The 57,671-nt window shown below is 39.1% G+C and carries 37 protein-coding genes and 1 tRNA gene (2 of these 38 running past the window's edge); 12 read left to right on the top strand and 26 right to left on the bottom strand.

Annotated elements, in window-relative coordinates; genetic code table 11:
- The 3 genes from tig to AC6CH7_RS03780 all read right to left on the bottom strand — a co-directional run.
- Nucleotides 1–218: the beginning of a trigger factor gene (tig, locus tag AC6CH7_RS03790; RefSeq protein WP_498261414.1), read on the bottom strand. It extends 1,129 nt beyond the left edge of the window; the window shows 218 of its 1,347 coding nt (coding positions 1–218); its start codon is at nt 216–218; its stop codon lies off the left edge, out of view.
- A gap of 70 nt (nt 219–288) precedes the next feature.
- Nucleotides 289–370 (bottom strand) — tRNA-Leu (locus AC6CH7_RS03785).
- A 501-nt stretch (nt 371–871) separates the two neighbouring features.
- Complete coding sequence (locus AC6CH7_RS03780; protein ID WP_498261413.1) at nt 872–3,010, bottom strand: prolyl oligopeptidase family serine peptidase; 2,139 nt, start codon at nt 3,008–3,010, stop codon at nt 872–874.
- Nucleotides 3,011–3,141: 131 nt separating this feature from the next.
- Here AC6CH7_RS03780 and AC6CH7_RS03775 point away from each other — a divergent pair, with 131 nt between their 5' ends.
- Together AC6CH7_RS03775 and AC6CH7_RS03770 are read left to right on the top strand one after the other, a co-directional pair.
- The gene (locus tag AC6CH7_RS03775) at nt 3,142–5,601 is read left to right on the top strand and encodes a M1 family aminopeptidase (protein ID WP_498261412.1); all 2,460 of its coding nucleotides are present in this window, start codon (nt 3,142–3,144) and stop codon (nt 5,599–5,601) included.
- Between the two features lie 110 nt (nt 5,602–5,711).
- A complete protein-coding gene (locus AC6CH7_RS03770; RefSeq protein WP_498261411.1) occupies nt 5,712–6,173 on the top strand; it encodes an OmpA family protein in 462 nt (153 codons plus the stop codon).
- 41 nt (nt 6,174–6,214) lie between these two features.
- On the opposite strand, the gene AC6CH7_RS03765 is transcribed toward AC6CH7_RS03770, so the two are convergent.
- From AC6CH7_RS03765 to AC6CH7_RS03700, 14 genes are all read right to left on the bottom strand, one after another.
- Complete coding sequence (locus AC6CH7_RS03765) at nt 6,215–7,012, bottom strand: ABC transporter substrate-binding protein (RefSeq protein ID WP_498261410.1); 798 nt, start codon at nt 7,010–7,012, stop codon at nt 6,215–6,217.
- Between the two features lie 68 nt (nt 7,013–7,080).
- Nucleotides 7,081–9,459 carry an ABC transporter permease gene (locus tag AC6CH7_RS03760; protein WP_498261409.1) on the bottom strand — a complete coding sequence of 793 codons (2,379 nt, stop codon included), beginning with the start codon at nt 9,457–9,459 and terminating at the stop codon, nt 7,081–7,083.
- Between the two features lie 17 nt (nt 9,460–9,476).
- Complete coding sequence (locus AC6CH7_RS03755) at nt 9,477–10,166, bottom strand: ABC transporter ATP-binding protein (RefSeq protein ID WP_294876340.1); 690 nt, start codon at nt 10,164–10,166, stop codon at nt 9,477–9,479.
- Between the two features lie 17 nt (nt 10,167–10,183).
- The gene (locus tag AC6CH7_RS03750) at nt 10,184–12,577 is read right to left on the bottom strand and encodes an ABC transporter permease (protein WP_498261408.1); all 2,394 of its coding nucleotides are present in this window, start codon (nt 12,575–12,577) and stop codon (nt 10,184–10,186) included.
- A 20-nt stretch (nt 12,578–12,597) separates the two neighbouring features.
- Nucleotides 12,598–14,970 (bottom strand): ABC transporter permease, encoded by a 2,373-nt coding sequence (locus AC6CH7_RS03745; RefSeq protein WP_498261407.1) that lies wholly within the window; start codon nt 14,968–14,970, stop codon nt 12,598–12,600.
- A gap of 148 nt (nt 14,971–15,118) precedes the next feature.
- Nucleotides 15,119–17,482 carry an ABC transporter permease gene (locus AC6CH7_RS03740; protein ID WP_498261406.1) on the bottom strand — a complete coding sequence of 788 codons (2,364 nt, stop codon included), beginning with the start codon at nt 17,480–17,482 and terminating at the stop codon, nt 15,119–15,121.
- A 25-nt stretch (nt 17,483–17,507) separates the two neighbouring features.
- On the bottom strand, nt 17,508–19,868 hold the full coding sequence (locus AC6CH7_RS03735) for an ABC transporter permease (protein ID WP_498261405.1): 2,361 nt from the start codon (nt 19,866–19,868) through the stop codon (nt 17,508–17,510).
- A gap of 16 nt (nt 19,869–19,884) precedes the next feature.
- Nucleotides 19,885–22,248: an ABC transporter permease gene (locus AC6CH7_RS03730; protein ID WP_498261404.1), complete on the bottom strand. Its 2,364-nt coding sequence runs from the start codon at nt 22,246–22,248 to the stop codon at nt 19,885–19,887.
- Nucleotides 22,249–22,265: 17 nt separating this feature from the next.
- The gene (locus AC6CH7_RS03725) at nt 22,266–24,635 is read right to left on the bottom strand and encodes an ABC transporter permease (protein WP_498261403.1); all 2,370 of its coding nucleotides are present in this window, start codon (nt 24,633–24,635) and stop codon (nt 22,266–22,268) included.
- A gap of 17 nt (nt 24,636–24,652) precedes the next feature.
- Nucleotides 24,653–27,025: an ABC transporter permease gene (locus AC6CH7_RS03720; protein WP_498261402.1), complete on the bottom strand. Its 2,373-nt coding sequence runs from the start codon at nt 27,023–27,025 to the stop codon at nt 24,653–24,655.
- 16 nt (nt 27,026–27,041) lie between these two features.
- A complete protein-coding gene (locus AC6CH7_RS03715; protein WP_498261401.1) occupies nt 27,042–29,420 on the bottom strand; it encodes an ABC transporter permease in 2,379 nt (792 codons plus the stop codon).
- Between the two features lie 5 nt (nt 29,421–29,425).
- Nucleotides 29,426–31,819 carry an ABC transporter permease gene (locus tag AC6CH7_RS03710; RefSeq protein WP_498261400.1) on the bottom strand — a complete coding sequence of 798 codons (2,394 nt, stop codon included), beginning with the start codon at nt 31,817–31,819 and terminating at the stop codon, nt 29,426–29,428.
- 22 nt (nt 31,820–31,841) lie between these two features.
- Nucleotides 31,842–32,540 (bottom strand): ABC transporter ATP-binding protein, encoded by a 699-nt coding sequence (locus tag AC6CH7_RS03705; protein WP_498261399.1) that lies wholly within the window; start codon nt 32,538–32,540, stop codon nt 31,842–31,844.
- A 132-nt stretch (nt 32,541–32,672) separates the two neighbouring features.
- Nucleotides 32,673–33,917, bottom strand: a complete 1,245-nt coding sequence (locus AC6CH7_RS03700) for an efflux RND transporter periplasmic adaptor subunit (protein WP_498261398.1) — start codon at nt 33,915–33,917, stop codon at nt 32,673–32,675.
- Between the two features lie 181 nt (nt 33,918–34,098).
- On the opposite strand from AC6CH7_RS03700, the gene AC6CH7_RS03695 reads away from it, so the two are divergent.
- A complete protein-coding gene (locus tag AC6CH7_RS03695; protein WP_498261397.1) occupies nt 34,099–35,469 on the top strand; it encodes a sigma-54-dependent transcriptional regulator in 1,371 nt (456 codons plus the stop codon).
- The gene (locus AC6CH7_RS03690; RefSeq protein ID WP_498261396.1) at nt 35,469–36,830 is read left to right on the top strand and encodes a sensor histidine kinase; all 1,362 of its coding nucleotides are present in this window, start codon (nt 35,469–35,471) and stop codon (nt 36,828–36,830) included. Before AC6CH7_RS03695 ends, AC6CH7_RS03690 begins: the two co-directional genes overlap by 1 nt.
- Here the strand turns inward: AC6CH7_RS03690 and AC6CH7_RS03685 are convergent, their stop codons facing one another.
- The 8 genes from AC6CH7_RS03685 to AC6CH7_RS03650 all read right to left on the bottom strand — a co-directional run bounded on the left by AC6CH7_RS03685 (nt 36,831) and on the right by AC6CH7_RS03650 (nt 47,241).
- Nucleotides 36,831–38,096 carry a glucose-1-phosphate adenylyltransferase gene (locus AC6CH7_RS03685; RefSeq protein ID WP_498261395.1) on the bottom strand — a complete coding sequence of 422 codons (1,266 nt, stop codon included), beginning with the start codon at nt 38,094–38,096 and terminating at the stop codon, nt 36,831–36,833.
- A 12-nt stretch (nt 38,097–38,108) separates the two neighbouring features.
- The gene (locus tag AC6CH7_RS03680; RefSeq protein ID WP_498261394.1) at nt 38,109–39,515 is read right to left on the bottom strand and encodes a glycogen synthase; all 1,407 of its coding nucleotides are present in this window, start codon (nt 39,513–39,515) and stop codon (nt 38,109–38,111) included.
- A 448-nt stretch (nt 39,516–39,963) separates the two neighbouring features.
- Nucleotides 39,964–41,214, bottom strand: coding sequence for a sulfate adenylyltransferase subunit 1 (locus AC6CH7_RS03675; protein ID WP_498261393.1), 1,251 nt, complete (start codon nt 41,212–41,214; stop codon nt 39,964–39,966).
- Nucleotides 41,214–42,119 carry a sulfate adenylyltransferase subunit CysD gene (gene cysD / locus AC6CH7_RS03670; protein ID WP_048904366.1) on the bottom strand — a complete coding sequence of 302 codons (906 nt, stop codon included), beginning with the start codon at nt 42,117–42,119 and terminating at the stop codon, nt 41,214–41,216. The genes AC6CH7_RS03675 and cysD overlap by 1 nt, the downstream gene beginning before the upstream one ends.
- Nucleotides 42,120–42,133: 14 nt before the next feature.
- Nucleotides 42,134–42,838, bottom strand: coding sequence for a phosphoadenylyl-sulfate reductase (locus tag AC6CH7_RS03665; protein WP_048904365.1), 705 nt, complete (start codon nt 42,836–42,838; stop codon nt 42,134–42,136).
- Nucleotides 42,839–42,840: 2 nt separating this feature from the next.
- A complete protein-coding gene (locus tag AC6CH7_RS03660; RefSeq protein WP_498261392.1) occupies nt 42,841–44,355 on the bottom strand; it encodes a TSUP family transporter in 1,515 nt (504 codons plus the stop codon).
- 5 nt (nt 44,356–44,360) lie between these two features.
- Nucleotides 44,361–45,152, bottom strand: coding sequence for a uroporphyrinogen-III C-methyltransferase (gene cobA / locus AC6CH7_RS03655; RefSeq protein ID WP_498261391.1), 792 nt, complete (start codon nt 45,150–45,152; stop codon nt 44,361–44,363).
- 4 nt (nt 45,153–45,156) lie between these two features.
- On the bottom strand, nt 45,157–47,241 hold the full coding sequence (locus AC6CH7_RS03650) for a ferredoxin-like domain-containing protein (RefSeq protein ID WP_498261390.1): 2,085 nt from the start codon (nt 47,239–47,241) through the stop codon (nt 45,157–45,159).
- A gap of 404 nt (nt 47,242–47,645) precedes the next feature.
- Here AC6CH7_RS03650 and AC6CH7_RS03645 point away from each other — a divergent pair, with 404 nt between their 5' ends.
- A complete protein-coding gene (locus tag AC6CH7_RS03645; protein ID WP_498261389.1) occupies nt 47,646–47,957 on the top strand; it encodes a hypothetical protein in 312 nt (103 codons plus the stop codon).
- Nucleotides 47,958–47,972: 15 nt separating this feature from the next.
- Here the strand turns inward: AC6CH7_RS03645 and AC6CH7_RS03640 are convergent, their stop codons facing one another.
- A complete protein-coding gene (locus AC6CH7_RS03640; protein WP_498261388.1) occupies nt 47,973–49,070 on the bottom strand; it encodes an alkaline phosphatase family protein in 1,098 nt (365 codons plus the stop codon).
- A gap of 360 nt (nt 49,071–49,430) precedes the next feature.
- Between AC6CH7_RS03640 and AC6CH7_RS03635 the strand changes: the two genes are divergently transcribed.
- The 7 genes from AC6CH7_RS03635 to AC6CH7_RS03605 form a co-directional block, all read left to right on the top strand.
- Nucleotides 49,431–50,627 (top strand): metallophosphoesterase, encoded by a 1,197-nt coding sequence (locus AC6CH7_RS03635; RefSeq protein ID WP_498261387.1) that lies wholly within the window; start codon nt 49,431–49,433, stop codon nt 50,625–50,627.
- Nucleotides 50,628–50,676: 49 nt separating this feature from the next.
- Nucleotides 50,677–51,372: a CDP-alcohol phosphatidyltransferase family protein gene (locus AC6CH7_RS03630; RefSeq protein ID WP_498261386.1), complete on the top strand. Its 696-nt coding sequence runs from the start codon at nt 50,677–50,679 to the stop codon at nt 51,370–51,372.
- A complete protein-coding gene (locus AC6CH7_RS03625) occupies nt 51,372–51,782 on the top strand; it encodes a GtrA family protein (RefSeq protein WP_498261385.1) in 411 nt (136 codons plus the stop codon). The genes AC6CH7_RS03630 and AC6CH7_RS03625 overlap by 1 nt, the downstream gene beginning before the upstream one ends.
- A gap of 225 nt (nt 51,783–52,007) precedes the next feature.
- Entirely contained in the window at nt 52,008–52,898 is an 891-nt protein-coding gene (locus tag AC6CH7_RS03620) for an alkaline phosphatase family protein (RefSeq protein ID WP_498261384.1), read from the top strand.
- A gap of 264 nt (nt 52,899–53,162) precedes the next feature.
- On the top strand, nt 53,163–53,744 hold the full coding sequence (locus AC6CH7_RS03615; protein WP_498261383.1) for a helix-turn-helix domain-containing protein: 582 nt from the start codon (nt 53,163–53,165) through the stop codon (nt 53,742–53,744).
- A 253-nt stretch (nt 53,745–53,997) separates the two neighbouring features.
- Complete coding sequence (locus tag AC6CH7_RS03610) at nt 53,998–57,162, top strand: SusC/RagA family TonB-linked outer membrane protein (RefSeq protein WP_498261382.1); 3,165 nt, start codon at nt 53,998–54,000, stop codon at nt 57,160–57,162.
- Nucleotides 57,163–57,173: 11 nt separating this feature from the next.
- Nucleotides 57,174–57,671: the 5' portion of a SusD/RagB family nutrient-binding outer membrane lipoprotein gene (locus tag AC6CH7_RS03605; RefSeq protein ID WP_498261381.1), read on the top strand. 993 nt of this gene lie beyond the right edge of the window; only the first 498 of its 1,491 coding nucleotides appear in the window; the start codon lies at nt 57,174–57,176; its stop codon lies off the right edge, out of view.

The raw sequence follows: 57,671 nt of genomic DNA, 5'->3' as shown, positions 1-57,671 counted from the left end.
TCACTTAACAAATTGTTGATTTCTTCTACAAGAATACTTCTGCCATACATTTTTTTGATGTGAGCAGGAGGAACCATTCCTTTACGGAACCCAGGAAGGTTTGCTTTTTTAGCTTGTTCTTTTATAGTCTTATCAACCTTTTCAGTATAATCTTCAGGTGCAATTTTAATTTTTACAACTGCGTTTAAGTCGTTAATTTTTTCCTGTGTAATGTTCATCTTTCTGAATCAATATTTTTATAACCGTCTTTATATAAAAATTCCCCCGTGTTGCGGGGGAATTTTTGTGTGCGGAAGAAGGGACTCGAACCCCCACGCCGTGAAGCGCCAGATCCTAAGTCTGGTGCGGCTACCAATTACGCCACTTCCGCAGTTAGGATTGTTTTAGGACTGCAAAGATAGAGATAGTTTTCAATTCTCAAAACCCTTTTCAAAATATTTTCAATAAATATTTAATACTCCTCTGCCCTATCCTCATTACTTACTCACCATCAAAATTTCACCCTTCTGATAACCAGCAAAATACATTTAAAACTTTTAACGCATCAATAAATTTCATGCATTAAAAAAAAATGAAATATTTTTTCATTCAACTGTTTTCCGGCAGAGCCATCTCTAATTTTCGATCAAAAAACCACAAGAATACTCGTTGTCCTGAAATCATGCTATACCACATCCCGTCGTCTCGGCGATAGGAAAGATCTCTTGATCACGAAGTAGCTGCGAAGCAAACCGGCATAACAAGAAATCTCTCCTATCCAGATGACGGTGTATAAAAATGAAGTTTATTAAATGCCGTTCACCCAGATATAAGCCGGACATTATCCCTTTGAAATCCCCTTTAACTACGGATCAAAAACCCACGTAATCTATTACCTATACCCCAATCCCATATTGTAGAATAGAAAGGCCCACTTGTCAGCAATCTCTTCAATAGCCTTATCTGTCGGTTTACCGGCACCATGCCCGGCGTTGGTCTGTATACTGATCAGCACCGGTGCATCACCTCCCTGCCGATCCTGCAGTGTTGCCGCAAACTTAAAAGAGTGCGCTGGCACAACCCTGTCGTCATGATCAGCTGTGGTTACCAATGTTGCAGGGTATTTACCTCCTGCTTTTAAAGCATGCACAGGCGAATACTTATGTAAATATTCAAACATCTCTTTTGAATCTTCCGACGTTCCGTAATCATAGCTCCAGCCTGCTCCTGCCGTAAATTTATGGTAGCGCAACATATCCATTACCCCAACAGCCGGAAATGCTACCTTAAACAGCTCTGGTCGCTGCGTCATGGTAGCCCCTACCAGCAATCCGCCATTTGAACCACCCATTATTGCCAGGTAATCTTTAGAAGTATATTTAGTTGAAATCAAATACTCTGCCGCTCCAATAAAGTCGTCAAATACATTTTGCTTTTGCAATTTAGTTCCTGCAAGATGCCATTTTTCACCATACTCGCCACCCCCACGCAGATTTGGGACTGCATACACACCTCCCTGCTCCAATAAAACAACTATAGAAGTACTAAATGCAGGAGTTAAGCTGATATTAAAACCTCCGTAACCATATAAAACAGTAGGGTTTTTGCCATTTAGCACTATTCCTTTTTTATAGGTAATGATCATTGGCACCTTAGTACCGTCTTTTGATGTGTAGAATATCTGCTTAGATTCGTATTTTGATGGATCGAAATCGATTCCCGGCTTTTTATATACTTCCGATTGGCCTGTAGTTACCGAATATCTAAAGATTGTAGTTGGGTAAACATAGGATGTAAAGGTATAAAATAGCTCCAGCTCCTTCTTTTTACTGCCAAAGCCAACAGCCGTACCTATCCCGGGCAACTTAATTTCATGCTCCAGTTTACCGTCCATATCATACTGCAATACCATAGAAACCGCATCCTTAATGTAATTAGCGAATAACTTCCCTCCACCGGTTGATGGGCTTAATACATTCTCTGTTTCTTTAATCAGATCTTTCCAGTTTGCAGGTTTGGGGTCGGCAGCGTCGACAGTAACGATACGCCCATTTGGCGCGTCAAGGTTTGTATATATGTATAGCTTGCTGCCAATATTATCAATAATACTATGGTTTTGTTCCAAATTATCAACCACAGGGATAATGGCAGAATTGGCTGCAGAAAGATCTTTTAGGTACAATTCATTGCCTGATGTAGAATTAGCAGCAGAGATAATCAAATAACGTTCATCTTCTGTTAAGCCTGCGCCAATATACCTGCGTGGGGTTTTTGCACCGCCAAATACCAGTTGATCGTCTTTTTGTGGTGTTCCCAGTTTATGGAAAAACAATTTGTGCTGTTCTGTTAAGCCTGATAGCTGGCTTCCCTTTTTAGGTTTGTCGTAGCTGCTGTAATAGAAGCCTGTATTGCCTTGCCAGGCTATACCAGAGAATTTTACGTCAATCAGTGTATCGCCAATAATTGATTTATCGGCTGAATGCATCACAACAACGCTGGTCCAGTCTGAACCACCCACCGATAGCTGATACGCTACTAAACTACCATCTTTAGAAAAACTGATATCTGCCAATGAGGTGGTTGCATCGTTAGAAAACGTATTTGGATCAAGAAATACTTCAGGCTCGCCGCCTTCCTTTTGGCGATACAATAGGCTTTGATTTTGCAAACCCGTGTTTTTATAGAAATAAGTATAATCGCCTTCTTTAAATGGCTGAGAATACTTTTCATAATTCATTAACTTTGTTAATCGTTCTTTTATGGCTTTTCGGTAAGGAATTTGGGCCAGGTACTTTTGGGTTACTGCATTTTCTGCTTTTACCCATGCTTTTGTATCCTCAGCACGATCATCTTCCAGCCAACGGTACGGATCTTCTACTACAGTTCCAAAATAGGTATCTTTTATGTTTTCTTTCTTTGTTTCCGGGTAAGTTATCGCCATTTTTTGTAATGTATTGGTTTTTTGAGCCTGAGCAAAAATAGGGAACATAATGACAAGTGCGATCAGGCTGTTTTTAAATGTTGTTTTCATAGCCAAAATTGTTTTACCTAAAATTTAATATTGAGATTATGCTCATAAAAATAAACAAAAAAAACGCACACAACACTGTTACTTTTCTTTATTACTACGAATACGTAACTTGGGCGCTTTAATTAGCTTTAATGAAGAACTTATTTTGCAAATCGGCCTGTGTTGGACTGGCATTCATGTTAACTTCCATCGGTGTTTGGGCTCAGGTAGATAAAGACACCCCTTACCATGCATCAGTTACAAAAATAAATGCACTGGTACACACAAAATTAGATGTAAAGTTCGACTACTCAAAACGCCATCTAATTGGTAAAGAATGGGTAACATTAAAGCCTTACGCCTATCCTACGGATTCGCTAACTCTGGATGCACAGGGCATGGATATCAGAACCATTGCTTTGGTAAATGGCAAAAACCTGCAAACATTAAAATACACTTACGATGAGGAGCAGTTAAAAATACAGCTGGGAAAGAAATTCTTACCAGGCGAAGCCTACACCATTTTTATTGACTATACGGCGAAGCCTGATGAATTAAAAGTAAAGGGCAGTGCTGCCATAACCGATGCAAAAGGACTTTATTTTATTAATTCCGACAGCGCAGTTAAAGGGAAGCCGGTACAGATCTGGACACAGGGTGAAACAGAAGCTTCTTCTGCATGGTTTCCAACAATAGACAAACCAAATCAAAAAACTACAGCCGAAATTAACATTACTGCGCCGGCTAAATATGTAACCTTATCAAACGGGAAACTGGTAAGTCAGCTAAAAAATGCCAATGGAACCCGTACAGATACCTGGAAAATGGATCTGCCACATTCTCCTTATCTATTTATGATGGCAGTTGGCGATTTCAAGATCTATCGTGACAAATGGAACAATAAGGAAGTAAACTATTACCTGGAACCTGCTTATGCGCCTTTTGCCAAACAGATTTTCGGGCTTACCCCAGAAATGATTGGCTTCTTCTCTAAAACACTGGGTGTTGATTATCCCTGGAATAAATATAGCCAGATTGTAGTTCGTGATTATGTTAGTGGCGCAATGGAAAATACCACTGCCACCTTACACGGTGCTTATGTACAACGCACACCAAGAGAAATGCTTGATGAAAATTTCGGACAGGCAGAAAGTACGATAGCGCACGAATTGTTCCATCAATGGTTTGGCGATTATGTTACTGCCGAAAGTTGGAGCAACTTAACTGTAAATGAATCGTTTGCCAATTATAGCGAATATCTATGGGCAGAGCATAAGTATGGAAAAGACGCTGCCGACGCACACAATTATGAGGACATGAGCCAGTATTTGGGTTCTAAAAAAGCGTCTTTAAAGAACCTGGTACGTTTTCATTATGCGGATAAAGAAGAGGTCTTTGATGCTGTGTCTTATCAAAAAGGCGGTCGCATTTTAAACATGATGCGCAACTATCTGGGCGATAAGGTTTTCTTTAAAGGCCTAAATATCTATCTAAAACAAAACGCTTTTAAAAATGGCGAAGCTCATCAATTACGCTTGGCCATGGAAGAAGCTAGCGGACAGGACATGAACTGGTTCTTTAACCAGTGGTATTTTAATGCCGGTCACCCGAAAATAAGTATAGACTATGCATGGGATGAAAGTGCGAAAACACAAAAAGTAACACTTAAGCAAACTCAGACGGGAGATCCTTTTACCTTGCCTATGGCCATAGATGTGTATACCGGAGCCAATAAAAAACGCTATCAGGTAACATTTAAAGATGCTGTGCAGACTTTTACATTTGCCAGTGCAACCAAACCAGACCTTGTAAATGTTGATGCCGACAAAGTTTTATTAGCTGAAAAAGATGACCATAAATCCTTAGCTGAGTCTGCATTTCAATATGCGCACGCTCCTTTATTTATGGACAGACTTGAAGCGATAGAAGCTGCGGGAAAAAGCAAGAAAGATACAGAAGGTGCAACGGTGTTACTTTCGGCATTAAACGACAAGTATTACACGTTAAGAATGCAGGCGCTTGATTCCATCGCTGCAGGTGATTCAGAACTTTTTAAAACTGCAATGCCTGCCATTCAAAAACTTGCCACCTCTGATCCCAATACCCTTGTACAAGCACAGGCAATTTCTATTATAGGCGGCAACAAAAATGCTGCTGATTTAGCATTGTTCAAAAAAGGACTTGAAAGTAAATCGTATGCAGTTCAGGGATCATCATTAATGGCCCTTGCTTTGCAACAACCTGAAGAGGCCCTCACTATCGCAAGAACGCTGGAGAAAGACAACAAAGCATCACTTACACAAGCAATTGCATTTGTTTATTCCAAGTTTGGTACTGAGAAAGAATTGCCTTTCATTAACGAAAAATTTACAGCAATGTCTGCTCAGGAACAAATAGAGATGATTCCTGCTTATGTAAACATGTTAGGTAAGGTTAGCGACATTAACGAGCTAAAAAAGGGAGTTGACCTTGTTAAAGCCATTGGATTGAAATACAAAAGCTATGGCTACAATAAATATGTCACTAACTTCCTGCTGCAACTTAAAAAACAAAAACAAGGAGATCAGGCTGCTTCAAGCTACATTGACAGCGCAATTGATGAATTGAAATAGCAAGCAACAACTTGAATTAATACAAATTTTATAGACAAACTACACAAATGACAAAGAAAACCATCTTATTTCTGGCGCTTTTAGTTAGCGTAACACTCTCGTGTAAAACCGTGAAAAAAATTATCCAAGCCCCTCCTGCCCCGGTAGAACAACCAGCCGGTGATACTGAGCTTGACAACATTAAAAAAGACCTTCCTGAAAGTCAGGTAGAGCGTACAAACGCCGGAATTAAATTCACATTTAGTTCAGAAATATTATTTCCTACCAACTCTTCTTACTTAAATGAAGGTTCAAAAAAGAGTATTGCCGATGTTGCAGAAGTTTTAAAACAAAAGGATGCCAACCGTCAAATTCTTATTGAAGGACATTCGGATAAAACGGGAACCGCAAAATACAATCAATGGTTATCAGAAAAGCGTGCCGTATCTGTAAAAACTTACCTCGTTAGTTTAGGTATTAACGGAGATAGAATTCAAACTTCAGGATTAGGTGATACACAACCTATTGCAGATAACAAAACTAAAGAAGGACGTTTAAAAAATAGAAGAGTTGAGGTTACCTTGTTGAAGTAACAACAACTGTTAAAGATAAATAATTCAACCCAGCCGGCCGGTTAATAAAGTTCCTTTTGAAGCTGAAACAGATATTGAACTGCTTTAACCAGTCGGCTACCATACCAGGAGAACATTTCTCCATCAACCAGCATTACTTTAGCATCGGGTATTACGGCCCTTATTTCTTCAAGATGCGATTCCTTGAAAGGATAAGGTTCTGAGGATAAAAATATCAGATCGGGTTTTAATTTAGCCAATTCATTTAGCTCAATTTCAGGATACCGCTTCTCTTTAATAACATTGCTAAGGCCATTTAATGCCAGTATATGATCTATAAAGGTATCTCGGCCAGCCAACATATATGGTTTTTTCCAGATCAGATAGGCAACTTTTTTATTGATTCCGTTTTGTAGGGCTAGAGTTTGAAGGTCGTTAAAGCCTGCGCTGATCAGGTGATTTAAATAAGATGCTTCCGGCTGCCTGTCTACCAGTTCACCTATTTGGGCAATGGTTTTCTTTGCATCTTCCAACGTATAAATATCGCTCATCCATACCGGATAATCCTCCATCAGTTCTTCGATCTGCGACTGCTCATTCTCTTCTTTATTACCGATTATGAGGTCGGGTTTTAAATCCCTTATCAGCTGGATATTTAGTTTCTTAGTCCCTCCTATTTTGGTACGCTCTGCAAACTTTTCAATGGGATGAATGCAAAATTTAGTAAGCCCGATGATTTCCTGATCAAGCCCAAGCTCGAACAAAAGCTCTGTTTGAGAAGGCACTAAAGAAATGATCCGCCTTGGTGGATAATTGATTAAAATTTCTCTGTTCAGCTGATCTGTAAAACTGCGTTGCATGATACAAAGATAGTTGCATTATGCGTAATTTAATGCAATCGTCGAGGACGAGGCAGCGACAAAATGACTTATTCGTATTTCAATGCGTCCACGGGATTTGACTTTGCAGCACGGTACGCCTGCCAACTCACAGTAAACAACGCAATCAAAATGCTCGATACTCCGGTAAGAATGAATGCCACCGGGCCAATTGAAATGTGGTAATCAAACTGCATCAGCCAATTATCCATAATCAGATACCCTATTGGCATGGCTAGTACCATCGCAATCATAACTGTTTTAACAAAGCTTACTGACAACAGGGTAATGATACCAGTAATGGTTGCACCCAGTACTTTACGTATACCGATCTCTTTTGTCCGTTGCTCGGCACTAAAGGCCGACAATCCAAATAAGCCAAGACAGGAAACGAATATGGAAAGGCCGGCAAAGAGGTTCGATATCATGGACAGCATCTGTTCATGCTCAAATTTCTCGGCCACCAGGCTATCAACAAATTTGATCTCTACAGGGAAATCAGGATTCAGTTCTTTTGTGATTTTGGTGATCTGATCAATATTTTCCCGGATGTTCCGCGTGGTGTTTAATCGCATTGTGATTACATCGCTGTTTTCAGCATTGAATACGATGGCCATTGGGTGCAGAGTTCTTGTAGGTTCGTCCCACAGTACATCGGCAAATACGCCCACCACGGGTCTTTGTTTCCCATTAAAAAGGACTTGCTGACCAAGGGGTTCTTTAAACCCCATTTGTTTTACAGCGGTTTCACTGAGCATTAGTGCCGACGAGTCTGAGGCAAGGCCTTTACTAAAATCGCGTCCGGCAATTAATCTGATATTATTGGTTCTCAGGAAATCATAAGTGGTCTGGATAAGATCAAATGAAATCTTTTTGTCTCCTTCTCTCATACCCTGCCACTCAAGTCCGCTGGTATTTGAATTCTGAAAAGCAATACTTCCTGATGACTGGGTTATGGCAGTTACTGCGCCAGAGTTGAGCAATCTGTCTTTGAACAGGTCAAATTTGGGATATAGGTTGCCCTCATGAGGCATTTCGATCAGTGCATTAGTATCATATCCAAGGGGTCTGTTCTTTAAATATTGCAATTGCTGATAAAGAATAAGCGTTGCCACAATCAGAACAATTGCAAAGCCGAACTGGATGATAACGAGTGCCTGCCTAAAGCTAAGGCTAAAAGTGCTTTTAAATACTATGGTTTTCTTTAAAGCCTGAACCGGGTTAAATGAAGAAAGGAAAAACGCAGGATAACTACCGGCGATCAGGCCGGTAAACAGGATCAGACCGACTACAGCAAGCCAGTTTAGCGGACTGCTATAATTGATCTGTAATTTGGTGTTCAACAAGCCATTGAACGCTGGCAGAAGTAGTTCAACCAAAACTATTGCAAGTACCACACTAACTATGGTTAGGATAAATGATTCGAGCAGGAACTGCATTATTAATGATGTGCGACTGGCCCCTATTGTTTTCCTGACACCTACTTCTTTAGCCCGTTTTTGAGATCTGGCGGTAGACAAGTTCATAAAATTGATACAGGCTATAGCAAGGATACCCAAGGCAAGTATAATGAAGATGCGTACTTGTTCGATCTGACCACCATCGGCTATACCATTAGTAAAATGGCCATATAAATGGTATTTTTCAAGGGGATATACAAAGGGGGCTGCTTCAAGCGCCTTTGTTCCGGTATTTCTGGCAATGGTGTTTTTTATCTTTTGATTGAATGCATTGGGATCGGTCCCATTCTTTAGTGTAAGCAGTGTAAAGTAGGAATAATTGCCCCAATTAGATTCGGCTGGCCATCCATTCAGGTTCTCGTAAAGTTTCCAGGGTGTCAGACATTCGAATCCATAAGTAAAGTTTGGCGGAAGATCCCTGATCACCGCAATGACCTTCAGGTTGGCCTGGTTTTCAAATCGCACAGTCTTATTGAGTACATCCACAGTGCCAAATAACCGTTTTGCAATGGTTTCTGTGAGTACAATCGAATTTGGATCGTCAAAGGCTTTGTCGGGATTGCCACTCAGGTAGTCAAACTTAAAAATTCGTAGCAGATCAGGATCCGCATAGCGGCCTTCTATCTTAAAAGAATTCTGCCCATTGGCCACCAGTCGCCTGCCGGCCCATAACACCCTGCTGATGTGTTCAATCTCTGGACTTTCTTCTTTTAGCACTAACGGAAGCACATTGGAAACCTGCGGTGTGGTTCCGGTAATGCTCTTATCGGTACCGTAAAAATTAACCATCAGATGATAAGTGTTTTCACTATTCCCAAATTGCTTATCATAACTCCACTGGTATTGTACGTAAAGCAATAACAATAGGCTAGCTGTAAGACCAATGGCAAGCCCACTGATATTGATCAGCGAAGCGGTCTTGTGCTTTAGTAAATTCCGAAAAGCAATTTTAAGATTGAGTTTGAACATCGCTAATCAGTTATTCTTTAAACAGTTTGTTGAACCACAACATCTTCCTTAATAACCCCATCCAACAAATGCAGAATGCGGCTACCATATGCAGCATTAACTTCAGAATGGGTAACCTGAACAATGGTAATTCCCTCCTCTTCATTTAGCTTTTTAAAGAGATCCATAATCTGTAAAGCTTGTGCAGATTGCAGGTTCCCGGTAGGCTCATCAGCTAAAATAATAGACGGCTGCGCTACCAAAGCACGTGCAATGCCCACCAATTGCTGCTGACCTCCTGATAACTGATTAGGGAAAAGATCACTTTTGGCCACCATATTAAATCTATCCAGAATATCAGCTACGCGGCTTTTACGCTCAGAGCCAGGTACTTTTTTATACAATAGTGGCGCCTCTATATTTTCGGCTACCGTCATTTCATCAATAAGGTGATAAGCCTGAAACACAAAACCAATATGGTTACGGTATAGCTCTATGCGCTTACGCTCGTTTAGTGAAACTACATCTTCGCCCATAAATTCATACTGTCCGTAGGTAGGTTCTTCGAGCATTCCCAATATATTAAGCAACGTCGATTTCCCGGCACCGGATGGCCCCATTATGGAAACAAATTCACCCTGTTTTATACTTGTGGTTACGTGACGAAGGATGTAGCTTTTTACGCCTTTGTTAGCGTAATATTTCTCTATATTTTTTAATTCTATCATGAGATTATGTTTTAATTCTATTCGTATTTTAAGGCATCAATTGGGTTGGTACTGGCGGCTTTGTAGGACCTGAGACTTACAGTGATCAGGGTAATAACAATAGAAAGCAGCATGGCGATCATAAAGGGCCAGATACTGAGTGGTGCTCTGTACTCAAAACCCTGAAGCCACTTGGAAACAAATATATAAGAAACCGGCCAGGCGATGAGGTTGGCGATCAGCACCATCCAGAGGAATGAGCTGTTCAGCATCCTGATGAGTTCTGCTGTGGATGCTCCAAGTACTTTTCGGATGGCTATTTCTTTGGTCCGCTGTGTGGCGATGAAGGAGATCAATCCAAACAGTCCTATGAAGGAGATGAAGATGACCACGCCTGCAAATACTTTAAAAAGTACGCTCATAACCCGCTCCGTCTCATAGAATGAGCTGATCTGATCGTCCATAAAACTGGAGCTGTACACATAATCAGGAAATGTCCCGTTCCATTCACCTTCAATGGCTTTCATGGCCTGAAGAAGCTGGCCCGGTTCCATTTTCACAGCCATAAGGTTGTAGGCATTTTTGTAGGAGAACAATGCTGTGGGCTCTATTTTATCATGCAGGGAAAAATTATTAAAGTCTTTAACGACACCAACAACCGGCATCTTACGGCCTTGAGTTTCTATAAATTTTCCAAGGATTTCATTGGGGTTGCTAATGTTGAGCTTTTTTAGCAAGGTTTCATTGACGACGGTTTCTTTAAGGGTATCTGTTTTGGACAGGGTTCTCCCTGCGATCAGTTTCAATGAAAAGGTGTTGATGTAGTCACGGTCCGTCGATTTCACGCTCAGCTGGAAGTTTTCGTCCTTGGCACTGTTGTATTTAAAGCTGGAGCTGTTGTTGTTACTGGATGAAGGGGCTGCATTGCTAAAACTGACTGCTTTCACACCATTGACATGAAGTATTTTCTCCTTTAAGGTATTGAATTTTAGTTGGCTCAGACTGTCGGACGGTACATTGACCAGGGCAATGGCGCTGGTGTCAAACCCTAAAGATTTGGCCCTCATGTAGCTCATTTGATTGATCACTACCAGGGTGCCTACGATCAGCACAGATGTGATGGCAAACTGGATAACCACAAGCGCCCTTCTGAGTCCGAGTGCTCCTGCGTTTGCGGCACTGATCTTATTTTTTATCGCAAGCGCAGGGCTGAAACCTGATACGATCATTGCGGGATAAAAGCCAGCCAGGAAACTCACCACCAAAACCAACAGGGCCATGAAGATGAATATCACGGGATGCCCAAACAGGCTAAAAGAAATATCCCCACTGAACAGGTTTCTCATTCCCGGAAGGGCTAACTCTGTAAGCACACTCGCAATCAGCAGTGCAATGATGGTGATCAGCGCGGTTTCGCTTAAAAACTGCCATACCAATTGTTTGCGCCTGCTTCCCATTACCTTGCGGATACCAACTTCCTTAGATCTGCTCACGGCTTGGGCAGTGGCCAGGTTAATAAAATTGATACAGGCAGTAAGCAATAAAAATGAACCAATAACGATCAACCCGATGATCTGACCCTCCGGCATGACTTTATTGTTAAAGTTGCTGTATTTTTCGTTGTAATGGATATCACTTAAGGGCTGAAAATAGTGGTGTTCCTTGCCTACGCTTCCTTTTTCATAGTATTTATCGATAAGTTTCAATATAGGAGCTTTAAGCGCTGATGCATCAGCACCTTTTTTTAACAGTACATAGCATTCGGAACTCGAGGTTACAGATTGCCAGCTATTCAGGCTTTCGTCTTTGTAGGTCAGGTAAGAAAGGACTACATTGAAAGGGAAACTGCTGTTATCCGGAAAATCTTCAAAAACGCCGGTGACTTTGAGGTCTAACCTGTTTGCAAATTTGAGGTGCTTGCCGACGGCATCCTGCCATCTTCCAAAATATTTATCTGCCGTTTTTTTTGACAGGGTAACGGTGTTAGGGACTGACAGAGCCTTGCGGGGTTCACCTTCAAGCCACTTGATCTTAATGATATCGAAGAACTGGGGTTCAATATAATAAACGCTTGATGCTTCTTTGACTTCAGGTCTTGTGGTGGTGGCCGCGACCTTGATGATACCTCCTGATTGCTGAACCGCAGCAACCTGCTCTACCTGAGGAAAGTCATTACGCACTGCCGCTGCGAGTGGTCGCGGCACTCCTTTGGTATAAAATTCATTTTCACCCGGATATGTCCAGGAGGATACGATCCGGTAGATCCTTTCTTCATTTTCGTACCCCTTGTCAAAGCTCAACTGGTATCTTAAAAAGATAAAAATAAGCAGGCACGCGGCCAGTCCGATGGATAACCCTGCGATATTTATGAAGGTGTATCCTTTATATTTCCAAAGGTTTCTTAAGGCGATTTTTAAGTTCAGTTTAAACATCTCAATTCTTATTAATCTGGTTATTCGTATTTAAGCGCATTAATTGGATTTGATTTAGCTGTTCGGTAAGCCTTATAGCTTACAGTAAGCAAGGATATTGTGATTGTACCAAGGGCAGCCAGCGCAATTATCCACCATGAAATTGTAGTATGGAACTCGAAATTATCCAACCATTTAGTCATCGCATAGTATGCAATAGGCGCCGCTAACACAGTTGCGATAAGAATCATTTTCACAAACGATAGTGATAAAAGCTGCATTAAGCTTGCTACCGAAGCACCCAGAACTTTTCTTATTCCAAACTCTTTGGTACGCTGCTCGGCACTGTAAGATAATAAACCGAACAAGCCTAAACAAGATATAAAAATAGCTAAACCTCCAAACAGATTAGATAACAAACCCAAGGTTTTCTCCTTACTTAGCTTTTCGGCATATATAGAATTCATAAACTTAATTTCTACAGGATAAGCCGGGTTTATTTCTTTAGTGATGCTTGTAATCGTTTCTATGTTTTGTTGCAGATTATTACCCTCATTTAGGCGCATTGTAATTGCTCCTGTGCCACCTTTGTTAAAATAAACGATCATAGGATTATTTGATTGATATGGGGAGTCCCATACATAATCATCAAAAACGCCAATGATGGTGCTGTTGCTATCAAACATTTTAACAATTTCGCCAACCGGCTTTTTTAATCCCATTACTTTAACGGCAGAGGCACTGACAAGAACTGCAGAAGAATCAGAAGCATATTTCTTATTAAAATCGCGGCCACTGATCAGTTTAATTCCATTGGTACTGATATAATCGTAAGTAGTTCCAACTCTGTTAAACAACACTTTATTTTCAGGATTTGGCATCCCCCGCCATTCTATACCGGTAAAATTAGACCCATGATGTGATAAGTTAACAGATGACTGATACATGTTTGTAACGGCCCCAGATTTTAACAATCTTGTTTTAAGCAACTCAAATTTCTCTTTCAGCTGCCCATCCTGCGGCATTTCAACCAGTGCATTTACATCAAATCCTACTGGCTTATTTTTTATAAACTGAATCTGCTTATAAATAACCAGCGTAGAAATGATCAATATGATTGTAAAACAAAACTGCCCAATTACCAATACCTTTCTTAAACTAAAAGAAAAGAAGCCCTTACCTTCTACATTTCTTTTGAGTGATTGGGTAGGGTTAAATGAAGATAAATAAAACGCGGGGTAACTGCCCGCGATTAGCCCGGTAAGCAATATAACAGATAAAAGTCCTAACCAGATATAAGAGCTAAAATAAGGGATGCTCATTTTAATATTCAGCAGGTTATTGAATATTGGCATAAGCGCTTCTATTAATGCAATGGCAATGATTACACCAATTAATGTAAGCACCATTGATTCGGCCAGGAATTGAATAATTAAGGATCTCCTGTTTGCCCCTATCGTTTTCTTTATACCAACTTCTTTTGCTCTTTTTTCCGACTTTGCTGTTGCCATATTCATGAAGTTGATACAGGCAATTAAGAGTATACCTATAGCCAAAGCTGTAAAAAGCCAGATCTGTTCAATGTCCCCACCTATACTTTTACCTTCTTCAAATTTTCCATAGAGGTGCATTTTACTTAATGGGAAAAGAAAATTAGGCTGAGAAACCTCTTTGTTGTTTCTTTTAATGACCTCATAAATTTTCTTATTAACCAGATCAAGATTTGCATCTGGCCTCAGGGTAACCAATGTGACGAAGCTGAAATTACTCCAGTTTAAATCTCTGGCGCCCTCATCTACTATTTCATACAGGGACCAGGGCATTAAATAATCGAATCTATTTGAGCTGTTTTCCGGAAGATCTTTTATAACAGCTGTAACAGTCAAGTTCTCTTTCTCCTGATACTTAACAGTTTTGTTTAATACGTCAGTTGATCCAAATAAAGTTTTAGCAGTACTTTCGGTAAGTATTACTGACCTGGGATCTTTTAGAGCTGTTTTAGGATCGCCATGAATGAACTTATAATCGTACATTTTTAAAATGTCCGGTTCAGCAAATTTGGACTTCCTTTTAAATCCGTTAATTCCATTTGCAATTAAACCGGTATTACCATAGTCCATCCTGCTTATGTATTTCACTTCAGGAATTTCCCTTTTAATTAGTGGGGCAAAAGCTGTTGTTGACCCATTAAAGGTTACGAAGACCTTCTCTTTGTCGTCAAGAACGTTAGTCATCACTACATGTACATTTTTCGAATCTTTTGACTGTTTATCAAAGTTCAGTTCATACATTACATATAGCAACAGCATTAAACATGCTGCAAGGCCAATGGCTAAGCCAACAACATTTATTATGGAAGAAACCTTGTTCTTCCAGATGCTTCGCAGTATGATTTTAAAATTCAGTTTGAACATTTTGCCATGATTTCTTTTCAGGTTGCTAATCGTATGCCAAATTAAAAACAACCACACACAAACCTCATAATCAGGTATTTAATATCTAAAAATAAGCATTACATGTTCATTATCGAACAGACCCCGTACAATAATGAACAATATTCAATTATTCATATTTCAAGGCATCGACAGGATTAGATTTGGCCACTTTAACAGATTGTATGCTCACGGTTAAAATGGCAATCAGAAATGATAGTCCAACGGCAATAGCAAATGGCAATACAGATATCGCTACTCTAAAACTATAAGCAGACAACCAGTGGTTGATAATGATATAGGCAAGCGGAAAAGCTATGAGGTTTGCTGTAACGACCAGCTTGATAAAATCTTTATTTAATAGCGTAAGAATATTTGCTGTACTTGCACCTAAAACTTTACGAATACTGATTTCTTTTTTACGCTGTTCTGCCATAAACAAGGCAAGGCCCAATAAACCCAGGCAGGAAATAAATACCGCAAAGCCACCAAACCAGTTAGACAGCGTTCCTAATAGTTTCTCGTTTTGAAGTTTTAATTCGAAATCATCATTAACAAATCTGTGGTCTACCGGAAAATCAGGATTAAATTTCTTAATGATATCATCTATTGTATTAACTGACGAACTCAGGTTCTGATCAGGATTTAGCCTTGCTATGATGTAATTATAATTGCTTGTTGGGTTATACATCACCAGGGGGTTAACTTTCTGATAGGGAGATTCCATTACAAAATCTTTCATTACTCCAACAATTGTTACCGGAGTATCATCCCATTTTATTATTGCTCCAACCGGTTGTTTTAAACCCATTATTTTTACTGCCGTTTCATTAACCAGAACATTTACAGTATCTACAAACCGAGATGAAAATTCTCTGCCGGCAATAATTTTGGCACCAGTTGTTTCAGTAAAATCATAACCCGTCCCTCTGTAATTAAATAAGATCAGGTCTTTAGGATTTTTGCCTGGCCAACTAAAATCAAAGGTGGCATCGCCAAACTGATTTAAGCTATGACTAAAATAGGTAACCGAGGTAACAGCACCTGATTTTAAAAGTTGATCCTTTACAAGATCCAACTTCACTTTTCCTTTTAAATTGCCCTGAACCGGTATTTCTATAAGGCCATTTCTATTGTAACCTATTGGCTTGTTCTTAATGAAATTTAACTGCTGATAGATTACACCAGTACAAACAATTAAGCATGCGGCAAATACAAACTGAAACACAACAAGCACCCTTCTTACGGAAAGTGATGAGCCGCCAACTGCAGTAAAACCCTTTAATACTTTTACAGGTTCAAATGAAGAAAGATAGAAGGCCGGGTAACTTCCGGCAATAAAACCAGTAATAATGGTTAAACCTATCAGCGTACTCCAGAACTTCCAGTCTTGATAATTAATAACCAGTTGAATATTGAGAAGGTTATTAAAATACGGCAAGCTTATCTCTATCAAAGTAAAAGCAACCAGCATCCCTATAAGGGAAAGCACCATGGATTCCAGAAGGAACTGCCCAATAAGTGATTTTCTTGAAGATCCAATAGCTTTACGTACGCCAACTTCTCTTGATCTTTTCTCAGACCTTGCGGTAGAAAGATTCATAAAATTAACACAGGCTATCAGAAGAATGCAAAAAGCCAGAACAATAAAGATTCTGATCTGATCTATTTTACCACCGGTTGATTTTCCGTTTTCAAATTTATCGTACAAATGCCATTTAGATAACGGATGTACCAATCCCTCATTTTCGGAATTTTCCCAGTTCCTTTTGTAAATACCTTTTATCTGATCGCTAACATTATCAAGATATTTATTGTCCTTCAATTGCATTAAGGTTAGAAAGGAATTGCTTCCCCAGGTGGCGTTTTTCACCCAGGCATTCAATTTTTCATTCAATGACCAAGGCATCAGATAATCAAACTGAATTGTGGAATTTTTCGGAACATCTTCAATTACAGCCTCAACCTTTAATGGTTCGCTATTTTGGAATTTTACGATCTTATTAACTGGATCTTCATCACCAAATAAGTTTCTAGCCATTGTTTGGGTCAGTATAACTGAATTTGTTTCTTGCAACACCTTCAAAGGATTGCCCTTGATAAACTTATAATCCAATATTTTAAGAAATGAAGGGTCTGCATAAACAGCCGACTTTTTGAAGTTTTTTTGTTTATAGCTGATTAATTCATTAGCAGGATATGAAGAACGCGATGCATAAGCTACCCCTTGAATTTTCTCTCTGATTTCTGCAGCCATTGGTCCTGGTGTATAACCATAAGTAACGATATCGGTACTGCTTACCGAATTAAGATATACTAAGTATGTTTTCTCATAGTTCTTAAACTGCTTGTCGTAACTCCATTCATAGGCCACATACAGCAACAGCACCATACAGCTTGCTAATCCAATTGCTAACCCGCCCACATTAATTAATGTATACCCCTTGTTTTTCCAAAGGCTACGTAGTGCTATTTTTAAGTTTAACCGAAACATAAGCTTAACATTTAAAAGTTATCTGTTATTCGTATTTCAAAGCATCAATAGGATTTGCTTTTGCCACTTTTACCGATTGTACACTTACAGTGAGGATAGCTATAATAAGTGATAGCGCCGCTGCTATTGCAAAAGGCAGAGCTGAAATACTAACTCGAAATTCATAAGCGGATAGCCATTTGTTAACGATGATATAAGAAAGTGGAAAAGCAATAAGATTAGCAATACTTACCAGTTTAACAAAGTCTTTATTTAGCAATGTTAAAATATTTGCAGTACTAGCACCTAAAACTTTACGAATACTGATTTCTTTTTTACGTTGTTCAGCAATGAATAACGCTAAACCTAATAAGCCCAGACAAGAAATAAATATTGCAAAACCGCCAAACCAATTAGAAAGGGCGCCAAGGAGTTTTTCATTTTGAAACTTATATTCATAAGTATCTGCTACAAACCTCCTATCTATAGGGAAATCAGGATTTAAAGCTTTAACAATTTCATCAATCTTATCAACGGAGGTACTTAAATTTTGGGCAGGATTTAACCTGATGATAACGTTACTAAACTCTTCAGCTCTGTTATAAATAATCATCGGCTTCGATGTTTGATAAGGCGATTCAGTCACTACATTTTTCATTACACCTATAATCGTAACTTTGGATCCATTAAAATCGATCTTTGTACCAATAGATTGTTTTAATCCCATTACTTTTATTGCTGCCTCATTAACGAATACATTAAGTGAATCGGCTTTTCTTAAGAATTCCCTCCCACTAATCATCTGCGCCCCGAGTGTCTTAGTAAAATCATAGCCAGCGCTACGGTAATTAAACAGCACCTTATCATTTACATTTTTACCAGGCCATTCAACACTAAACGTATTATTTCCCTCATCACCTAATGGGGTGCTGAAATAAGTTACACTTGTAGCCGCCCCTGATTTTACAAGCTGATCTTTAAGAACATCCAGTTTCTCACTGTTAACGAAATTGCCCTGTGCTGGCATTTCTATTAACCCACCATTATCATAACCAATTGACTTGTTCTTAATATAGTTTAACTGCTGGTAAATAACTGCAGTGCAGATAATTAAACAGGTTGCAAAGCTGAACTGAAAAACAACTAATATTTTACGAATAGAAAGTGAAGAGTTGCCAACATTGCTGACCCCTTTTAATACTTTAACCGGCTCAAAAGAGGACAAATAAAAGGCTGGGTAACTTCCAGCAATAAAACCTGTTGCTAAAGTTAAACTGAGTAAAGCCACCCAAAACTTCCAGTCGTGATAATTTATAGCCAAACTCATATTTAACAATCCGTTAAAGTAAGGCAAACTGACCTCTATTAAAATAAAGGCGATAACCATACCCATTATTGCAAGCAACATTGATTCTGTCATGAACTGGCCAATGAGCGATTTTCGGGAGGAACCTATCGCTTTGCGTACACCAACTTCTTTCCCCCTTTTCTCCGATCTGGCAGTAGAAAGGTTCATGAAATTTACACAAGCGATTAAAAGAATACAGAAAGCAAGGATAAAAAAGATTTTGATTTGGTCTATTTTGCCTCCTATTGACTTCCCATTCTCAAATTCACCATATAAATGCCATTTTGATAAAGGATGAAGCAGAGCTTCACCATTGGCGTCTTTTGAATTCCTGGAATAAATCCCCTTCATAAGCCCATTCGCTTTTTCGAAAAAACTGTTGTCTTGTAATTGCACGAGTGTTAAACAGAAATTGCCGCCCCAACCTGCATCTTTTACCCATGGGTTTTGATTGGCATATAGTGCCCATGGCATTAAAAAATCGAATCTGATACTATTGTTTGCTGGGATATCCTCAATAACGGCTTCTACTTTTAGTATGTCTTTGTTGTTAAATTTTACCGTTTTATTCACTGGGTCTTCATCGCCAAACAGATTTTTCGCCATGGTTTCTGTAAGGATCACTGAATTAACCTCTCTTAGCACCTTATCAGGATTCCCCTTTATAAATTTATAATCCAATATTTTGAGAAAAGAAGGCTCAGTATAAACTGCACTTTTTTTGAACCTCTTTTCTCCGTTACTAATTAACTGATCATTAGGATATGTAGAATGCGAGGCATACGCTACGCCAGGTATTTTTTCTTTAATTTCATTGGCCATAAGACCTGGCGTCCATGCCCAGCTAAATACCTGCGTATTGGCTTTGGAATTATTATATACCACATAGGTTTTATCATAGTTCTTAAACTGCTTATCGTAGCTCCACTCGTAAGCAACATACATCAGCAATACCATACAGCTTGCTAAACCAATAGCCAGGCCACCTACATTAATCAATGTATAAGCCTTGTTTTTCCAAAGGTTTCTTAATGCGATTTTGAGATTGAGTTTAAACATTTTGGTTAAGTTTAGGTTATTCGTATTTCAAGGCATCAATTGGGTTTGCTTTTGCCACCTTTACTGACTGCACACTCACAGTGAGAATCGCTATAATAAGTGATAGAATTGCTGCTATTACAAATGGAACAACAGAAATAGACACTTTAAATTCATACCCAGACAACCACTTATTGATTATGATATAAGCCAGTGGAAATGCAATTACATTGGCAATAGCTACCAACTTTACAAAATCCTTATTAAGGAGTGTTAGTATATTAAAATTGCTGGCACCTAAAACTTTACGGATGCTAATTTCTTTTTTACGCTGTTCAGCCATATAAAGTGCCAATCCTAATAAGCCAAGACAAGAAATAAACACTGCAAAACCTCCAAACCAGTTTGATAAGGTACCCAGCAATTTTTCATTGGCAAACTTACCTTCAAAAGAATCATCTACAAATGTTCTGTCTACCGGATATTCGGGATTAAGTTTCTTTACGAGATTATCTATAGTAGCTACCGACGCACTAACATTTTGGTTAGGATTTAAACGCGCAACAATAAATCTGGCTTGATTTTCATTCTTAGCAATCAGAACCGGTTTAGCCTTTTGGTATGGAGATTCCATTACATAATCCTTAAGCACTCCAATAATAGTTGCATCAGTACCGCCCCATTTTATCTTGCTGCCAACAGGCTTGGCCATTCCCATAATCTTTACAAGGGTCTCATTAACCAAAACATTCAGGGAATCAGCAAACTGAGGGCTAAAATCTCGCCCATCAACCAGTTCCATAGCAGTTGTTTTAACCAGATCATAGCTTGTAAACCTAAAATTTATCAGGATCTTATCATTTAAATTTTTGCCTGGCCAACTTACGTCATACCCATTGTTACCACCACCGGTTAATCTTTGCGAAAAATCAGTTACTGATGTTACAGCGCCGGATTTCAATAATTGGTCTTTAAGTATTTCTCTTTTAGCCGGAGTTTTCAAATTCCCTTGTATAGGAATTTCTATCAGGTTATTTTTATTGTATCCAATTGGCTTATTTTTAATGTAATTCAATTGCTGATAGATAACGATAGTGCAAACAATTAAACAGGCTGCAAATACAAACTGAAAAACCACCAGTCCTTTGCGGACAGACAGTGAAGAACTTCCTGATAAAGTAAATCCCTTAAGTACTTTAATTGGGGCAAAAGACGAGAGGTAAAATGCGGGGTAACTGCCCGACAACAAACCTGTTAAAACTGTTAAACTGAATAGCGTACCCCAGAATTGCCAATTGCTATAATCAATTGACAATTGAATTCCTATTATGCTGTTAAAATAAGGCAAACTAATCTCTATCAATACAAAGGCAATAAGCATGCTCATTAAGGCCATAAGCATTGATTCCATCATAAACTGCCCTACCAGGGCCTTCCTGCTCGAACCTATAGCTTTACGTACCCCGACCTCTTTGGCTCTTTTCTCAGAACGGGCCGTAGATAGGTTCATGAAGTTTACACAGGCAATAAGGAGGATACAAAAGGCAAGTAAAAAGAAGATTTTCAATTGGTCAATTTTGCCTCCAACAGGCAAACCATTTTCAAATTTGCTATACAAATGCCACTTAGATAATGGGTATAAAAAAAGCTCACCATTGCTGGTTTTATCGTGAGATTTGATCATCCGATGAAACTGTTTATTGGCATTTTCGAAGAAAGAGTTGTCTTTAAACTGAACAAATGTTAAGCAGAAATTACTACCCCAGGATGCGCCTTTTGTCCATTGATTTAGTTTCTCATACAATACCCATGGCATCAGGAATTCATATTGAATACTGCTATTTTTTGGCACATCAGCAATAACTCCCTCTACTTTTAACTCTTCGCTATTGTCAAGCTTCAATGTCTTATTCAAAGGATCTTCATCTCCAAAAAGATTTTTCGCGAGTGTTTCTGTAAGCACTATGGAATTGGGGTTTTTCAAAAATGCTGTAGGGTTTCCTTTGAGCACCTTCAGATCGAATATCTTAGTGAAGTCTGCATCTACAAAGACACTTCCTTTTTTAAAGCTGTTTTGTTTATAAGTGATTAACCTGTCAGTTGGATAATCTAACCTTGCTATTCTCTCTATTCCTGGAACAGTTTGTTTTGCCTCATCAGCTAGAACTCCAGGAGTAGCCGGAAAGCTAAAAGTTTCTGTAGGTGTTTTCTGATTGTTATAAACAATATAGGTTTTATCGAAGTCTGTGAATTGCTTATCATAACCCCATTCATAGGCAACATAAAGTAGCAGAATCATGCAACTGGCCAGTCCTATACCTAAGCCACCAATATTTATAAGCGTAAAGCCCTTGTTTTTCCAAAGGTTTCGTAATGCAATTTTTAAATTCAGTTTAAACATTTTAGATTAGGTTTAGGTTACTCGTATTTTAATGCATCGATAGGATTGGCTTTGGCTACTTTTACCGATTGCACACTAACAGTAAGAATGGCTATAATTACTGATAATCCGAATGCTATTGCAAAGGGCAAAATTGAAATTTCGATCCTGAACTCATAAGCGGAAAGCCACTTCTTGATAATAATATAGGCCAAAGGAAAAGCAATCAGATTGGCTATGGCTACCAGCTTGATGAAATCCTTGTTTAATAAAGTGAGGATATTGTAGGTACTTGCTCCCAGTACTTTTCTAATGCTCACCTCTTTTTTCCTTTGCTCTGCCATATACAGGGCTAGCCCCAACAAGCCCAGGCAGGAAATAAATACTGCAAAGCCTCCAAACCAGTTGGACAAGGTACCCAGCAATTTTTCATTCTGAAACTTGGTTTCAAAAGCATCGTCCACAAAAGTTCTTTCTACAGGGTAATCGGGATTGAGTTCTTTTACAATCTCATCAATTTTAGCCATCGAAGAACTAATATTTTGCGCAGGATTTAATCTTACCAAAATCACACTTACCTCATCTAACTTATCTGAAAAAAAGAGCATTGGTGCCACCTCACTATAAGCAGACTCTACTACAAAATCTTTCATTACACCTATAATAGTAACCCGTGTATCACCCCATTCTAGGACTGTTCCCAGAGGATTTTTAAGTCCCATTGCCTTTACAGCCGCCTGGTTGACAATCACATTACTTGAATCTGTATATTGAGGAGAAAACTCGCGGCCAGCCACCATTTCCGTTCCTATAGTTCTCACAAAATCATAACCTGTACCCCGAGTATTAAACAGAAGGCCATCATTTGGATTTTTACCTGGCCAATCTATTCCAGTGGTATTATTTCCTCCGCTACTGATGTCAAGACTAAAATTGGTCACATTTGTTACCGCTCCTGAGTTAAGTAACTGTTCTTTCAGCAGGGTAATTTTTTTAAGATCCTTTAAATTCCCATGAGCAGTGAGCTGTACGAGGTTACCTTTATTATATCCTATGGGTTTGCTTTTAATAAAATTCAGTTGCTGATAAATAACAGAGGTGCATACAATGAGGCATGCAGCAAATACAAACTGAAAAACTACCAATATTTTACGCACAGGGAGCGACGAACCCCCGCTTTTGAGACTAAATCCCTTCAATACCTTTACAGGTTCAAATGAAGAGAGATAAAAAGCTGGATAACTGCCTGCCACTAAGCCGGTAAATAGAGTCAACACCAAAAGCGTCGTCCAAAACTTCCAGTTTTGATATTCAATAGCCAGGTTGATACCCAATAGGGCATTAAAATAAGGCAAACTAACCTCCATAAGGATGAAGGCGATAATCATCCCTATCAAGGAAAGCAATACTGACTCCAAAATAAATTGTCCGACTAATGATTTCCTCGATGATCCGATCGCTTTGCGCACTCCTACTTCTCTGGCTCTTTTTTCTGATCGAGCCGTAGAAAGATTCATAAAGTTAATGCAGGCGATCAAAAGGATGCAACCAGCTAATAACGCATAGATTTTTATTTGATCAATACGCCCACCGACAGATTTTCCATTTTCAAAATTATCATATAAATGCCATTTAGAGACAGGATGGAGAAAAATTTCTGATCCTGAATCTGTATTATTACGCTTTACAATGTCTTTTGTCTGGCTATTTGCCTGTCCAAAATATTTATTGTCCTTTAGCTGGACTATATTTAAACAAAAAGAATTACCCCAGCCAGAATTTTTAACCCATGGATTCGTTTTTTCGTAAAGGCTCCAAGACATCAGGCAATCGAACTGGATGCTACTGTTTTTAGGCACATCCTCTATTACACCTTCTACCCTCAGAGGTTCTTTATTATCCAGTTTCAGTTCTTTGTTTATTGGGTCTTCATCTCCAAAAAGTGTTTTGGCTAATGACTCTGTCAATACCACAGCATTAATATTTCGTAATGCAGTATTCGGATCTCCTTTTAAAAACTTGTAATCGAGTATTTTCAGAAATGAAGGATCTGCGTGTACCACTTGCTTTTTATAACCATTCCTTTTATAGGTAATCAGCTTATTGTACGGATACGTTGAATGCGATGCATATTTCACTCCAGGTATTTTCTCTCTAACCTCGGCAGCCATTACTCCAGGGGTCCAGGCATTGGTATATATCCGATCAGAGACATAATCATTCTTATAAATTATATACGTCTTTTCATAATCGGTAAACTGTTTATCATACCCCCATTCGTAAGCTACATATAGCAGCAGGATCATACAGCTTGTCAGGCCAATGGCTAGTCCACCTACATTAATGAATGTAAAACCCCTGTTTTTCCAAAGATTCCTTAATGCAATTTTTAAATTCAGTTTAAACATTTTAGCGCAGGTTTAGGTTATTCGTATTTTAATGCATCAACAGGATTAGCTTTTGCAGCTTTATAAGCCTGAAAACTTACGGTTAAAAAGGCGATTACACTTGTACCAAATATTGCGGCCACTATAATCCACCAGGAAATTGCGGTGCGGAATTCAAAATGCCCCAGCCATTTATTCATTAGATAATAAGCGGCCGGTACACCAATTATAATTGCGACCAAAATCATTTTCATAAATGATACAGAAAGCAGCTGCATGATACTGGCTACCGATGCACCCAGAACTTTACGTACACCAAATTCTTTAGTACGTTGCTCTGCACTATATGCTGCCAGACCAAATAACCCTAAGCAGGATATAAATATAGCCAGCCCGCCAAATAGGTTTGATAAAATACCAAGAACTCTCTCCCCCTGTAGCTTTTTGGCATACAGATCATTAACAAACTTCAAATCAACCGGGTAAGCAGGATTTATTTGTTTGGTTACCTGGTTTATGAGTTCGACATTTCTGGTTAAACTATTGTCTGGGTTAAGACGCATGGTAATCTGACCACCCCATCCTCTATTAAAAGCGACTACCATTGGTCGGTCAGTATAATATGGAGAGCCCCAAATGAAATCATTAAAAACTCCTACCACAGTGAAATCATTTCCATGGTATTTTACAGGTGTACCAATTGGGTTTTTAAGTCCCATCAATTTCACGGCGGTACTGCTCAACATGAGTGCTGCAGTATCTGAAGCAAACGACTTAGAGAAATCACGTCCCGATATCATTTGTATTCCATTTGTTTTGGTAAAGTCGTAGGTAGTGGCAATCTGATTAAAAATTACATCTTTATCTGCCTTGCTCATTCCAGGCCATTCGAAATTCCAAAAACTAGAGCCACTATTCGATAAACTTAAGGACGATTGGTATAAAGCGGTAACCGCACCGGATTTTAATAGCTCTGTCTTAAAAAGATCAAACTTCTTTCCCAGTTCGCCATCCTGAGGCATCTCAACCAAAAGATTTAGGTCATAACCTACCGGTTTGTCTTTAATAAACTGAACCTGCTTATAAATAACCAGGGTAGCAATAATGAGGATAATTGCAAAACTAAACTGACCAATAACCAGTACCTGTCTTAAACTAACAGGAATAGCTTTTGTTCTTGCAATTTTTCTTTTTAGGGTTTGTATAGGATTAAAGGAAGAAAGATATAAAGCAGGGTAACTTCCAGACAGTAATCCTGTTAACAGGATTATAGTTGTAATACCAACCCAATAACCGGTACTATAATAATCGATACTAAGTTTTATATTAAGCAGGTTATTAAATGTTGGGAGTAAGATTTCGACCAATACAATGGCCAGCAAGACGCTTATAACCGTTAATAAAATGGATTCTGTGAGGAATTGAGAAATTAAGGAAGCCCTACTTGCTCCTATTGTTTTTTTAATGCCAACCTCTTTTGCCCTTCTTTCGGATTTGGCCGTTGCCATATTCATAAAGTTAATACAGGCAATAAACAGGATGCCTAGTGCTAGGGCAACAAATAAGTAAATACGTTCAATATCACCACCCACACTTTTCCCATTCAAAAATTTCCCAAACAAATGTCTATCTGATAGCTTAAATATAAAAGCCTCATCTGTTGCATCTTCATTGTTTCTTTTTATGATTCCTTTCAGCTTAGCATTTATCGAAGAAATGTTTGCTTTTTCATTTACACGAACTACGGTTTGCCAGTTGTAATTTCCCCACTGAGGCCGTTTTACCCAATCTAAAAGTGTTTCAAATAAAGACCATGGCATCAGAAAATCAAATGTATTTGAGTAATTGGCAGGCAAGTCTTTAATAATACCTGTAACCTTTAAATCTATCTCGTTGTTATAACGAACTGATTTGTTAAGCGCATCACCATCTTTAAACAGCAACTTTGCCATCCGTTCAGTTAAAACCACAGACTTAGCTGTGTTTAAAGCGGTGGAAGGATTGCCTGCAATAAATTCATAGTTAAAGATTTTCAGATTATCGGGATCAGCATATTTAGCCTCTTTTTTAAAGCTATTTTCTTCATTGGCTATTAATTGTTGTCCGGCATTACAGATGCGACTTACAGCGTCAACATCCGGAATTTCAAGTTTTATAGCCGGTCCAATTGCATTGCTTGTGGCGTCCCCAGTTTCCTGAATGTTACCTTTTGCATCTACAAAATTGGTCATCACCTGATAAACATTTTCCGAGCCCTTAAATTGCTTATCAAAACTCCATTCATAGGATACATATAGCAGCAGTAAAAGGCATGATGCAAGTCCTATTGCTAAACCAATAACATTAATTATTGATGAAGTTTTGTGCTTCCACAGGTTTCTTAAAGCTATTTTTAAATTGAGTTTGAACATTTTGTATTATTTAAGGTTATTCATATTTTAATGCATCAGCAGGATTCGTTTTCACCGCCTTTCGGGCCTGAATACTCACCGTAAGTACAGTAAGAACCGTAGATAATAATGCTGCAATAAAGAAAGGAAAAAGAGGAATGTCTATTCTATAAGCAAAGGTTTCTAACCATTTCTTTGCCAATACATAAGCCAGGGGCCAGGCAATAAGATTAGCAATCAATACTATTCCAATGAAAAAGGTATTTAGCATTTTAAACATCTGAAAATCTGTAGCACCAAGTATTTTCCTGATAGATATTTCCTTAATTCTATTGTTGGTTGTAAATGCAGAAAATGCAAAGAGTCCCAATACTGCAATAAATATGGTTAGCATTGCTGCAAAGAAAAATACCGACTGAAGTTGCTCCTGCTTTTTGAATAGCTTACCATACAACTCATCCAAAAATTCATACCTGAAATCTTCGCCATCAAGCGTATTAATTTCAGACCATTGCGACTTAAGTGCTGCAAGCGCAGAAGTCATACTACTTTGGTTGATATTTACCATTATCTTTATTTTCTTGTCATTGCATGGATTCTTTATCGCGTATATTGTTGGCGCTACAGCTGCTTCAAACCCCTGAGCTTTAAAGTCCTTTACAACACCAACTATTTTATAATCCATATTGCAACCTCTAATTACCTTACCTACTGGATTAGTTACTCCGTAACGTGCCGCTGCAGTTTCATTCAGAACTGCCGAACCGGCTGTATCAGCGATAAAATCTCGGGAAAAAAAGCGCCCGCTTTTTAACTTAATATCCAGCGTTTCAAAGTAATCAAAGTTCACATCCAGAAAGTCCATTGATAATTCCTTACCTTCCAATTTGTAATTATTTGTGCCGGGCTTAGATCCATCCGGTATGTCTGAAGCTACAGTTACGTTGTTCACTCCAGGTATTTTCATTATTTTGTTTCTTGCACTTTCAAAATCTTTAGGCTTATTGTAGAACTGGATATTTTTAACAAAAACCACCTGTGATGGTTTAAACCCTTTATCCTCTGCCTGCATATATTTTAGCTGATTGTTTACAATCAGCAAACCTGCGATAAAGATGATGGCAATTACAAACTGACCTGCCAGAAGAGAATTCCGCAACCAAAGCGTTTTGTAACTGGTTTGCATATTGCCCTTTAAAACTGATGCTGGTTTATAACCGGAAAGTACCAGAGCAGGGTAAATACCGGAGATAACTGTAACCCCTAATAAGATCAATATAAGTTGGCCAAAAAGAGACGTATTTCCATGCCATATAGACAATGGAATACCAAATAAATTATTAAACAAAGGGAGCAGCATTTCGGCTATAATAAGCCCTAATATTAAAGCTAGCAAACATTGCATAAATATCTCTGTAAGGAACTGAAACGTAAGATTAAAGCGATAAGCCCCCAGCACCTTTTTTACCCCAACTTCCTTTGCCCGTTTGGTAGTCTGGGCAATGGTAAGGTTTGTAAAGTTGATACAAGCTATAATGATAATCAGGATACCTAAGCCAAAAAGCGCGACTACAATCTTATAATTAGTATCATTGCCCGCCATTGGCTTTAAATGCAGGTTCTTTAAAGGATCCAGAAAGATAACAGAACGCCCTGCAATTCTATGGTCGTTTGCAGACATACCTCCTTTAATAAGCTCTGCCTTAAAAAGACGATCTATTTTTTGCTGGAGTGCTTCGATATTTGCTCCCTCCTTAACCTGTATAAAAGTTCTAAAATTATTTGTGCCGTAATCCTTATTATCTAAACCAATATCCTTTGAGAGCGATACAATATCAAACTTTATATTAGAATGCTCATCTGTCCTTTCAATTGTGCCAAATAATTTAACTGGCTGTGCATCTTTTTTTGGTCCGAGACCAACCATTATGGGAAATACTACTTTCTGATTTGGGAATAGCTCTTTAATAAATAATTTAGGAACATACAACTGGAATCCTGGGTCATTTTCATCAACTGACTTTGCATCCGGCCAAATGTTAAGCATTCTAGCAACTCTAAACTCCATCAACAAAGCTTTGGTTGAATAAACCCTGCCCTTTTCTGTATTGATTGGAAATTCAAACCAAGTAGGGCTCATTTTTCCAGCTACTTCTACTTCCGGAAAATTATCCTTAATTAATTTGGCAAGGGGTGCTGGTGTGTATTCGGTTTTAAAGTCCGGCAAGCTTCTGCCTACCTGATAAATTCTGTCATAATTCGGCACATCTTTATCATAGTTGGTTTCATAAGTAACATACAGGATTACTAATATAAAAGCCGCCAAAGCAATGGCAAGTCCACCAATATTAATCGCTGTATAGGCTTTGTTTTTCCAAAGGTTGCGTAGGGCTATTTTCAGGTTGAGTTTAAACATGCTGATTATTCGTATTTAAGTGCATCAATAGTGTTTGCCACTGCGGCCTTATATGATCTTAAACTCACAGTAATTAGAGTAATCAGCATGGAAATACTCATGGCCAGCACAAAAGGCCATATCGTTAAGTCCATACGGTAGGCAAAACCAGACAGCCATTTATTGACAAATAAATAAGCCAGTGGCCAGGCAATTAAATTGGCAATGAAAACCATTATCAAAAAAGAGCCGTTCAACATTTTCACTAATTCTACGGTCGAAGCACCTAGAACTTTTCTGATTGCTACTTCACGAGTCCTTTGGGTAGCTACAAAAGAAATTAAGCCGAACAAACCGATAAATGAGATGAAAATAATTACGCCGGCAAAAACTTTAAACAATGCACCGGTTATTTGTTCGCTCTCATAATAACCGTTTATTCTGTCGTTAACAAAATTTGCCTGATAAATACCGTTTGGAAAAGTGCTGTTCCAAATTCGTTCAACCTGTTTCATTGCAGGCATAATTTGTTTAGCATCTATTTTAATAGCGACATTCCAATATTCTCGTTTCCCAGGAAAAATTGCAATTCCTGAAATACTCTCTTTTAATGATTTATCATTAAAATCTTTAATTACGCCGGTAATTGGTAGGATGTTGCCGCTTGCATCTATCACTTTACCTATCACGTCCTGAGGATTTGTGACATTAATTTTTTTCAGAAACGTTTCATTCACCACACATCCATTAGCCGTATCGCTTTTTAGAAAAATCTTACCTGCAATTAATTTAAGGTCAAAAAGCTTGAAATAATTTTCATCTGCTCTTACAGTTCTTAATTCAAAATCTTTATTTTTTATTCCGTTATAGGTGAAATCAGTCGAATTTACATCGTTTGATAATGGTGCTGATTGGCAAAAACTAAGAGATTCAATCCCAGGAATCTGCAATATCTGTTCTTTAAACGTATTATACTTAGTCTTGCTTGTGCTATCGGTCAAAATGCCAACCATTGCAACTGCATTCGGGTCAAAGCCTAACGATTTCTGTTGCACATATTCCATTTGCCTGATGATTACCAATGTTCCGATAATCAAAACCACAGTTATTGAAAATTGAACGACAACCAAAATTTTACGAAGGCTTAAACTGCCCCCATTTAAAGAAATTTTATTTTTTATAGCCAAAACTGGGTTTAATCTGGAGATAATAAGTGCAGGATAAAAGCCAGCAAGAAAACCCACAAAAACAACCAGAAGCGCCATGAATACTAAAATGCTGATGTGACTGAAAAGACTAAATTCAATTTGGCCTTTAAAGAGATTTTGCATCGGCGGTATTGCCAGTTCGGTAATAACACAGGCGATTAACAGTGCGATTAAGCTTTGAGCAAAAGTTTCGGTTAAAAACTGTGCGATAAGTTGTTTCCGCTTACTACCCATAACCTTGCGAACACCAATTTCTTTTGAGCGATTTACCGATTGAGCAGTGCTTAAATTTATAAAATTGATGCATGCTGTTAGAATAAGGAACAGGCCAATTATTGCTAAACCATAAATTTCACTTTTACCAATTGTCGATTCAAGGAAATTATCGTATTGTGTACTAAAATGAATATCTCTTAATGCCTGAAGTTGATTGTTTTGATTACCAGCAATTTTTTGAATCGGATAGTACTTTTTATTAAACTTATCCAAAGATACCTGCATATCTGCAAGGCTTACTCCATCCTTTAAAAGAACATAACTTGATGAACTCGAATTAACAGAATCCCAGTTCGTGATATTCCGGCCATAATATGTTTGATAGCTAATAACGATCCCAAGCGGAAAACTGCTGTTTTGAGGCATGTCCTGTATTACCCCTGTTACCTCAAGGTTTGTTTTGGGACCTATGGTGATGGTTTTGCCAATAGCATGTTCTACTGTCCCGAAAAACTTATTTGCAAATGCTTCGGATAAAACAACGGTATTAGGCTTAGATAGTGCTTGTTGAGGATTGCCATAATGCCATCTGATATCATTAAAAACTTCAAAAAAATCAGGGTCCGCATAATATACCGCTTCCTGTGTTTTAATGACCTCTTTTCCTGTCTGGTCTTTCACATGCAGAATACCACCACGCTTTACGATCGAACCAACTTTTTCAAACCCTGCAATTTCATTTCTTGCAGCTTCAGCAAAAGGAACAGGAACTCCCGCAGAATAATCATCAAAGGCATTATACTTCCAGTTGGTTACTACTCTAAAAATCCTTTCTTCATTTTTATACCCCTCATCAAAACTCAGCTGGAAACGGATAAACATAAAAATAAGGATACAGCTGGCCATCCCAATTGAAAGACCAAGCACGTTTATAAAAGTATATCCCTTGTTTTTCCAGAGGTTCCGCAGTGCTATTTTAAGATTCAGTTTAAACATAGTAGCCTAGTTGTTAAGGTAATTAGATCAATTCCTCTGTACGCCCTTTATTTATTTTTTCAGAAATAACATGTCCATCCTTTAAGTTGATAATTCTGTTAGAGAAACTGGCATCGTGTGAAGAGTGCGTTACCATTACAATGGTCGTTCCTGTTTCGTTCAGCTCACACAATAACTCCATTACTTCATTACCATGGGAGCTATCCAAATTACCAGTAGGCTCATCGGCAAGTACCAATTTAGGTTTGGTTACCAAAGCTCTGGCAACAGCAACACGCTGTTGCTGTCCTCCAGAGAGTTGTTGTGGGAAGTGTCCGCTTCGGTTTACGATGTTCATCCTTTCTATGATCTCATTTACAAGGCGCTTGCGTTCGCCTGCAGCAACTTTATTATAGATCAGCGGCAGTTCAATGTTTTCAAAAACTGTCAGTTCATCAATCAGGTTAAAGTTCTGGAATACGAATCCCATATTACGTTTTCTGAAGTTAGAACGTTCTCTTTCGTTCAGTTTCAAAAGCTCAGTATCGATAAATTTATAACTACCACTTTCGGGTTTATCCAGCAAGCCCATTACATTTAATAAGGTAGACTTGCCGCAACCGGAAGGCCCCATTATAGAAACAAACTCTCCTTCTTTTACATGAAGATTAATACCATTTAAGGCAGTTGTTTCTATTTCTTCAGTTTTGTAAACTTTTTCCAGATTCTCAATTTTTATCATGGTTATATTTTTATGGTGTTAATCTATTTTATCTATGCTATTTTTTCATTTTAGTAACAGGAAAGCTTCTCTGCTCCTCGCACAGATCAGAGAAAGCCTTTCCTATCTAACTAACTAAAACTAAACTAATTTCTATTTACTAACTTCAATTATATCATACTGATTGAACTGATCATAAGATGAAGTAATTACTTCCTCATTCTTTTGCAAACCTTCCAGTACTTCATAATACAGATGATTTTTACGTCCAATCTTTATATTTCTTTTTGTTGCTTTCCCGTCTTTAATTACAAATGCCCATGAGCCGCCAGTGCTTTGAAAAAACTGTCCCTGTGCAAGAAGTAAGGATTTGCTATTGTCAGACAAGGTTAGTTTTACCTGCAACGACAAACCTCTTCTTAAGCCATCCGGCGATGCACCATCAAATGTTAATTCTATCTGGAACTGACCGGCAGTTACCTCAGGGATTACCTTTTTAACCGTTAAGCGATACGTTTTACCGTTAAATTCGCAGTTTGCAGATTGCCCTTCTTTTACCCTGTTGATGTAATATTCATCAACACCGGCCTGTAATTTATAACCCTGTAACACATCAATTTTACCAAGCATTTCATTAGCATTATAGGATTTACCTGTTACCGGATCATATGATGATAAGCGACCTGCAACGGGAGCTTTAATGGTCATATTCTCAATGTTCTGCCTAATGGTTTCTAAACTTTCGTTCATTCTGCTTATGGAGAAATCTATTTGTTGCAATTGCATCGTACGACTCTGGTTCTCTTGTTTTACAGCCTCTTTCAGGATTTTTTTACGACCTTGATAATACTCGTAATCCTGGCTTGATATATTAAACTCCTGCAAGGTGATTACCTTTTTTGAAAACAATACGCTGTCTATTTTATACTTACGTGTTGCCGTTCTTAAACTATTCTCAATGTCCATCATATCCTGGCTCATCACCCTTTGGTTTTGTTCAAGATCTAACCTAAGCTTGCGGAGCTGATTGATTTGTTCAATTATGCTGGTTTCACTGGAAGTGTAATTAGATAAAGCATTAGGATTTGTTATTCTTAAAAGAGGCGTTCCTTTTACTACACTGGCTCCATTTTCAGTAAAGATCTCTGCAACGGTACCACCTTCAGGAGAACTAACAATTACTGAAGTTAAGGGAACAACACTGGTATTTAATAAAACTACATCTTCGAAATCTCCATAGAGTACTTTATTGATGGTGATTTTATCGGGATCGGCATTGTAAACTTTGTTTAAAGACAAACTGTAACCATATGCAACAAGACCCACAAAGATCACTCCTCCTACCAGCATAAGGATTGTTTTCTTGTTGAATCTTTTTTTCTCTATTTTCTTATCCATTTTATTTTCTACGCTTAACACTTACCGCTAAGCCAAGTATATGCCAACTGCTCAAATAACTTTTACATTACTGTAAATCAATCAATTAAATATAACACAAAACAAAACATGTTCAAAATCGGACACTCGATGTACATCATCGAACACTTTTACTATTTTTGGTTAACAAACTTTTATTACAATGATAGATGCAACCGTTTTAGTCATTGATGATGATGATGATATCCTTTTAAGTGCAAGATTATTTTTAAAGCAGCATTTTAGTCAGGTAATCACCTGTAAATCACCAAAAGAAATTAATGTATTACTAAGCCGTAATGAGGTAGATATCATTCTGCTAGATATGAACTATCAAAAGGGAGCAAGTGATGGACGAGAAGGGATTTACTGGCTGGAGCATATTCTTTCCATAGATAAAGACTATGTCGTAATATTAATGACAGCCTATGGCAATGTTGAACTTGCTGTACAAGCCATTAAAAAAGGTGCCACAGACTTCATATTAAAGCCATGGGAAAATGAAAAATTGTTTGCCACACTGTCTGCCGCTTCAAGATTAAGGCAGTCTAACAAAAAAGTTAAGAAACTGGAGCGGATTCATTCTTCTTTGCAAAAAGACATCAACAGGCAGTTTGAAAATATTGTAGGAAACTCAGAACCTATAAAGCATTTACAAAACACGCTTGTAAAAGTAGCACCGACAGATGCCAATGTATTGATACTGGGCGAGAATGGTACAGGCAAGCAAGTGTTTGCTTATGAATTACATAAACTCTCGCACAGAAAGAACCAGATATTTATGCATGTAGATCTTGGTTCTTTAAATGAAAACCTGTTCGAAAGTGAATTATTTGGCTATGCCAAAGGCGCCTTTACTGATGCAAAAGATGACAAGCCAGGAAGATTTGAAATGGCTGAGGGTGGAACAATATTTCTGGATGAGATCGGTAACCTATCCCTGCCATTACAGGCAAAACTGCTAAGTGTAATTCAGAACCGTACGGTTAACCGTTTGGGAGAAAGTAAGGAGCGTAAAATCAATGTGCGCCTGATCACGGCAACCAATATGCCACTTAATGAAATGGTCTCGAAAGGTACATTCCGTCAGGATTTACTTTTCAGGATAAATACAGTTGAACTGCTTTTACCAGGATTAGCACAACGCGGAGATGATATTCTGCTGCTAGCAGGCCATTTTCTAAATACTTTTAGTACCAAATACCATAAAAGCATTCTGGATTTTGAGGCCAAGGCTGAGGCCATGTTGCTAAATTACCACTGGCCGGGTAATGTCCGTGAGTTACAGCACGTAGTGGAGCGAGCTGTAATCATGTCGGACAGTCTTAAAATCGGGGTAAACGACCTGCAGCTTAGTCCACAGAAATTTGGCAGCAATACGCCCATCCAATCGGACATGGGATTGGAAGAAATGGAAAAACTAATGGTGCAAAAAGCAATAGATAAACACAAAGGAAACATATCAAGAGCCGCAGCAGATCTTGGGTTAACACGTGCAGCACTTTACAGACGTATAGAAAAATTCGATTTATAATGTTTTACAAGCGTTTTACCTTCCGTTTAATAAGTCGCCTGCTGGTCATCAATGCACTGGCCGTTCTGTTATTTTTTCTCATCAAAAAAACGGAGCTATGGTTTACCATAATAGGTTTAAGCATTATTCTGATTGGCACAATGCTAAGCCTGTACTATTACATTAACCAGATCAGGGACGACATCAACAGGTTTATTCTGGCAGTAAAAACGCGCGACAATACCTTAAACTTCAAAAACAAAGCAACCAGAGGTAGTTTCCCCGAATTATATGAATCATTTAACGATATCATACAGGTTCAAAAGGATATACAGCTAGAAAAAGATTCCATGTTTCAGCTCATAAAAACTATCCTGGAACAGGTTCCCGTAGGTGTGATTGTGATAAAAGATGAAAGAGAGGACACCAAACATGAGGAAATTGTATTCTTTAATCAGGCTGCTGCCCAATTGTTAAATGTACCTGCATATAAATACTGGCATAGGCTAAGACAACATATCCCTCAATTTGCTACCGAGATAGAATCTATTGGCAAAGGAGGTAAACGGTTTATGGAACTTAAAATACAGGAAAAACTAATCCAGCTATCTACAGAAGTAATTCCATTAAACCTTTATAATACAGACTATACCATCATATCCTTCCAAAACATTAAGGACGAAATTGAGCAAAAAGAATCAGAAGCGTGGAACAGGCTCATTGGGGTTATCTCACATGAAATACTGAATTCCATAACCCCTATCAGCTCGCTTTCTAATACGGTAGACGGTATGATTGCCGACAAGCAGAGCTTAAATTTCGAACAACTGGAAGATTTAAAACCTGCAATAAAAACCATAAGGAGAAGATCGGAAGGCTTGCTAGACTTTGTAAAAGATTACCGTTTAATAGCCGAGCTACCAACGCCAGACTTACATTACCATACCATTGGTGAGATTTTGCAGCACATTAAGGTGTTAATGCAGCCCTTTGCCAGCGGCAGAAACATCATACTAAAAGTAGAGCAAACCTCCTCAAAAATCAGTATCAACATAGACTTAAAACTGGTAGAGCAAGCATTGATCAACCTGGTTACCAATAGCATTTATGCACTTGAGGGCACAACAGAACACCCTGTTATTGAAATTAGCTACAGGCTGGATCAGAACAAATTATATTTTGAGGTAAGTGATAATGGTAAAGGCATCGAACCAGAGCTATTAGAAAAGATCTTTGTGCCATTCTTTACCACCAGAAAAAATGGTTCGGGTATTGGCTTAACCATTACCCGAAACATTATGAAAATGCACCATGGAAGTTTGGAAGTAGCATCAGTTCCTTTCGAAAAAACTACTTTTTCTCTGGTGTTTAAATATCAATAATTAAATTATGGTTCCATCCGGTATAATAGCGCCTTTTTTCACTACTATAATACCATCCTTAACGGTATAAAGTTCATGATCGCCATCAGGTAAATGTGCCCCCCCAATAATCGTCACATTGTCGCCTATCCTGCTGTTTTTGTCAATTATCGCGTTTACAATTTTACAGTTATCGCCAATACCTATCAGTGGCTTAGTCCCTTTTTCCTTCTCTATTTCTATCAGGGTCTGGTATTTATCGCTACCCATTATGTAACAGCTTTCTATATGAGTACCCACCCCAATTCTTGCGCGGATACCAATAACAGCATGTTTTATGCATTTAGCCTGTAAAATACAGCCTTCAGCAATAATGGTTTTATCTAAAGTTGTACCTAAAATCTTTGATGGCGGCAACATGCGGGCACGTGTAAAAATACTATGACTGCTATCAAACAAATTGAATTTAGGAATATCATCAGTTAAGCCAAGATTAGCTTCAAAAAACGAAGATATATTACCTATATCAGTCCAGTAGCCATCATATTGATAACTTAACACATCATATTCAGTAAGCATTCTTGGAATAATCTCTTTTCCGAAATCTTTCTCATCTTCATTTTCTGCAAAAATCTTGATTAAAAGATCCTTATTAAAAATATAAATACCCATAGAAGCCAGATAATCTCGGCCCTCGGCATGCATCTCCGGACCAGTATCTGAAACCCAGTCTCCGAGATTAGTTTTAGGTTTTTCAATAAATGAAGTGATGATATTCTGTTCATTTGCCTTAAGAATCCCGAAATCAGGGGCGTCTTTAGCATTTACAGGTATGGTTGCGAGCGTAACCTGTACCCCACTATCGATGTGTGCCTGTACCATCTCTTTAAAGTCCATCTGATACAACTGATCTCCTGATAAGATAAGCACATATTCAAAGTCGTGGTTCAATAAGTGATGCATGGTTTGTCTTACCGCATCAGCAGTTCCCTGAAACCATGTCGGATTCTCGGGCGTTTGCTCAGCTGCCAGAATATCAACAAAGGCCAGACTAAAGTGGCTAAAGTGGTAAGTATTTTTAATGTGCTTATTTAAAGATGCAGAATTAAACTGCGTTAAAACAAACATGCGGTGTATACCGGAATTTAAGCAATTGGAGATTGGGATATCAACCAATCTGTATTTCCCTGCAATAGGCACAGCAGGTTTAGAGCGAGTTTGTGTAAGAGGGGCTAACCTAGAGCCCTGGCCGCCGCCAAGAATTACACCCAATACTTTGTCAGTCATGTTCATTCATATTTAAATTTGGTAAAGATCAATATACTGTTGTGCCGCATTATCCCAGGAATGATCGAGCTGCATCATAAACTTACGAATTTCTTTCACTTTTTTGTTATCCAAGTATAATTCATAGGCACGCCCCATTGCATGGTTCACGTCCCATACACTGGTTTGGTCGTGGCATATCCCAAAACCGGCATCACCAATATCAATTACCGTATCTTTAAGCCCTCCAATGCGCCTTACAATAGGTATTGTACCATATCTTAAAGCATACATCTGATTTAAACCACAAGGCTCTACCCTACTTGGCATAAGCAAAAAGTCTGCTCCCGCATATATTTGATGAGAAAGTTGTTCATTATACCCTATATAAGCATTGTAATTTCCCGGAAAAACATCTTTTAAATGGTTTAGTCTTCCTTCAACCTGCGGATCACCGGAGCCTAGCACCAATACATTTATATCGCCATTTGCCTGATGCAAAGCATTGTAAAATATATCTGGTAACAGATCTGCTCCTTTTTCTCCAACCAATCTGCCAATAAAGGTGTACAAAGGTTTTTCCGGATCCAGGTTAAAAACACTGCAAAGCGCCGCTTTGTTTGCCTTTTTACCAGCTTCAACTGTTTTAACGGAAAATTGCTTTTCGAGCATGGCATCTGCCGAAGGATTCCAAACATCATTGTCAATCCCATTTAAGATCCCTACAGATTTCCCACGCTCCTGTGCCAGCAAATCTTCCAGTCCGTTTGCCCTAAAGCTTATTTCATCAAGGTAACTTGGAGATACGGTAGTTACCCTCCACGAACATTTAATTGCTGATGCCAGCGGGTTAATAGAGCCTCTCCAATCAAGCTGGCCTGATTTCCATAAGTCGAAAGGTGGAATGTAATGAAGTTTATCCCAGCCAAACTGCCCCTGGTATTGGGCATTATGAATGGTTAATATAGTAGGTACGTTACTAATATTTCTAAACTGGTGGCAGTATGACATCATAAAAGGAACCAGTCCCGTATGGTGATCGTGGCAATGAATAACATCGGGGCGGTGCTCCCATTGTGAGATCCAATCTAAAACGGATATCTGGTAAGCTAAAAAGCGTTCTGTATCATCGTCATAACCGTACACCTTTTCCCGGTCCATAAGACCGGAAATGTGTACCAGGTAAAGATCAAAACCAAGCTTATTGGTCTTCTCTCTGAAGATTCTTACAGGAAAGTTATGGAAGCCCAATTTACTCCAGCCATCATACACCACCTCAAACTCATTCTCTTGCATAAATTTGGTCTGATAGGCAGGCATAACAACCTTAGCTACATGTCCAAGTTTATTTTGATACTTAGGCAAAGCACCAACAACATCCCCCAAACCACCTACTTTCGCAATAGGATAGCATTCGGCACTAAGGTGTATAATTTCCATAATCTGAGGTTTTAAAAATCACTCTCAAATTAGCGATTACAATAGGGAAAGCAAATAATTAAAGGAAAAAAATTTAATAAAAATGACGTTAGTTAGTTTTTAAAAAAACGGCCTACTATTCAGCGTCTGGAACCTGCTACGCTGAAGAAGCGTAAATAATTCCCAGGTCTGTTCATCGCATATCCATTTTTTTCTAAGCGCAAAAGCTAAGCAACTTTATTTTTATTGAACTAATAGAGGGGTGAGGTAAAGGGATGGAGGAGAGAAGGGGAAGGGTAAGGGGGCTGGTAAAGGAATGAGAAAAAGCGAGAAAACATTTGTTAGGTTGAGCGTCTAGTAAAAAATCAATTGTACCGCGAACAGACCTGGAACCTTTTGCCCTGAAAAAGGGCAAAAGATTCCAGACGCTGAGTAATGTATTGATTTTTTTCAAAAGCAATTGAGAAAACTAATCTGCAATTGCTCTGAACATCAAAGCAGCAACAGTTAAATTAGTTCTGCTGTCAATTAAAATGGCAGCGCCATTAGCTTTATTATCCGTGTAAAAGTCAAACGCAAGGACATCAGCAGTTTTGATTACAATACGGCCGATATCGTTTAATTTAAAGTCGTAAGCTTCCTGTTTTTCAAGAGTATTGATATCAACTTTGTGTATGATCTCGCGAACTTTACACTTGGTAACTTTACTATTGTGCTGCAATAAATAAGTAATGCTCTCGTCAAGAGGACGTTTATCCATCCAGCATACATCAGCTTCGATCAGCTGAGCGTTTTGAGGTAAGTGATCAGAGTTTACCAATACATCACCACGACTAATATCTATATTATCCTTTAGATGAAGTGTTACCGACTGACCCGCATGTACCTCAGAAGGAGTTTGATCAAATATCTCTATACGTTCAATAACTGAACTGGTACCAGAAGGCAATACTGTTACTTTATCATTTACATTAAATGAACCACTAAGCACACGACCAGCATAACCCCTGTAATCATGAAGCTCATCAGTCTGAGGCCTAACCACCCATTGCACAGGCATACGGGCAAGGTTATAATCAGGTCCTGTCTCTACATCAACATTCTCCAGGAAATGAAGCAGACTTTGGCCTTTATACCAAGGCATGTGTTCCGATTCATTAACTACATTATCACCTTTTAAAGCGCTAATAGGAATAAAAGTAACATCCTTTAGGCTTAAATCAGCAGCAAGTGTTTTGTACCTGCCCGTAATCGTGTTAAATACGTCCTCACTAAAATCAACCATATCCATTTTGTTTAAGCATACCACAACATGCTCAATACCCAATAAAGAAACCAGGTAAGAATGTCTGATGGTTTGCTCGATCACACCATTACGTGCATCGATCAAAATGATGGCAAGTTTGGCGGTAGATGCACCGGTAATCATGTTACGGGTATACTGAATATGACCCGGGGTATCAGCTATGATAAACTTACGTTTCTCAGTCTGAAAATATTTATAAGCCACATCAATGGTAATTCCCTGCTCTCTTTCAGCCCTTAGGCCGTCGGTTAAAATAGCAAGGTCAATTGATCCATCATCGTTTTTACGGTTAGACTGCTGTAGCGCCTCTAACTGATCAGCCAAAATGGAATCTGTATCATATAACAGCCTTCCAATAAGTGTGCTTTTACCATCATCAACACTACCGGCTGTAAAAAATTTAAGTAAATTCATTAAAAGTATCCTCCTTTTTTGCGGTCTTCCATTGCAGCTTCCGATACCTTATCGTCCATGCGGGCTCCGCGTTCACTAATCTTTGATGCGCTGATTTCAGCAATGATATCTTCCAGTTGATCTGCGTCAGATTCAACCGCAGCAGTACAGCTCATATCACCGACCGTACGGAAACGTACTTTCTTGTGCTCAACGATGTCCTCTTCATCCATATTTAGGAACGGAGAAGCAGCCATTAGCTGACCATTACGGGTAATTACATCCCTTTCATGAGCAAAATAAATAGAAGGCAGTTCAATGTTCTCACGACGAATGTAATTCCAAACATCAAGCTCAGTCCAGTTGCTGATAGGAAAAACACGAACGTTCTCCCCTTTGTGGATCTTTCCATTATAGATGTTCCACAGCTCCGGACGCTGACGTTTCGGATCCCATTGCCCAAACTCATCCCTTACCGAGAAGATCCGTTCTTTAGCGCGGGCTTTTTCCTCATCTCTTCGGGCCCCACCAATACAAGCATCAAAACCGTGTGCAGCAATAGTATCCAAAAGTGTAACCGTTTGCAGAGAATTCCTGCTTGCATTTTTACCTTTTTGCTCTACCACTTTACCCTGATCTATAGAATCCTGCACCGAACCAACAATCAGCTTTTCGCCAATGCGTTCAATCATTTTATCCCTGTAGGTAATGGTTTCCTCAAAGTTGTGTCCGGTGTCAATATGCACCAAAGGGAAAGGAAATTTACCTGGTCTGAAAGCCTTTTCAGCTAAACGTACCAACGTAATTGAATCCTTACCTCCCGAAAACAACAAGGCAGGTTTTTCAAATTGCCCTGCAACTTCACGTAAAATGTGAATTGCCTCGGCCTCTAATTCGTCTAAATAATCTAAATTATACTTACTCATTTTCTTTGTTGCAATTACGAAGTGGCATGTAAACCACACTCTTTTTTTGATTGATCTTCCCACCACCAGCGGCCGGCTCTAAAATCCTCGCCTTCTCTTACTGCTCTTGTACAAGGAGCACATCCTATACTAGGGAAACCCTTATCGTGTAACGTGTTGTAAACAATATTATTCTTTTTGATGTATTCCTTCACCTCATCAAGCGACCAGAAAAAGATCGGGTGAAACTTGATCAACTGATTTTGCTCGTCCCACTCCAGGTTGGTCATATCGTGCCTGTTTACAGATTGCTCAGATCTGATACCGGTTACCCATAACTGATTACCGTTTAAAGCACGCCTTAAAGGCTCCAGTTTACGAATTCCGCAGCATTCTTTTCTATTCTCTACTGATTCATAAAAACTGCTCGGACCTTTTTTATTCACCATTTCCTGTACAGCTTCTGCCTGGGGGAAATAAGCCAATATTGGCTTCTTATAAATTTCTAAAGTACGATTCCACACATAATAGGTTTCAGGAAACAACCTTCCGGTTTCCAATGTAAAAACCTCAATAGGAATATCATTTGCAAAGATCATGTGCGTAATTACCTGATCTTCCCAGCCAAAGCTGGTAGAAAAAACAATCTTACCGGGATACTCACTTGCAAAGAATTTAAGTGCATCAACCGGATCAAGTCCTTTTATTTTTTCTGCTATTTCTTCTAATTTTTCCTTCATGACTAAACTAATTTGAGGATAAAGTTGATGATGCTTCTTAAACTTACCAGAATGACAAGAATACCTACCGAAACCATAATGGTTTTAGCAGAAATCTTGTTAGATACCCTTGCCGCAATTGGCGATGCAAGTGCACTACCGATAACCAAACCTCCTACCGCTTCCCAATGTGCCCCATTTAACATGGTTATAAAGGTTAGCGAGCTCATCAACGCAATAAAAAAGCGCGTTATCTTTACTGTTCCTAATGAAAACCGGGCATTTCTTCCGCCGGCTATTAAGCTCGACAAAACAATAGAACCCCAGCCTCCGCCACCAACAGCATCAATAAAACCACCAAACAAACCCAGCAAAGAAACCTTCTTTATCTTTTTCTTTGGGCCTGTTGTTTTGGCATTTGCTTTATACGCTTTAGAAAGGATTACAAACCCCAGTATTAAAGTATATAAAGAAACAACCGGCTTGGTATAATTGCTATAATGCTCCAATGATGATAATAAGTATGCTCCCGTTACCGCACCCACAATTCCGGGGATAAGCAATAACCTGAACAGTTTCCAATTTACATTACCAAAGCGATAGTGCATCCAGCCAGCTATACCGTTACTCAAAATCTCAGAAAGATGGACACCCATACTGGCCGAAGCCGGCGGAACACCCATTGCCAAAGAGAATGAGGTGGTAGTAACACCGTACGACATTCCAATCGCACCATCAATCATCGCAAAAACAAAACCTCCCAGCAAGAACCAGTAGAACATCGGGTTCAGATTTTCAATATAAGCCTGAAATTCCGGTTCTTTATGCCAAAATGCAGTAACAACAATTACAAAAGAAAATACGATTGCCAGCCATATCAGCCACTTCATCTTACCTCTTTTGCTTTTCTCTTCCTTATCTTTAACTAAAGAAGATTCTTCATCTTTAGTTAAAGACGATTTTTCAGTAACCAATAATGATGTTACTTCATTCAATTTTTTAACCTTCGAAGCAAAATCACCATTAAGTGTATTTCTAAGTGCCTCCATTTGCTGCAAAGTATCATTCAACTCGTCAGGCAAACTATCATTTAACACTTCTTTCAACCGTTTTGCAATGGTTGGCGATTTACCGTTGGTTGATATTGCTATTTTAAGGTCGCCCTTTTTAACAATAGAACCCAGGTAAAAGTTACACAGGTCAGGTTTATCAGCAAAGTTAACCAGCAAATTGCGCTGGTCGGCCTGTATCCTGATCTCCTGATTCAGCAATTCATTATTTGTAGCTGCCACAACCAGATCTGCACCATCTAGATCGGCGGCAACAAACTCTTTTTGAAGTACTGTTACATCCTCATGTTTATCAGCAAGCTCCTGCAGTTCAGGTAAAATCTCCAGCCCTATAACGGTAATCCTGGCATCAGGACTATTGCCCAATATGGCTGTTAACTTTTCCAAACCAACCGGGCCAGCGCCGACAAGTACGGTATGTATGGTATTCAATTTTATGAAGACAGGAAATAACTGATTGCCTTCCATAAAAACTACAATTCTTCTTTTAAAGCTTGGTAAAAATTCCTGATTGGCTGAAAAGAAGGATGTAAGGAAACCACCTGACCAAAGATCAATAATGCCGGTGCTTCAATACCTTTTTCGTCTACCAGTTCCACAATCGTATCTACTGTACCCACTGCTAGTTTCTCATTCTCTGTTGATCCGCTTTGAATTGCAGCAACAGGCAATAAATTCTTACCCTCGTTCTGAAACAGCTTCACAATCTCTTTAAGCTTACCCAATCCCATCAATACCACTACGGTAGCTTTTGACCGGGCAGCCTCATAAAGATCATTAGATATTTTTCCGGAAGCGGTAGTACCAGTTACCACCCAGAAGCTCTCGCTAAGTCCGCGATGGGTAACCGGGATTTGCTGCAAACCAGGTACAGATATAGCGCTGGACAAACCAGGTACAACCGTTACCGGCACACTGTAACCCACAGCAAAGTCCAATTCCTCGTATCCCCTGCCAAACACAAACGGATCGCCACCCTTTAAACGAACCACATGGCCGTAATTCAGGGCATAATCGATCATCAGCTTATTTATTGCATCCTGACCATACGAATGTTCACCAGATCTTTTACCAACATACACCTTAATGGCATCAGGGTTGGCATAATCTAAAACTCCTTCATTAACCAAGGCATCATACAAAACCACATCAGCAGTTTTAAGTGCATTAGCACCTTTCAGTGTGATCAGTTCCGGATCACCAGGACCAGCGCCCACAAGCGTGATCCTTGGCTCTCTGTTATATATATTTTTGTGAGTGATCATTAGGTTACTCCCCTCTTGTTCCTTTAATTGAGTTATAAAAACGCTCAACATCAGCTAAGTAAGCTGTTGCAAACGCTTCTGTAGGCTCGTTTTTGTTAATTTGAAGTACCAGGTCATTAAATGAACCCTCAAGTACAACTTCTCCGGTTTCAACGTAGTTCTTATCGAACTCTCTGATCACACCAATCTGAGTGCTGCTGTTCACACCTTTATCAAGCAATAAAGCTTTGGCCGAACCGACAAATACTGCATAAGTATGATAAATGGCATCAGACCATGCCCCAGCTTCATACGAAGCCTTCGCCCAACCTAATTTCTCTTCAGATTCCAGCAACAAAGTAGCCACAAGATCTATTACCACACCTGCACATTCACCCACACCAATCGCAGTTTCAAAAGTTTCTTCATGACCCCAATCTACATACTCTTCGTCTTTAAGATTGGTAAGATCAGCAAGCGGTTTCAACAATTGATAAAAATAGTCCTTCCCATTTCTGTCATAATACTTGTTAAAGCCTTCTTCTTTTTCAGCTTTAGCACCAAAGTCGTTTAACAAGGTTCTTAAAACATCGGTAGCACGTTTAGACGGCGCTTTAATTACACGTTCAGCTACCCGGCCTTCGCCGTTACCAACTGTACCGCCGCCAAGCATCACCTGTACTGCAGGTACAACTTTACCATTAGCCTTTACCGAACTGCCGTGAAAACCAATGTGAGCCAAACCATGCTGTCCGCAAGAGTTCATACATCCGCTGATCTTTATTTTAAGGTCCTTGTCGTAAATCAATTCCGGATATTCCTCATAAATCACGTCTTCCAAAGCAACCGAAAGCGACATACTGTTTGATATACCAAGATTACAAGTATCGGTACCAGGGCAGGTAGTTACGTCGCCAACACTATCAAACCCAGGTTTCGCAAAACCTAAAGCTTTAAGTTCAACATATAATGAAGGCAAAGCACCTTCTCTAACATATTTCAATAATAACCCCTGATTCTGGGTAACACGAATCTCGTCTGCAGCAAAAGGACTAATTGCATCAACCAACTTGCGGGCAAGATCAGTTGGGATATCGCCTTTAGTTACTTTGAGGTACACACCATAAAAACCCTCTTGTTTTTGAGCAAAAGCATTAGTAGCGCGCCAGTGTTTATAATCCAATGAATTCACCACATCGTCCAAAGCAGGATAATCCAATAATTCAGGTACCTGAGGATTAGGTACAGCATCACGGTCTATTTTAAAAGATTTTGATTTATTGGCAACACGCTCTTGTTCAATAAGCCTTACAACTTCTTCTAAGCCAAGTTTCTGAACCAGGTATTTTAAACGCGCTTTATTTCTGTTGGTTCTTTCCCCGTAACGATCAAACACCCTTAGCATTGCTTCAGCATAAGGAATGATCTGGTCTTCGTGCAGAAAATCGTGAACAGGTTCAGCTAAAAATGGCTGAGCCCCTAAACCACCACCTAAAACAACTTTAAAACCACGCTCGCCTTGTTCATTAATTTTTGGAATAAAACCAAGGTCGTGGATGTAACTAAATGCCGTATCTGTTTCATCAGAAGAGAAAGAGAATTTAATCTTTCTGCCCATCTCCTGGCAAATAGGGTTACGCAAAAAATATTTAAAGAATGCATGCGCATAAGGCGATACATCAAATGGTTCGTTTGGATTTATACCTGAATCCGGAGAAGAGGTTACATTACGAACAGTGTTTCCACAGGCTTCGCGAATGGTAACATCATCACGTTGAAGTTCTTCCCAAAGCTGAGGAGTCCTGTCTAAACTTACATAGTGAATTTGAATATCCTGGCGGGTCGTCAGGTGTAAGTTCCCGCTTGCATATTCATCAGATACATCTGCAATACGTAAAAGCTGATTGAAAGTTACTTTACCAAATGGCAGTTTAATACGTACCATCTGAACGCCGGGCTGTCTTTGGCCATAAACACCACGCGCCAGACGCAGGCTTCTAAATTTCTCATCATGAATTTTACCCTCACGGAATTCCCTGATCTTCTTCTCAAGATCGATTATATCTTTTTCGACAATAGGATTTTCTAACTCTGTTCTAAAGCTCTGCATCTTTTGTTAGGTCTAATTTAAAAAAAGCTTCTTTGTCGGGGAGACTGAAGAAGCTTTTAAAAGTTTTGTTCCAAACAGTCCGTAGTACTACCCTTTCATGCATTGCATGATCCTGTAATTAAAGCTACAATTCACTGTTTTCATAAAGCAAATATATAAAGTATATAGGTTTGGTAGTACATAGAATTGTAAAAAAAGAATTAATACACTAATTATCAATCAGTTATTTTGCAATTTAAAACCATTCAATATTAGCTAAGTGAATGCTTTATAAAAGGTTACGACGTTATAAATGAATATATCCAGCTTTACTTCGTGTTAAGCCACGAAGAAATGTTAACATAATGATAATATGAAATTTACACTATCTTTATGTTGTTTTGTAATTCTTAAAAAAATATGTCATGAAAGATAAAAAAAAGGGATCTGCTATTAAATCTGCTATCAAGGAACTTCGTAAATCATTAAACACTCAAATAGCCACAGGAATTGAAGCAGTAGTTACAGGATTGGACTACAACCCTAAAGATGCCAAAAAAGAAATCAATAAAGCAGCAGCTAAATTAGCAAAAAAACTATCTAAAAAGCTTAAAGTAAGCAGCTCTGATTTAATTGAGGCAAGCACTGTAACTAAAAAAGCAGAGGCTCCAGTTAAAGAAACCGCCGCCACTGCTAAAGTTAAAAAAGTAGTTACCAAAGAGCCCGCTAAAAAATAAGGCTGTATTTAAGCGTTATTTAAGTAAGGAAACAGACTCAACTCGCTCTGCTACCGGGTGATTGGCAGTAAACTTAAAGCCCAGAAAATGAGCTAATGTTTGCGCAAACTGTTCCTGATAAATCTGCGCTTCAGTAGTCATTTCTCCCCTAGCCGGAGTATCCGGACCAATAACAGCTAACCAGGTTTCGTTTGAGTGCGCTGTTTCTGATCCATGACTAACCCAGCCTTTATCTATGCCGCGACCATGATCCGGGCAAATCATAATGGTGGTGTTATCCTTATAGAAAGGATCAGCCTGAAGACTTGCCCAAAGACTAGCAATCATTTTGTCCAGGTAATGACCGGCATCAAGAAAAGAATCATATTGCCCGGAGTGTCCAAACTCATCAGTATCAATAAAATCTATATAAACCAGTCGAGGATGATTCGCTGCTATATAGGTTTTAGCCAGGGCATAGGTCGTTAAATCGAAGCGTTCTGAGGCACCAAACGTATTGGGTAAAAGGTACTGCAATTCATTGGCCAGCTTTTGAGCCTCCGTTAAGTTTGCGCCTTTTACATCCTCATAAGGGTTATACAAAGGCATTTTATTCCTATTACGGTTTACTATGTTTCCTACTGCAGCCCAACCAGCAAAAGTTACCACCTTATTTTGATAACCTTTTTGCTTGTTTACAAACTCAAGCACATTTTCATTAGGGTTATCCGGATAGCTGTTCGAATTAATTGCCGGATCATAGTACCCACAAAGTGTTTCGCTCCTGCCGGGATAAGAGAACCAATATTTGTTTTTAACATTCACGTAATTCTTTAGGTCGCGGTTGCCGTATAGTTGTCCTTGTTTAGCAATGGTATTCCAAAAAAAAGGCATCAGCTTTTGTCTGCGCTCATTTGCAGTAGCTGCCCAATACTTTTTAACCAGTTCTGCTGAATCCTGCTTACGGTATTTTTTCGGGAACAACAATGAAGAGTCTGCCCCCTTGAAAATTTCCTGCCAGCGATACCCATCAATAGAAATAAGGATCAGGTTTTTTGTCTTACCTTTTTGAGCAAAGGAAGAGACAGTTGCAGTCATAAAAATCAACACAAATACAAGTAATTTTGCTTTCATAATTTTTAGTATATATAAACTTTAAGATTTAATAACAATAATTTAACAATGAGGTGTTTTTGAGTTAAATCCACATAATAGACACTAAATTAACCAAATAACTACAAGATCACAAACATATTTTTTTTAAAAATGTTTACAAATATTAAAAACTAAGCCAATCTATTGCAAATTTTATTTTACAATTATATTCTAGAAAAAACTGCCCCCGGACTTCAACCTGCAAACATGAAAAGATGCTACGGTTTTGTGCACGATCCCAGAATGGGCGTCATCGACGATACACAGTAATGTCATATTGAGTAACATACCAAACACTTTGCCATCCAAGCTGTAATTTTAATTCGTTTATAAAATTACATGAAGAGAAGAATCAGTGTTTTGCCACTAGCTGTAATAGCAATACTACTTTTTGTTTTGAACTGGTACGTGCTTTCGGGCATCAGAACAATAAGCTCAAACTCGTTTACCACCCCACTGTTTTGGGGTTTTATCGCGCTCACCACGGCCGCCCTTATTTACTCCATTATAAGAATGCGCGACAATGGCATGGATCTGCTTTTTAAAATAACCACCCATGTTTTCCTGATCCTGTTTGTCACGGAGGTGATATTTTCGGCATTCCTGCTGCTGGGCGACATATACAGATTGATCACGCAAGGACCCAGAAATATATACTGGGTCGAATTTGCCCTGCTGGTCGTTCTGTTTGTAATCTTGATATTTATTTACGGCATGATTAAAGGAAAATATGCCTACAGGGTAATTAAACACACCTTATTTTTTGATGATCTGCCTTCAAATTTTGATGGCTTTACCATCACACAAATCTCTGATGTACATGCCGGAAGCTTTAAAAATCCGACAGCAGTACAAAAAGGCATCGACCTGGTCAAAGCACAAAATTCTGACCTGTTTGTATTTACCGGTGACCTGGTAAACAATAAAGCCGAAGAAATTAAACCCTGGATTGACCATTTTAAACAAGTAAAGGCACCATACGGACAGTTTTCTGTTTTAGGAAATCATGATTACGGCGACTATGTACCATGGAAAAACGATGCAGAAAAGAATGCAAACCTGCAACGACTAAAAGAATACCATGAAGAGTTGGGCTACAAATTGCTACTCGACGAAGAGGTAACCTTACACAAAGACGGACAAAAAATTGTACTGGCCGGAGTAGAAAACTGGGGAATCGGCTTTGGCGAAAGAGGAGACTTAAACAAAGCTTTAGCAGGCACAGCGCTCAATGACTTTAAAATATTACTTTCACATGATCCCTCACACTGGGAAGCAGAAGTAGTAAAACACCCCTCAAAAGTACACCTTACCCTAAGCGGGCATACACATGGCATGCAATTTGGTATAGAAGCATTAGGCATCAAATGGAGCCCTGTAAAGTATCGCTACGCACATTGGGCTGGCATAACAAGCAGAAATGGCCGGTTTTTAAACATCAACAGGGGCTTTGGTTTCCTGGGATTTTCGGGCAGGATTGGCATATGGCCAGAGATAACTGTAATAGAATTGAAAAAATCGCCTGAAATAAGTTAAAATACCTACTTTTGTACCTCGTTATAAAAAGCATATTTGCAACCCCTGAATGGAAGAAACACAAGATCTGAAAAGGATATTTCAAGACAGAAAAAGAACTAACATCTTAAGAAATGCCGAGCAAAACACCATTTCTTACCTCGTAAAACGGGTTCCTTCATCCATCAGCTCAGACATGCTAACCTTTGCAGGCACTTTTGGTTCGGTCCTGGTTCTGGCAGGTTTTATTTTAGCTACATACGACAACCGCAGTTTTCTATTGCTTGGCATTTTAGGTTTAGCTATCAACTGGTTCGGCGACTCGCTTGACGGAAGAATCGCTTATTACAGAAACATTCCAAGAAAATGGTATGGCTTTTCTTTAGACATTATAATGGATTGGGTAAGCACAGTACTTATTGGACTGGGTTATATGGTATACGCCAGAAACGAATACGAACTTATCGCATTCGTTTTTGTGGTTTTATATGGTTGGGCAATGATCATTTCGCAGTTACGCTATAAAATAACGGACATCTACAGCATTGACTCGGGCATTGTAGGTCCTACCGAAATCAGAATCATACTGGCCCTAATACTTATTGCTGAGGTTCTTTTTGGACACTTAATAGAATATTTTGCTGCAGCAATCTGTATCACGCTGTTTATCATCAACTTTTTAGATACCAGAAAACTGCTAAAACTTGGCGATATTCGTGACAATGCAGAGCGAGAAGCTCGTTTAGCCAAAAAAGATAGTGTTTAATGAGTAAAAAGAATGCCGTATTTGTTTTTGCCAAAGCCCAGCTTTCTGCCTTTACCGGTGGAGTAGTTGACTATCTGGTAATGATATTATGCACAGAACTACTAGGCATTCATTACACCATTTCTATTGCTATCGGCGGAATAGTTGGTGCAGTGGTTAACTTCTCTGTAAACCGCTACTGGACTTTTACCACGGCAAATGCGAACAAAGCCCCGGTTGGACAACAACTGGCCAAATTTATATTTGTTGTTTGCGGCAGTATTTTATTAAAATCATCAGGCACCTATCTATTTACAACCTGGCTAAAGATAGACTACAAAATAACCCGGATTATGGTTGACATCCTTGTATCTCTGGGCTTCAACTACGTTTTACAGAAATACTGGGTATTCAGAAGAAAATCTCTTTAAGCTCTCAAAACCGACCTGATCTCTTCATTAAGAATTTGTAATATTTCAAATGTTTAGTTTAACTAAACATATATTTATATATATTTAACTTTTGAAAGAAAAAACAGTCTTACTGTACAAACCCGTGATCCTGATGCCTAAGCATAAACACGTCATCTTGATCAAGAGAACGACGGCAGCTTTAAGACGACAGATTGTTTTAGTAAAATTTTAAACCACAAACAAATGAAAAGATTAATTATTGCCTTCGGCTTATTCTGTTTTACGATGCAGCTCAATGCGCAGGTAAAAAAAGTAAAACATGTTGTTTTAATTGGATGCGACGGATTTGGCGCCTATGCAGTACCTGATGCTAAAATGCCAAACCTAAGAAAGTTGATGGAAACAGGATCATGGTCGCTAAAAGCCAGATCTGTACTGCCTTCTTCAAGTGCTGTTAACTGGGCATCGATGCTTATGGGCGCCGGACCAACTGAACACGGCTTCACAGAATGGGGCAGCAAAACGCCGGAAATTCCTTCCGCCACTACCACAAAATACGGTCTGTTCCCATCTATTTTTAGTGTAATCAGAGATCAGAAGCCCAACGCTAAAACTGCAGTAATTTATAGCTGGCCGGGCATCGGACCACTAGTAGAGAAAGATGCGATCAGCATTGTGGTACCAGGAAATGATAATGATGATTTTTGCGCAGATACAGCCGCCACTATTATCAAAAGAGACAAACCTTATTTCACTTTTGTACACCTTGATGAGCCAGACGGCACAGGCCATGGTATTGGACACAGAACCCCAGCATATTACGAGCAACTTCAAAAAGTTGACATCAGAATAGGCAAGATTGTACAGGCGGTAAAAGATGCAGGCATAGAGAACGAAACCATCATTATATTATCTGCTGATCATGGCGGAACAGGTAAAGGACATGGCGGAAAATCTCTAGACGAGGTCCAAATTCCATGGGTAATAAATGGCGCAGGAGTTAAAAAGAACCACGAGATTAAAGATGTAATAATTACTTATGATACCGGCGCAACCATTGCCTGGATACTTGGCTTAGAAGCACCTCAAAGCTGGAGAGGAAAAACTGTGGCAGATAGCTTTTCAGGAATATAACATATTCCCACCCCAGCCAATACAACAAGAATACACATACAGTATAAGTGCAGGGCTAGAATACCCTTTTGCATTACCCTTGGGATACCGTTTTGGTATTCCAAGGGTAATGCAAATGGCATCTTAATAGTAACTTCCTTATGTTCTTATAGCCTATGCATATAATTACTACCATATATTTATTAGTAACCAGACATAATTGATGGTAAGTTACCCCCAATTGAATTCCAAATTTTACTTACTTTTGGATAAAACGCGAAAACCATGGAAGACGATATTATCCTAAAGATCAGCTACAGAATAAAAGAAATACGAAAAGAAAAGAACATTACCATACAAGAGCTCGCTAATAGAGCCGGAGTAAGCAAGGGTTTGATCTCACAGATTGAAAATAACCGTACCATTCCATCGCTACCTGTTCTGATGAACATTGTACACTCTTTAAATCTTGATCTGACTGGCTTCTTTAAAGACATCTCCCCTGCCAATCACCAGGAAAAGGTTTTTGTAATCCGCGCCAACGACTATAAACCACTCAAAAAAGAAGCAGCCAAAGGATTTAACTACCAGCGCATACTTGCCCGCAACATTCATGGCGGCCCTGTAGATTTTGTATTATTGGAACTTAAAAAGGGCGCACGTCGTAATAAGATGGTAACCACCGATGCCTTTGAATACAAATATCTGATAAAAGGGAAAATTGACTACCTGATAGAAGATAAGAACTACATTCTGGAAGAAGGAGATTCTATTTTCTTCGATGGAAGGTTAGGCCACAACCTATCTAATATTGGCGACTCTGACGTGCTCATGTTGGTTGTTTACTACTTCATCACAAACGACTAATCAACACCCCCCTTTCGTACAAATAGTTTATAAATACTAAATACAAAATCAGTGTATTTAAGCTATTGTGAACTATTTATCTTAAAATACATCGTTCAGATACAGTAAATGACATATACAGTAACTTTTATATAATTTTTTGCCTGAAATTATATATTCAAAAGTTTAGCATTTCTTAACATATTGTTTACATAAAGTATTTATATTTGTATAAATACTAAACAATAGTATAGCCAAACTAAACTTTTAAAATATGAAAATTTGTTACTTATTAAAAAAGACAAGTCTGCTCACGATAGTGATGTGGCTTTTAACTTTTGGTGTTACCTACGCCCAAAGTACAATTACAGGCTCTGTAGTTGATGAGAACAACCTGCCACTGGCTGGAGCTTCTGTAAAGATTAAAGGCAATAAAAGTGGAACGACCACAAACACCGAGGGTAAGTTTAGCATTTCTGCCGCCTCAAACACCATTCTTGTAATTAGCTTCATTGGCTATGCACCAAAAGAAGTCAACATTGGTTCGCAAAACTCAATAAATGTAAAGCTTGATCCTGACCAGAGTGCTTTAAATGAAGTGGTGGTAACCGCTTTGGGTATTAAAAAAGAGAAAAAGCGCGTCGGGTACGCCGTACAGGAGGTTAAAGGTGAGTCACTACAAAAAGCAATAGCACCCAATGTAGTGGAATCACTTACCGGAAAAGTAGCCGGCTTAACCATCACCAATAATGGAGGGGACTTTTTCTCCACCCCTGGAATATACCTGAGAGGGCGAAAACCGCTATTGGTGGTTAACGGAGTTCCCACAGATACCGATATGTGGAACATCAGTTCAGACGACATAGAAAACGTTACCGTATTGAAATCAGCTGCAGCTTCCGCACTTTACGGTTCCCGTGGAATTAATGGCGCGATCCAGATCACCTTAAAGTCTGGGAAATCAATAGATCAAGGCACAACCATTTCCATCAATTCCTCTACAACCTTTCAGGGTGACTTCATACGTATTCCCAGAGCACAAAACCAATATGGACCAGGAAATGCCGGACAGTACTCGTTCGGTACGGGAGCTGCAGGTGGTGGTGGCATCAATGATTATGACTACTCCATCTGGGGACCTAAATTCGATGGCAGATTAATTGCCCAGTACGATTCGCCAATCGATGCTCAAGGCAAAAGGATCCCTACACCATGGGTGGCCAGATCAAGTGACAACCTTGGTAATTTCATGGAAACCGGCCTCGTTACTTCAAACAACTTTTCCGTGCAGACCCAAGGCGAACATGGCCATTTTGCAATTTCCAATACCTATAAATATTCAAAAGCTTCCCAGCCGGGCTCCAAACTGGACGTCAATATCACCAGGCTAAACGGAACCTTAGATATATCCAAAGTATTGTCACTTGAAGGTTCATTGCAATACGATTATCAGAATTCCAACAACAGGCTTGCAGCAGTATACGGCCCTACTTCTATCATCTACGACCTTGCCATCTGGGGAGGTGCACATTTTGACATCAGAGATTTTAAGAATTACTGGGTACCTGGCAAGGAAGGAGTTCAGCAATTCTTCGTGGAAAACTGGCGCTACAATAACCCTTATGCCTTAGCACATGCCTGGCAAAAACCCTATGAGAAAAATGACATCTTAGGAAACTTAAAACTAAACTTCAATATAAACAGCAAACTTAATGCGTTCATTAGAACCACATTAAATACCTATTCATTAACCGAAGAAGAAAAAATTGCGGTAAGTATTTACAACTATGACATTTCAGACCGTGGTGGTCGGTACCGTTACAGCCATGATAAAATCCTGGAATCCAACACCGACTTTTTACTGAGTTATTCAGACACCTTTTTAAATAAAAACTTCAGCCTGGATGCGACTCTTGGGGGAAACCAGCGTTTTCACAATGCCGATTTCTTTGCTGCCTCAACAACAGCCTTGGTGGTACCGGGAATCTTTAAGTTAAGTAATTCTGTAGATAAAGTAACCCCCACCAGTTCAAAGTTTAGAAAAGGAGTGTATAGTGCTTATGGCTCAGTGGATCTGGCTTATAAAAACTGGGCTTATTTAGGGTTCACAGGCAGGGTCGATAAGTCATCTACCTTACCGCAAAAGAACAACTCCTTCTTTTACCCATCTGTTTCCCTAAGTACGGTGTTAACTGACCTTTTCACATTTCCAAAAGCCGTCAATTTCTTAAAACTTAGGGCCTCATATGCAAAAGTAGGCGGTGATTATGACATCAGCGGCAGCACTTACCAATTCTATAACGCAACCAATACTTACACCACCGGAGACAGGTACCGCAACTTGCCTATTGCTGGTTATCCTGACGTACTGGATAATCCGAATCTCTCCCCGGAATTCAATAGAGCTTATGAATATGGTGCAGAGGCCAGGTTCTTCAACAGCAGACTGGGCTTTGACTTCTCTTACTACGAGAACAATTACGGGCCGCTGATCTTCACCCAACGCTTTTCACAAACCTCGGGATATGAAGGGAAACAACTAAACGGAAAAACAACCCAACGCAAGGGTGTAGATTTCTCCGTAAATGCGATACCGCTGCGTACAGACAATTTTACCTGGTCAACTTTGGTGAATTTCGATATGGGAAGGGAATACCTGACCTCGTTACCTCCCCTACCTGATGGTACACCGCAGACACAAGAAGGAAGAACAAAAATAGGTGGACGTATAGGAGATTACTGGTACAACGAATGGGAAAGAGCCCCGGATGGACAACTGGTTATCGAATCTAATGGCTTACCAAGAAGAACAGATGTGGTGCGTCTGGTAGGAAACACCCAGGCCAATTTTCTGCTAAGTATGAGCAACACCTTTACTTACAAAAACTTTTCACTTAATTTTTTGGTTGATGGACGATTTGGTGGAGTAACCTACGACAGTTATGAAAGGGATTTGTGGCGATCGGGATCACACCCGGATGCAATAGGCCCTGAAAGAGAGCTTTCGAATATTGCCTATGCAAATAAAACTGATCCAAAAACCATGCAAATTCAAGGGGTAAAAATCGTAAGTGGTGAAATTACCTACGATCCGGAAGGAAATGTTTTAAGTGACACCAGGAAGTTTGAACCCAGCACTTATAAAGTAGACTACCAAAACTGGGCAGGGGGCTATAAAGGCGCCTGGGAAAGTAATGTCATTGAAAAGACCTTTGTTAAACTAAGGGAATTGACGTTAACCTATAGCCTGCCGGCCAACTTCCTAAAACAAAAATTCATTAAAAAAGCGTCCATATCACTGGTTGGCAGAAACCTATTGTACTGGACGAAGGATAAGACCTACGGTGATTTGGATACCTATACATTGAGTACAGGTGACACAGCTTTACAGCATCCGGCACAACGCACCTATGGCTTCAATCTAAACTTTAATTTCTAAAACTTTTGATGATGAAAAACTTTATAGCAAAAGCAATAGTAGTGTTGAGCATAATAAGTCTGGCTACTGGTTGTAAAAAATTCGATGACCTTAGGGACAACCCCAACAATCCGGGGAAAGTACCGCCAAATCTTCTGTTTACAGCGGTTATACCACAACCGATCTCGTCATTTTCCGATGATTACATTAGCGCACAATACCATCTTTGGTCGGCAGTTGATAATGCTGCAGCGGTAAGCTATCGTTTCGGCAGTAATACTTTCAACTATGAAACCCTTCGCAACATCGATAAGATGGAGCAAGAAGGTGCAGCAACCAATGCACCGGTTTACGCCATAATGGGCAAATTCCTTCGTGCATACAACTACATAGAAATGACCAAGAAATTTGGCGATATCCCGCTTTCTGAAGCCATGAAGGGAGATGCACTACCTCAGCCAAAATACGATTCACAAAAATCAGTATACCTGCAGTGCCTGAATTGGCTTGACCAGGCCAACAGTGAATTA

The sequence above is a fragment of the Pedobacter sp. GQ55 genome, assembly GCF_059758925.1.
Note: the sequence above shows the minus strand (reverse complement) of the source record. Positions and strands in the feature narration are given on the sequence as shown.

Bases quoted from the DNA above. Each gene is read 5' to 3' on its own strand.
- AC6CH7_RS03780 (WP_498261413.1), bottom strand. From the start codon at position 3,010: ATGAAAACAACATTTAAAAACAGCCTGATCGCACTTGTCATTATGTTC.
- AC6CH7_RS03775 (WP_498261412.1), top strand. From the start codon at position 3,142: ATGAAGAACTTATTTTGCAAATCGGCCTGTGTTGGACTGGCATTCATG.
- AC6CH7_RS03765 (WP_498261410.1), bottom strand. From the start codon at position 7,012: ATGCAACGCAGTTTTACAGATCAGCTGAACAGAGAAATTTTAATCAAT.
- AC6CH7_RS03760 (WP_498261409.1), bottom strand. From the start codon at position 9,459: ATGTTCAAACTCAATCTTAAAATTGCTTTTCGGAATTTACTAAAGCAC.
- AC6CH7_RS03755 (WP_294876340.1), bottom strand. From the start codon at position 10,166: ATGATAGAATTAAAAAATATAGAGAAATATTACGCTAACAAAGGCGTA.
- AC6CH7_RS03750 (WP_498261408.1), bottom strand. From the start codon at position 12,577: ATGTTTAAACTGAACTTAAAAATCGCCTTAAGAAACCTTTGGAAATAT.
- AC6CH7_RS03745 (WP_498261407.1), bottom strand. From the start codon at position 14,970: ATGTTCAAACTGAATTTTAAAATCATACTGCGAAGCATCTGGAAGAAC.
- AC6CH7_RS03740 (WP_498261406.1), bottom strand. From the start codon at position 17,482: ATGTTTCGGTTAAACTTAAAAATAGCACTACGTAGCCTTTGGAAAAAC.
- AC6CH7_RS03735 (WP_498261405.1), bottom strand. From the start codon at position 19,868: ATGTTTAAACTCAATCTCAAAATCGCATTAAGAAACCTTTGGAAAAAC.
- AC6CH7_RS03730 (WP_498261404.1), bottom strand. From the start codon at position 22,248: ATGTTTAAACTGAATTTAAAAATTGCATTACGAAACCTTTGGAAAAAC.
- AC6CH7_RS03725 (WP_498261403.1), bottom strand. From the start codon at position 24,635: ATGTTTAAACTGAATTTAAAAATTGCATTAAGGAATCTTTGGAAAAAC.
- AC6CH7_RS03720 (WP_498261402.1), bottom strand. From the start codon at position 27,025: ATGTTCAAACTCAATTTAAAAATAGCTTTAAGAAACCTGTGGAAGCAC.
- AC6CH7_RS03715 (WP_498261401.1), bottom strand. From the start codon at position 29,420: ATGTTTAAACTCAACCTGAAAATAGCCCTACGCAACCTTTGGAAAAAC.
- AC6CH7_RS03710 (WP_498261400.1), bottom strand. From the start codon at position 31,819: ATGTTTAAACTGAATCTTAAAATAGCACTGCGGAACCTCTGGAAAAAC.
- AC6CH7_RS03705 (WP_498261399.1), bottom strand. From the start codon at position 32,540: ATGATAAAAATTGAGAATCTGGAAAAAGTTTACAAAACTGAAGAAATA.
- AC6CH7_RS03700 (WP_498261398.1), bottom strand. From the start codon at position 33,917: ATGGATAAGAAAATAGAGAAAAAAAGATTCAACAAGAAAACAATCCTT.
- AC6CH7_RS03695 (WP_498261397.1), top strand. From the start codon at position 34,099: ATGATAGATGCAACCGTTTTAGTCATTGATGATGATGATGATATCCTT.
- AC6CH7_RS03690 (WP_498261396.1), top strand. From the start codon at position 35,469: ATGTTTTACAAGCGTTTTACCTTCCGTTTAATAAGTCGCCTGCTGGTC.
- AC6CH7_RS03685 (WP_498261395.1), bottom strand. From the start codon at position 38,096: ATGACTGACAAAGTATTGGGTGTAATTCTTGGCGGCGGCCAGGGCTCT.
- AC6CH7_RS03680 (WP_498261394.1), bottom strand. From the start codon at position 39,515: ATGGAAATTATACACCTTAGTGCCGAATGCTATCCTATTGCGAAAGTA.
- AC6CH7_RS03675 (WP_498261393.1), bottom strand. From the start codon at position 41,214: ATGAATTTACTTAAATTTTTTACAGCCGGTAGTGTTGATGATGGTAAA.
- cysD (WP_048904366.1), bottom strand. From the start codon at position 42,119: ATGAGTAAGTATAATTTAGATTATTTAGACGAATTAGAGGCCGAGGCA.
- AC6CH7_RS03665 (WP_048904365.1), bottom strand. From the start codon at position 42,838: ATGAAGGAAAAATTAGAAGAAATAGCAGAAAAAATAAAAGGACTTGAT.
- AC6CH7_RS03660 (WP_498261392.1), bottom strand. From the start codon at position 44,355: ATGGAAGGCAATCAGTTATTTCCTGTCTTCATAAAATTGAATACCATA.
- cobA (WP_498261391.1), bottom strand. From the start codon at position 45,152: ATGATCACTCACAAAAATATATATAACAGAGAGCCAAGGATCACGCTT.
- AC6CH7_RS03650 (WP_498261390.1), bottom strand. From the start codon at position 47,241: ATGCAGAGCTTTAGAACAGAGTTAGAAAATCCTATTGTCGAAAAAGAT.
- AC6CH7_RS03645 (WP_498261389.1), top strand. From the start codon at position 47,646: ATGAAAGATAAAAAAAAGGGATCTGCTATTAAATCTGCTATCAAGGAA.
- AC6CH7_RS03640 (WP_498261388.1), bottom strand. From the start codon at position 49,070: ATGAAAGCAAAATTACTTGTATTTGTGTTGATTTTTATGACTGCAACT.
- AC6CH7_RS03635 (WP_498261387.1), top strand. From the start codon at position 49,431: ATGAAGAGAAGAATCAGTGTTTTGCCACTAGCTGTAATAGCAATACTA.
- AC6CH7_RS03630 (WP_498261386.1), top strand. From the start codon at position 50,677: ATGGAAGAAACACAAGATCTGAAAAGGATATTTCAAGACAGAAAAAGA.
- AC6CH7_RS03625 (WP_498261385.1), top strand. From the start codon at position 51,372: ATGAGTAAAAAGAATGCCGTATTTGTTTTTGCCAAAGCCCAGCTTTCT.
- AC6CH7_RS03620 (WP_498261384.1), top strand. From the start codon at position 52,008: ATGAAAAGATTAATTATTGCCTTCGGCTTATTCTGTTTTACGATGCAG.
- AC6CH7_RS03615 (WP_498261383.1), top strand. From the start codon at position 53,163: ATGGAAGACGATATTATCCTAAAGATCAGCTACAGAATAAAAGAAATA.
- AC6CH7_RS03610 (WP_498261382.1), top strand. From the start codon at position 53,998: ATGAAAATTTGTTACTTATTAAAAAAGACAAGTCTGCTCACGATAGTG.